We start from the raw sequence: 55,303 nt of genomic DNA, 5'->3' as shown, positions 1-55,303 counted from the left end.
CGAACTGGCAACCGCCTTCGAGAAATTCGAGGCGACGGTCGCCCGGGCCGCCGAAACCCGCGACTGGGACGCCTGGGTCGAGCAGTACACGCCCGACATCCTCTACATCGAGCACGCGGCGGGCACCATGCGCGGCCGCGACCAGGTGCGCGACTGGATTCGGTCCACGATGACGACCTTTCCGGGCAGCCACATGGTGGCGTTCCCGTCGCTGTGGTCGGTGATCGACGAGGCTACCGGGCGGATCATCATCGAACTGGACAACCCGATGCGCGACCCCGGCGACGGCAGCGTCATCAGCGCCACCAACATCTCGATCATCACCTACGCCGGTGACGGCCTGTGGCGTCAGCAGGAAGACATCTACAACCCGCTGCGCTTCCTGCGCGCGTCGATGAAGTGGTGCGCGAAGGCACAGGAGTTGGGCACGCTCGACGAGGACGCGGCGCGGTGGATGCAGCAGTACGGAGGATCCCAGTGAGCACCAAACCCAAGCTCGTTATCGGCGCCAACGGCTTTCTGGGTTCGCACGTCACCCGCCTGCTCGTCGCCGACGGCTGCGAGGTCCGCGCGATGGTGCGCCCGACGGCCAATACCCGTGGCATCGACGATCTTTCGCTGACCCGGATCCACGGTGACGTGTTCGACACCGGCGCCCTGCGCGAGGCGATGGACGGCGTCGACGACGTGTACTACTGCGTCGTCGACACCCGCGCGTGGCTGCGCGATTCGGCGCCGCTGTTCCGCACCAACGTCGAAGGCCTGCGCAACGTCCTCGACGTCGCGGTCAAGCAACCCGGCCTGCGCCGGTTCGTCTTCACCAGTACCTACGCCACGGTGGGCCGGCGGCGCGGGCGGGTGGCGACCGAGGACGACGTCATCGACACGCGCGGGCTGACCCCGTACGTCCAGTCGCGGGTGGCGGCCGAGGACCTGGTGATGCGTTACGTCGCCGAAGCGGGGCTGCCCGCCGTGGCGATGTGCGTCTCGACGACGTACGGCAGCGGGGACTGGGGCCGCACCCCGCACGGCGCGTTCATCGCCGGTGCGGTCTTCGGCAAGCTGCCCTTCCTGATGAACGGCATCGAGCTGGAGGTCGTGGGCGTCGACGACGCCGCGCGGGCCATGATCCTGGCCGCCGAGCGCGGGCGCGTCGGCGAGCGATACCTCGTCTCGGAGAAGATGATCCCGCTGCGGGAGGTCGTGCGGATCGCCGCCGACGAGGCGGGGGTGCCGGCGCCGCAACGGTCGATCTCGATACCGGTGCTCTACGCGCTGGGTGCGCTGGGCAGCCTGCGGGCGCGACTCACGGGCAAGGACGCCGAGCTAAGCCTCAAGTCGGTGCGCATGATGCGCGCCGAGGCGGACGTGGACAGCAGCAAGGCGAAGCGCGAATTGGGTTGGCAGCCGCGCCCGGTCGAGGAGTCGATCCGCGAGGCCGCCCGGTTTTGGGCCGCACTGAAGAGCGCTCGCAGGGACGGCGCGCCCGCCGCGTCCGAATAGGGGCGGCCTTCGTGGACCGGATACGCGTCGATCTCAACGGACCGCCGCAGACGATGCTGGCGACGCTCTACGCCAAGGCGCTGGACGCCGACGCCCCGCGGCCGATTCTGGGCGATCAGTATGCGAAAGCCGCCGTAAGCCACATCGACTACGACTGGGGCAGGACGACGATCACGCCGCGGCGCGCACCGTCCGTCGCCGTGCGCAGCCTGCACTTCGACAACTGGGTCCGCCAGTTTCTGGCCGCGCACGCCGGCGAGGGGGTGACCGTGCTGCATGTCGGGTGCGGTCTGGATGCCCGCGTGTACCGGCTGGATCCACCGCCCGGGGTGCGCTGGTACGACGTCGACTATCCCGACGTCATCGCCGTGCGCGAGCGGGTGTACCCGGGCCGGGCCGGCTACCGGATGCTGGCGGCGTCGGTGACCGATCCGGCCTGGCTGGCCGAGATACCCGCGGACGGCCCCGCGCTGTTCGTCGGCGAGGGCCTGACCATGTACCTGACCCAGGACGACGGGCTGGCCCTGCTGCGCCGCGTCGTCGATCGGTTCGGGTCGGGGGAACTGCAGTTCGACGCGTTCAGCGCGTTCGGAATCCGCACCCAGTGGAGCAACTCGGTGGTCCGGCGTTCGGGCTCCACGCTGCACTGGGGCATCGACGGGCCCGGCGACATCGTCGGCGCCGTTCCGGGTGTGCGCCTGCTGGCGTGGGAGTCGGTGTTCGACAGCGACACCTTCGACCGGGTCTCGCCCGCGGTGCGCTGGCTGGGCAAGGCGATGGCGGCGGTGCCGACGCTGCGGACCATGGCGCAGTATCACCGCTACGCGTTCGGCCCCGCCTGACCGGGAAGCTTTGAGCGCGGGCCCGCGTTGCACCGGCTATCTGCGCTTCGAGAAGGAGACGAGGAGACCATGAGCCACCCGGAAATCAAAGAACCCAGCGCCGGACACCCGATCACAATCGAGCCGACCAAAGGCCGGGTGCAGGTCCGCGTCAACGGCGAACTCGTCGCGGACACGACCGCGGCGCTGGAGCTACGCGAGGCGACTTTGCCTGCGGTGCAATACATTCCGATCGGCGATGTGGTCTCCGAGCGGCTGTCACGCACCGACACCAGCACCCACTGCCCGTTCAAGGGTGACGCCAGCTACTACAGCGTGACCACCCCGGCCGGCGATACCGTCGAGGACGCCATCTGGACCTACGAGCAGCCCTATCCGGCAGTCGCGGCGATCGCCGGGCACGTCGCCTTCTACCCCACCAAGGCCGAAATCAGCGTCTCTTAGCGGCTCAGTAGCCCCCACCGGCCGACTCGGGCAGCACCCGCGCCTGCGCGCGGGTGTCGCTGTACTCGCGCATCGACACGATCAGCCCGTCGTGGGTCTCGAAAATGCAGATGAACGGGCTGTCATAGCCGATCCCGTCGTTGGTCGTGCCGGTGGCGTTCCCCTCCACCACCACCGTGTCGCCCTCGGTGACGCAGCGACGCAGGTCGATCCCGAGCTCCAGGCTGCGCTTGCGGCCCTCGACCGACTGGCGCAACGTCGCCTTGTCGAAGGAGACGCGGGTGAACAGGCTCCAATACGTGAAGTCGTCGCTCAGCAGCGTGAAGCCCTCGTCCAGATCCCCACCATCGGCCAGGCACTGCATGAACATCCACACGAGTTCGGTGTGCGGGCCATCGAACGGCGTCATCACATCGCAATATTGTCGTGGCAGACAGTGAACGGTCAATCGAGACACCCGCAGAAACGAGTCTTTGGTGAACAGCGCGCGCACGGTCACCTTCCCCGGGGTGGCGAGCTTCGGGCACACGCTGGCGCCGCTGCGGCGCGGCCCGAGGGACCCGTGCTTCCGGCTGCCCGGGGACGGCACCATCTGGCGCACCAGCCTGCTGCCCAGCGGGCCCGTCACGGCGCGGATCAGCCGCACCGCGCCCGACGCCGCCCGGGCCGTGGCGTGGGGCGCCGGCGCGCCGGAGTTCCTCGAGAGGCTGCCCGCGCTGCTGGGCGCCGAGGACGACGCCTCGGATTTCGCGCCGCGCGACCCGACGGTCGAGGCCGCGCACCGGCGCGTCCCGCACCTACGGCTGGGCCGCACCGGGCTGGTGCTGGAGGCCCTGATCCCGGCCGTCATCGAGCAGCGGGTGCCCGGCGCCGACGCGTTCCGATCGTGGCGCCTGCTGGTGTCCAGGTACGGGACCCCCGCCCCGGGCCCGGCGCCCGACGGGATGCGGGTGCCGCCGAGCGCCGACGTGTGGCGGCACATCCCATCGTGGGAATTCCATCGCGCCAACGTCGACCCGCGCCGCGCGCAGACCGTGGTGGGTTGCGCGCGCCGCGCGGCCGCGCTGGAGCGGCTGGTGTCCCGTCCGGCGCAGCAGGCCCGCCAGGCGCTGAGGTCGTTGCCGGGCGTGGGCGAGTGGACCGCCGCCGAAACCGCGCAGCGGGCCTTCGGCGACGCCGACGCCGTGTCGGTGGGCGACTACCACGTCCCGAAGATGATCGGCTGGACGCTGCTGGGCCGCCCGGTCGACGACGCCGGGATGCTCGAGCTGCTCGAGCCGATGCGACCGCACCGCCACCGGGTGGTCCGTGTGCTCGAAGCCAGTGGGCTGGCCTACGAACCGCGGCGCGGGGCGCGGCTGCCGGTGCAGCACATCAGCCGGCTCTGAGCTGCCGTGGTTTTCCGGATTGGCCATCGGGTACCCAGCGACGCATGACGCAGTTCACCATTCCCGGATTGACCGACAAGCAGGCAGCGCGGCTCACCGAGTTGCTGCAACGGCAACTGAGCACCTACAACGATCTTCATCTCACGCTGAAGCACATCCACTGGAACGTGGTGGGTCCGAACTTCATCGGTGTGCACGAGATGATCGACCCGCAGGTCGAGGCGGTCCGCGGTTTCGCCGACGACGTCGCCGAACGCATTGCGGCCCTTGGTGCTTCGCCGCAGGGCACGCCGGGCGCCATCATCAAGGATCGCTCCTGGGACGATTATTCGGTCGGGCGCGACACGGTGCAGGCGCATCTGGCCGCGCTCGACGTCGTCTACAACGGGGTGATCGAAGACGTCCGCCAATCCATCGACGAGACCGACGACCTCGACCTGGTGACCCAGGACCTGTTGATCGGCCAGGCCGGCCAGCTGGAGAAGTTCCAATGGTTTGTCCGGGCGCATCTGGAAAGCGCCGGCGGCAAACTGGCGCACAAGGGCAAGAGCACCGAAAAGGGTGCCGCGAGCAGCGCTCGTCGCAAGTCCTGACCCCCGGACGCCCCGCGGAATAACTGGACTGTAGTCCGGTTATAGGGGTATGCCCGCTATCACCGCAGACACCCTGACCTTGCCGCGCATCGGCGCGGCCGGTCCCGCCGACACCGAACGGCCGGTCCGATCGATCACCACCGGCCCGCGGGGCTACGAGGGCGAGGGCTTCCCCGTCGTCCGCGCCTTCGCCGGGGTCGGCACCGCCGCCCTGGACCCGTTCGTGCACATGGACCAGATGGGCGAGGTGGAGTACCAGCCGGGCGAGCCCCGGGGCACCGACTGGCATCCGCACCGCGGCTTCGAAACCGTCACCTACATGATCGACGGCAAATTCGCCCACCAGGATTCGCACGGGGGCGGTGGCCTGATCGCCGACGGCGCGACGCAATGGATGACGGCCGGTTCCGGCATCCTGCACATCGAGACCCCGCCGTCCGAACTGGTCGACAGCGGCGGCGTCTTCCACGGGATCCAGCTGTGGGTGAATTTGCCGAAGAAGGACAAATTCGCGACGCCCCGGTATCAGGCCATCGAGGGCGGCGACGTCAAATTGCTCGCCTCGGACGACGGCGGGGCGCTGGTCCGCATCATCGCCGGCGAGATCGACGGCCACCGCGGACCCGGGATCACCCACACGCCAATCACCTTGGCGCACGCGACGATCGAGCAGGGCGCCCGGCTCAACATCCCGTGGCGCCGCGACTTCAACGCGCTAATCTACGTGCTGTCCGGGAGCGGACACGTCGGCCCGGTGGCCCACCCCGTCCGACGGGGACAATTGGTGGTGCTCGGTCCCGGCGATCGCATCACCGTGGGCGCCGATCGCGCCGGCGCAATCGACGTGCTGCTCCTGGGCGGCCGGCCGATCGGTGAACCGGTATTCCACTACGGGCCGTTCGTGATGAACACCCGCGCGGAATTGGTCGAGGCGCTGCAGGACTACTACGACGGGAAGTTCGGCAGCATTCCGCCGAACGCTTTAATGCCGCACCATGGCGGTGGCACACTTTAACAATGTCGCCAACGGCGAGTCGCCGGCCCGGACGGCCTCCTGCCGCCAAGGCGGACGAAACGCGGCAACGGATTATCGACGCCGCTCGCCTGGTATTCAGCGAACGCGGTTACGACGGGGCGACTTTCCAGGCGATCGCCGCCCGCGCCGATTTGACCAGGCCGGCGATCAACCACTACTTCGCCACGAAGCGGCTGCTGTGGCGGGAGGTCCTGGAGCAGGCAAACGCCCTCGTCATCGGCGCCGGCATCCGGCAGGCCGAGCGCGAGAGCGCCCTGGTGGGGCGGCTGACGGCGTTCATCTCCGCCGCCGTGCGAGCCAATTCCGACAATCCTTCCGTGTCGGCGTTTTTGATTACCGCCGTGCTCGAAGCGCAGCGCAATCCGGAATTGACCGGGGCCGAAAACGATTCGGTGAGAATTAGCCAGGAATTTCTGACCCGGGTGGTCAATGACGCGATCGAGCGCCAGGAGGTTGTCGGCGATATCGACGCGTCTGCATTGGTGGAGACGCTGCTGGTCGTGCTCTGCGGAGTCGGCCTTTACGCCGGCTACGTCCGCAGCTACGAGGAGCTACTGGCCGTCAGCGACGTGCTCCGGCGGCTGCTGGAAGGCGCGCTATGGCGGCCGGAGGCCATCCAGTGAAGTTGCGCACAAAGCGCATAGGCTAACTAACTTATTCCGGTACCATGGGCGGGTCATGACTGATCTGGATGCCCAATCGCCGCCCTCGATCCGGAGCACCGGTGACAGCTGGGCCATCACCGAGCTCGTCGGCGCCACCGCGCTGGGCGTCGCCGCGTCGCGCGCGGTGGAGACGGCCGGCCCCGATCCCCTGATTCGGGACGAGTTCGCCCGCGTCCTGGTCTGCCCGGCCGGCCCGGCCTGGGAACGGCTGACCGATGTCCAGCTGGCCTGGCTCGACGGCGACCCGCACGGCCAGCGCGTGCACCGGCTCGGCGTCGACTACCAGGCGGTGCGAACGCATTTCTTCGACGACTACTTCGCCGACGCGGTCGGCGCGGGAATTCGCCAGGTCGTCATCCTGGCCGCCGGCCTGGATTCCCGGGCCTACCGGCTGAGCTGGCCGGCCGGCACGGCGGTGTACGAGATCGACCAGCCCAAGGTGCTCGAATACAAGACCGGAATCCTGCAGTCGCACGGCGCGAGTCCCGCCGCCGAGCGCCGCGCGGTCCCGGTGGATCTGCGCGACGACTGGCCCGCGGCGCTGGCGGCCGCCGGGTTCGACCGCACCCGGCCGACCGCGTGGCTCGCCGAGGGCCTGCTGCCCTACCTGCCCGGCGATGCCCAGGACCGGCTCTTCGACATGGTCACGGATTTGAGCGCGCCGGGCAGCCGGATCGCCATCGAGGTCTTCGGGATGAACTCGAAGGGCAACACCGCCCGCTGGCTGCGGATGCGGGAGCGCCTGGGCCTGGACGTCAACGTCCAGGCGCTGACCTATCACGAGCCCGACCGCACCGAGGCCGCCGCATGGCTGACCGGCCACGGCTGGCGGGTGCACGCCGTGAACAACCGCGACGAGATGGCCCGACTGGGCCGCCCGGTCCCCGACGACCTCGCCGACGAGGCCGTCAGCAGCACGCTGCTGACGGCGCGCCTCGACGGCCCGACCGCCTGACTTCCGACAACAAAGATCCGAGGAGCAACCCGATGAGCTCACTGCGCACCCACGACGACACCTGGGACATCAAGACCAGCGTCGGCACCACCGCGGTGATGGTGGCCGCCGCCCGCGCTGTCGAAACCGAGCAGTCCGACCCGCTGATCAGCGACCCCTACGCCAAGCTGCTGGTCAACAACGCCGGCGCCAACGTGTTGTGGCAGGCGCTGCTCGACCCGGCGATGGTGGCCAGGGTGGAAAGCCTCGACGCCGAATCCGCCGCCCACATCGAGCACATGCGCGGCTACCAGGCCGTCCGGACGCACTTCTTCGACACCTACTTCACCGACGCCGTCGGCGCCGGAATCCGGCAGGTGGTGATCCTGGCGTCGGGCCTGGACTCGCGCGCCTACCGGCTGGACTGGCCGGCCGGCACCACGGTGTACGAGCTCGACCAGCCCCAGGTGCTGGCCTACAAGTCCACGACGCTGGCCGACAACGGCGTGGCGCCGTCGGCCGATCGCCGCGAGGTCGCCATCGACCTGCGCCAGGACTGGCCGGCCGCGCTGCGTGCCGCGGGCTTCGACCCGGCGGCGCGGACCGCGTGGCTGGCCGAGGGCCTGCTGATGTACCTGCCCGCCGAGGCCCAGGACCGGCTGTTCACCCAGATCGGCGAACTGAGCGCGCCCGGCAGCCGGGTGTCGGCCGAGACCGCGCCCGAGCACGCCGACGAGCGGCGCCAGCAGATGCGCGAGCGGTTCAAGAAGGTCGCCGACGAGATCGGCCTGGAGGAGACCATCGACGTCGGGGAGCTGATGTACCGCGACGACGACCGCGCCGACGTCGCGGAGTGGCTCAACGGGCACGGCTGGCGCGCGCGGGCGCAGCCCGCGACGGACGAGATGCGCCGGCTGGGCCGCTGGATCGAGAACGTCCCGCTGGCCGAGGACAAGGACGCGTTCTCCGACTTCGTGATCGCGGAACGCCTGTAATGGCGCGCACCGCGGACGACTCCTGGGACATCGCCACCAGCGTCGGGGCGACCGCGGTGATGGTCGCGCTGGCCCGCGCCGCCGACACGGCGAGCGACGATCCGCTGATCTGCGACCAGTTCGCCGAGGTGCTGGTGTCTACTCCCGAACTCGAGGGGGTTCGGGAGCAGGTCGCCGCGTGGTGGGGTCCCGAGCCGGGCGAGGTCTCGGAACGGGGTTTCGCCGTCGCGGCCCAGCAGATGATCAATTCTCAGGCCGTGCGCACCCACTTCTTCGACGCGTACTTCACCGAAGCGGTGGCCGCCGCCGGACCCGGCATCCGGCAGGTGGTGATCCTGGCCGCCGGGCTGGACTCGCGCGCCTACCGGCTGGACTGGCCGGACGGCACCGTCGTCTACGAGATCGATCTGCCCAAGGTGCTCGAGTACAAGGCCGAGACACTCGCCGCGCACGGTGCCGCGCCGGTCGTCGACCGCCGGCCCGTTCCGGTGGACCTGCGCCACGATTGGCCCAAGGCGCTGCGCGACGCCGGGTTCGACACGACCCGGCCGTCGGCGTGGCTGGCCGAGGGGTTGTTGCCGTTCCTGCCGGCGGCCGCGCAGGAAGCCATGTTCGCCTCGATCGAACAGCTCAGCGCGCCGGGCAGCCGGGTGGCGGTGGAAAACTTCGGTATCGACCCGGCAAAGCGCGGCGAGGCCCAGCAGAAGTGGCAGGAGATGAAGGCCAGGCGCGAGGCCCGGGGCCAGGACACGTCGTTCAATCCCTTGGACCTCTGGTTCGACGACGGCGACCGTCCCGACTCCGACGACTGGTTCGGCGCCCACGGCTGGGCGACGCGCGCGGTGAGTTCGCGCGAGGAGGCGCTGCGGCTGGGCCGCGAGCAGTCGGAGGACACACCGTTCGTGAACAAGTTCGTGACGGCCACCAAACCCTGACCCGGCGGATCCTCCCTACTGCTCTCCCAACCGGATGGTTACGATCGCGGTTATCACCGATGAGCGGTTACCCGCACGTGTCGCGGGCGGCTCTGCTCGGGAAGGACCATGATGACCACCGAATCGGTTACACCGAAGACATCAGAATCCACCAACGGCGTGGCGGCTCAACCGGTCGATGTCGCGGCCACGGTTGCCCGGCTCCGCACGACCTTCGCCACGGGCCGCACCCGCGATATCGAATGGCGCAAGCGCCAGCTGCTGCAGCTGGAAAAGCTGATGCTGGAGAACGAGCCGGCGATCGCCGCCGCGCTCGCCGAGGACCTGGACCGCAGCCCCTTCGAGGCGTTCATCGCCGACGTCGCCACCACCGCCGGCGAGGCGAAGTACGCGGCCAAGAAGGTGCGCCGCTGGACGCGGCGTAAGTACCAGCTCCTCGAGATGCCGCAGCTGCCCGGCCGCGGCTGGATCGAGTACGAGCCCTACGGCACCGTGCTGATCATCGGCGCCTGGAATTACCCGTTCTACCTGACCCTCGGCCCGGCGGTCGGGGCGATCGCCGCCGGCAACGCCGTCGTGCTCAAGCCCTCGGAGATCGCGGCCGCGTCCGCGCACCTGATGGCCGAGCTGGTGCCGCGCTACCTCGACAACGACGCGATCGCGGTCGTCGAGGGCGACGGCTCGGTGAGCCAGGAGCTGATCGCGCAGGGCCTGGACCGCCTGCTGTTCACCGGCGGCACCGAGATCGGCCGCAAGGTCTACGAGGGTGCGGCACCGCATCTGACCCCGTGCACGCTCGAACTCGGCGGCAAGAGCCCGGTGATCGTGGCCGCCGACGCCGACGTGGAGGTCGCGGCCAAACGGATCGCCTGGATGAAGCTGCTCAACGCCGGACAGACCTGCGTCGCACCCGATTACGTGTTGGCGGACGCCACGATTCGCGACGAGCTGGTGAGCAGGATCGGGGACTCCATCACGAAGTTCACCGCGGACAAGCCCGGCGGGATGCGCATCGTCAACCAGCGGCAGTTCGACCGGATCAGTGGCTACCTTTCCGGCGGCGACGGCAACGTCATCGTCGGCGGCGCGTGCGACGCGTCGAGCCTGCGCATCCAGCCCGCCGTCGTCGTCGACCCCGACCCGGACGGCCCGCTGATGCGCAACGAGATCTTCGGGCCGGTGCTGCCGGTGATCACCGTCCAAAACCTCGACGAGGCAATACGTTTCATCAACTCGCGGCCCAAGCCGCTGTCGGCGTACCTGTTCACCAAGACGCGCGAGACCCGCGAGCGGGTGATCAAGGAGGTGCCGGCGGGCGGCATGCTGGTCAATCACCTGGCCTTCCAGGTGTCGACCGCCAAGCTGCCGTTCGGCGGGGTGGGCGCGTCCGGGATGGGCGCCTACCACGGCAAGTTCGGCTTCGAAGAGTTCAGTCACCGCAAGGCGGTGCTGACCAAGCCGACCCGGCCCGACCTGTCGAGCTTCATCTACCCGCCGTACACCGAGCGGGCGATGAAAATGGCCCGCCGGATGTTCTAAAGGTCTCAAGCTGCGCCAAATCACGTGCTAGACCCGAGATTTCACACCAGAGAGGAAGCTTATGCCCGGAGTGCAGGATCGCGTCGTCGTCGTCACCGGAGCCGGTGGGGGGCTGGGCCGTGAATACGCCCTCACCCTTGCCCGTGAGGGCGCCAGCGTCGTCGTCAACGACCTCGGCGGTGCGCGTGACGGCACCGGCGCCGGCCACAACATGGCCGACGAGGTGGTCAAGGAGATCAAGGACGCGGGCGGTCGCGCGGTGGCCAACTACGACAGCGTCGCCGAGTCCGAGGGCGCCGAGAACATCATCAAGACCGCGCTCGACGAGTTCGGCAAGGTCGACGGGGTGGTGAGCAACGCCGGGATCCTGCGCGACGGCACCTTCCACAAGATGTCGTTCGAGAACTGGGACGCCGTGCTCAAGGTGCACCTCTACGGCGGGTACAACGTGGTTCGCGCGGCCTGGCCGCATTTCCGCGAGCAGAGCTACGGCCGGGTCGTCGTCGCCACGTCGACCAGCGGGCTGTTCGGCAACTTCGGGCAGGCCAATTACGGCGCGGCCAAGCTGGGCCTGGTGGGCATGATCAACACGCTGGCCCACGAGGGCGCCAAGTACAACATCAAGGCCAACGCGCTGGCGCCGATCGCGGCCACCCGGATGACCGAGGACATCCTGCCGCCCGAGGTGCTGCAGAACCTCACGCCGGACTTCGTGGCGCCCGTGGTCGCCTACCTGTGCACCGAGGAGGTGCCCGACACCGGCTCGATCTTCATCGTGGGCGGCGGCAAGGTGCAGCGCACCGCGCTGTTCCAGAACGAGGGCGTCACGTTCAAGAAGCCGCCGTCGGTGGACGAGGTGGGTGCGCACTGGACCGAGATCGACGACCTGTCCGCGGCAAAACAGGCCAACTTCTCGATCCGGTGATCGAAAACGCATGAAAGCCTGTGTAGTACAGGAGCTTTCGGGTCCATCCGGGCTGGTCTACACCGATATCGACGACGTCGGCGACGACGGCAACCACGTCGTCATCGACGTGCGGGCCGCCGGGGTGTGCTTCCCGGACCTGCTGCTGGCCAAGGGCGAGTATCAGCTGAAGCTGCCGCCGCCGTTCGTGCCGGGCATGGAGGCCGCGGGTGTGGTGAGTTCCGCGCCCGCGGGCTCGGGTTTCGAAGTGGGCGAGCGGGTTTCGGCGTTCGGAATCCTGGGCGCCTACGCCGAGCAGGTGGCCGTCCCGGCGCCGAACGTGATGCGCAGTCCCGCCGAACTCGACGACGCCGAGGCGGTGTCGCTGTTGGTGAACTACAACACCATGTATTTCGCGCTGGCGCGCCGTGCGGCGATGCGCCCGGGTGACACGGTGCTGGTGTTGGGCTCCGCCGGCGGGGTCGGCACGGCGGCCATCCAGGTTGCGCAGGCGATGGGCGCGAAAAAGGTGCTGGCCGTTGTGCATCGGGAGGCCGCGGCCGATTACGTCGCGTCGCTGGGCGCCGACCTGGTGGTGCCGCTGGCCGACGGCTGGGCGGACCAGGTGCGTGACTACACCGACGGCCGCGGGGTCGACATCGTCGTCGATCCCATCGGCGGACCGGCCTTCGACGACGCGGTCCGCGTCCTGGCGATCGACGGCAAGCTGCTGGTGATCGGCTTCGCCGCCGGCGGCATTCCCACGGTCAAGGTGAACCGGCTGCTGCTGCGCAACGTCAGCGTGGTCGGCGTCGCGTGGGGCGAGTACCTGAACAGGGTCCCCGGCTCGGCCGCGTTGTTCTCCTGGGGCCTGAGCCAGCTGGTGTTCCTGGGGCTGAAACCGCCACCACCGCAGCGCTTTCCACTGTCCGAGGGCGCTGCCGCGCTGCAGTGCCTGGCCGACGGCGGCGTACTCGGCAAGGTCGTGCTCGAACCTTAGGTCGACTACTGGGGTCCGGGGATCGGCACGCCGGTGAAAATCGTCTCGGCCGCATTGATCAGCGTGATGAGCTCGAAACCGCCCGCAAGCGTGGTCAACCCGATGGTGGCCCCGATCGGCCGCCCGAACGCATCCATCAGCCCGCCCACGACGTTGCCGTTGATCGCTTCGTTGATGCCGTCCAGGAACAGGTTGACGTCGTAGGACGGAATGCTGATCGCGACGGCGGTCGCGATGTCGGCGGTGGGCAGCAGCGTCGCGTAGGCGGTCGACACGTCGGCGGTGAATGCGCCGACGACGTTGGTGTTGGCCGACTGAATGGCCTGGATGATGCCGCTGGGGGTGACCGGAAGCGTCGCCGAGGGCGGCAGGGTCAGCGCGGCGAAGCCCGACGAGGCGGCCCCCGGCAGCGAGGCGGCCAGGCCGGACATGTCGGCGGTGAAGGCGCTGATGCCCTGCTGGGTGCCGCTGGCCAGCAGCGGCCCGAGGGCCGTGGTCGCGCTGAGCGGCGGCAGGAATCCGAACGGGGTCTGGATGTCGGCCGGGCTGGTCGACCAGCCGTAGTTCGGGTCGCCGTAGCCCCAGTTGACGATGGCCTTCAGGTCCGGCTGGATGAGGTCGGCCAGCGGGTTGCCGATGAGCGGCAGCGCGCGCAGCGGCGTCAGCAGCGGCAGGTTCTGGGTGGGAATCATTTCGTAGTGCGTCAGGGACGGCGCCCCGGACTGCCCCAGCTCGTGGGCCGTAGCGAGCGTCGCCTGGGTCAGATGCGGGTAGCTGCCGTGGATGAAGACGATGCCCGCGAGCGCGTTGAGGTCGGACAGGAAGTTGATCGGGTAGCGCGGGAAGTCGGCGAAGCCGTCGTATTCCAGCGACCAGATGGTGGTGGGGAAGTCGTTGCTCGGCGTGGAGGTGCCGAAGGTGACGCCCAGGCTCGGCAAGCTCAGGCCGGGGAAGCGCGCCAGCAGGCCGCCGTTGGGGTTGGCCGGGTTACCGAGCAGGGTGAAGTTCAGCTGCGAAGCCGTGTAGCCGTTGGCGAGAAGTTGCGGCATCGCCAGCGACGAGACGATCGAGCTCTGCGAGTAGCCCAATATGGCAACGGGGAGGCCCGCGTAGGTGGCGGGGTTCGGGATCACCTGGGCGATCGCGTTCTGCAGCGAAATGACGCCGCGGGCCAGGGAGATGTTGAGCGTCAGGTCTTTGACACCGGTGAAGGGATAGAGGCCTTCTGCGGTGGTGACGGGTGTGATCTGGTTGAGCGGGACGCCGGTGAACTGCTGCAGATAGAGATTGAAAACGTTCGATATGTAGCTAAACGGTGGGTTCGCGGTGCCGCTGCCGGTCATGACCAGGATCGCAGCGACCGGAGGATCCGCCGCCTGCTGCAGCGCCGTGAATCCCGCGCTCGTGGCGCCGGTGAGGCCGAGCGTGGCGGCGATCTGGGCTTCGGCTTGCGCGTAGGTGTTTCCGGCGGCGGCCAGGGTCGCGACGAACTCGTTGTGAAAGGCGTTCGCTTGCTGCAGCATCGCCTGGTATTCCTGGCCGAACGCGCCGAACAATCGCGCGGTGATGGCCGATACCTCGTCCTCGGCGGCGGCCACCACGCTCGTCGTGGAACCGGCGGCGGCCGCGCGGGCCTGCTCGAGTGCCGAACCGATGGAGGAAGCATTCTGTGCGGCCGTCGCCAACATCTCCGGCTGCGCTATCAAGGTCGTCATCGACTATTCCCTTCGGGACACAGGGGCATTGCACCGATAAGCAGCTAGCTTAGGAGCGACTCCGCGCTCGTGTTGGCGTTTTGCGCCGTTGTTTTGGCGTGTCCCGAAAACGCCCGTACCCGTTAGGGAATGAGGCTCTGGATGTCCTTGATGTTCGACGACAACGCCGACAGGAGCACCAGGCCCTCGACCCCGCCCGCCACCGTCGCCAATCCGACGTCCGCCGCGATCGGATACCCGATCGCGTTGATCAGGTTGCCCTGCGCGAGCTGGCTCAGGAAAAGCTGCGAGTCGTACAGGGGCAGTTGGGTGGCGAAGTCGAAAACGATGTCGGCCGTCGGAAGCAGGACCGCATAGTCGGTCGAGACGACCCGGTTGAAAGTGCTCACGACCTGTTGCGGCGATGGCAGGTTGGCCAGCGTCGCCGTCGGGTTCGCGGCCGGCAGGGTGAACTGCGGCACGACGGCGGCGGGTCGCGACACGATCTGCTGCATGTCGAGCGAGAAGTCGTGGATTCCCTGCTGGGTTCCGGCGGCCAACGCGTTGAAAACGGTGCCCGGGTTGACGTTCGGGAACAAGCCGAACGGCGTTGGCACGTCCGCGTAGCTCGTCGAGTACCCGAGGGCCGGGTCGGGGCCGTAGCCCAGATTCACCAACACCCGCATGTCCGGCTGCAGCAGGTCGACCAGGGGCTGGCCGATGACGGGTATGGCCTTCAGCGGTTGCAGCAGCGGCAGGTCCGCCGTGGGAATCATGTAGTAGCTGGTGTTGCCGGTGTAGCCCGGGGAGGTGGGCAACTGAATGGCGGCATTGACCTGGGACAGGCTCAGGTCCAGATAGTGGGGATGCACGAAGACGATGCCCGCGACCGCGTTGAGGTCGGCAAGGATGTTGATCGGGTACCGCGGGAAGTCGGCGAAACCGTCATATTCCAGCGTGTAGTTGGCCACGTGGTAGGGCGTGTTCGCGTTCATCGCGGGGAAGAAATCCAGCCCCAGGGAGGGCAGGTTGAGGCCCGGGAAACGCGACAGCAGGCCGCCGTTGGGGTTCACCTCGTTGCCGGTCAGCACGAAGTTCAGCTGGTTGACGTTGGGCGGGTTCGCACCGAACAACGACGTGCCGTTGGTGAGATTCTGCATTTCCAGCGAGGAGATGATCGCGCTCTGGGAAATGCCGAAAACGGTGACCGTTTGGTTCTGCAGATGGATCGCGTTGTAGAGCTGGTTGTCGAGGATGCTCACGCCCTGGGCCACCGAGGCGTTGAGGGTCATGCTCTTCACGCCGGTCAACGGATAGAGCTGCTCGGGCGTGAACAGCTTCTGCAGGGTGCCCATCGACCGCACGTAGAGGGCGTTCGCATTGGTAACGAATTGATCTGACGGCCAGGGAACCCCGGTGCCGCCGATGAATATCGACAGCGCGTTCGCCGAAAACGGCGGAATCGTCGCCGCGGGCAGCGCCGCGCTGGGCGCGCCGGGCGCTCCCAGTCCCAGGGTGGCGGCGATGGCCGCTTCGGCCTCCGTGTACGCGATTCCGGCGTTGGCCAGCGCCTGCTGGAACTGGCTCTGGAACGCCTCGGCCCGCGCGACGAGGGCCTGGTAATCCTTGCCGAATGCGCCGAACACGTCCGCGATGGCGGCCGACACCTCGTCGCCGGCCGCGGCCGCCAGGCCCGATGTGGGAGCAGCGGCGGCGGCGGTGGCGGCGCTGAAGGCCGAACCGATCCCGTCGATCTCCGCGGCGACCGACGCCAGCAGCTGCGGCTCGGCGATCACATAGGCCATCGGGCCCGTCCTTTCACAAGGCGTCCTGGGTCCCGTCAGCGTAAGGTGGTCGCACGGTCCTGTCCGGCGATTGCGTCAAGCCGTTGCGCGCGAAGGGATTTGGCGGGTGTGTCAGCCGCGCAGTTCGTCGCGCAGTCGATGCAACTCGGCCGCGCCGATACCCGCGTCGCTGAGGTAGCCGTCCAGCGAGCCGAATTCCTCGTCGATCGTCCGCCGCGCAGCGGCCAGGTATTCCGGCCGCACACCGAGGACGCCGTCGGAAAGCCGGGCCTCGGTGAAGGTGACCACCTCCGGGGTCAGCTCGGTGTCCCCGCGCTGCTGGATCATCTCGTAGATATGTGACCGCAGCTCCGGCACGGCGTCGTTGCTGCGCAGGAAGTCGGCGATGATGGTGTCGCGGTCGATACCGACCGCCTCCAGCACCGTGGCGACCACGAACCCGGTGCGGTCCTTGCCCGCGAAGCAGTGCGTGAGCACCGGACGCCCGGCGGCCAGCAGCGTGACGACGCGGCGCACCGCGCGTTGTGCCCCTTTGCGCGTGGGGAATTGGCGGTATTCGTCGGTCATGAAGCGGACGGCGGTCTCGTTCACCGACTTTTCGGAGCCGCCACCGTCTTCGCCTTCGCCGCGCATCAGCCGCTGAAACGCCTCTTCGTGCGGCGCCGCGGCCTCGGCTTCCTCGTCGGTCAGGTCGGGGACGGGCAACAGGTGGATCTCCACGCCGTCGGGCACCAGCCCCGGACCGCGCCGGGCAACCTCGCGGGCCGCGCGCAGGTCGGCGACGTCGGTGATGGCCAGCCGGCGCAGTGTCGCGCGGCCGTCGTCGTCGAGGCGGCTCAGCTCGCTCGACCGGAACAGCCGCCCCGGGCGCAGCGCCGCCGCGCCGTCGGCGACATCACGGAAGTTCCACGCGCCCGGCAGTTCTCGGACGGCGGCCTCAGCCATGCGGGGTGACCGCCGCGGCGAGCGCCGATTGCTCCCGGCCGAGCTCGGCGCGTGCGATGGACCGCATGTGCACCTCGTCGGGCCCGTCGAAGATCCGCATGGCGCGGTGCCAGGCGTACATCCGGGCCAGCGCCGTGTCCTCGCTGACACCGGCGGCCCCGTGCACCTGGATCGCGCGGTCGATCACGTCGCACGCGACCTGCGGGGCGACGGCCTTGATCTGCGAGACCAGCCGGTGGGCGGCCTTGTTGCCGTGCTGGTCGATGGTCCACGCCGCCTTCTCGCACAGCAGCCTGGCCTGATCGATCTCGTTGCGGGACTTGGCAATCGCCTGCTGCACCAGGCCCTGGTCGGCCAGCGGGCGGCCGAACGCGATCCGGTTGTTGGCCCGGTGGACCATCAGGGCCAGCGCGCGTTCGGCCGCGCCCAGCGCGCGCATGCAGTGGTGGATGCGCCCCGGCCCCAGCCGCGCCTGGGCGATCGCGAAGCCGCCGCCCTCCTCGCCGAGCAGGTTGGTGGCCGGCACCCGGACGTTGTCGTACACGATCTCGCAGTGCCCGGGCTGATCCTGGTAACCGAAGACCGTCGTCGAGCGGACCACCGTCACCCCCGGCGTGTCGATGGGCACCAGCACCATCGACTGCTGCTGGTGGCTGGCCGCCTCGGGGTTGGTGCGGCCCATCACGATGAGGATCTTGCAGCGCGGATCGGCCGCCCCCGACGTCCACCACTTGCGGCCGTTGATCACGTAGTCGGCGCCGTCGCGCACGATGGACGTCTCGATGTTGCGGGCGTCGCTGCTGGCGACGGCGGGCTCGGTCATCGAGAAGGCACTGCGGATCTCTCCGGCCAGCAACGGCTCCAGCCACTGCTTGCGCTGCTCCTCGCTGGCGAACAGGTGCAGGGTTTCCATGTTGCCGGTGTCGGGCGCCGCGCAGTTGAGCGCCTCGGGCGCGAGCTCGAGGCTCCAGCCGGTCAGCTCGGCCAGCGGGGCGTATTCCAGGTTGGTCAGCCCGGATTCGGCGGGCAGGAACAGGTTCCACAGCCCCTGCTGTCGGGCCTTGGCCTTGAGGTCCTCGATGACCGGCGGAACGGTGTGGTCGTTCGGGCCGGCCTCGTGACGATGTTTGTCGTAGTCGGCCTCGGCCGGAAAGACGTGCTCGATCATGAAGTCGGACAGTCGCTTGTGGTAGTCGCTGGCTTTGGCCGACATCGCGAAGTCCATGACCGCCACGATAGGACACGTGCGGAAACGTCACGTTTCCGGTCGTCGTCCCCGTCGCCGCCGTCGCGGTCGCTGCCGTCCCTGTTCCCGTCGTCGCCGTCGCGACACTGACGCCACGCACACGACACGCCGTTGACGGTGTGCGTGGCTTCCGCCTCGGTGAAGTCGCAGCGCAAGCAGTGGCGCACGATGGAGGCCATGACCGAGCCCCGCCCGCCGTTCCCGCGGTTCACCCGCGAAACCGCGCTGCAGAAAGTCCAGACGGCCGAGGACGCCTGGAACACCCGCGACCCCGAGCGCGTCAGCCTCGCCTACACACCCGACTCGCAGTGGCGAAACCGCGACGAACACCTCGTGGGCCGCGAGGCGATCGTCGCGTTCCTCACCCGCAAGTGGCAGCGCGAACTGGACTACGCGCTGCGCAAGAGCCTGTGGGCGTTCCACGACAACCGCATCGCGGTGCGGTTCCAGTACGAGTGCCACGACCACACCGGCCAGTGGTACCGCAGCTACGGCAACGAGCTGTGGGAATTCGACCCCTCGGGGTTGATGGCGCGCCGCGAGGCCAGCATCAACGACGTGCCGATCGACGAGTCGCAGCGCCGCTATTTCGGGCCCCGCCCCGCCTCCGAGCACGGCCAGGAAATCCCGCTCTGGTAGCCCGGTAGGGTGTCTGGCCATGACAGATGCCCAGACGACCGTGGGGGTGGTCGCCGAATCGGGGAGCGACGAGCGGCGCGTCGCGCTGGTACCGAAGGCGGTCGCAGCGCTGGTCGGCAGCGGTGTGGCGGTCGTGGTCGAGGCCGGTGCGGGCGAAGCGGCGCTGCTCCCCGACGACCTCTACACCGAGGCCGGGGCCGGCATCGGGGACGCCTGGGCCGCCGACGTCGTCGTCAAGGTCGCGCCGCCGACGGCCGACGAGGTCGGCCGGCTGCGCAGCGGGCAGACGCTGATCGGATTCCTGGCTCCCCGCAACGCCGACAACTCGATCGGCGCGCTCACCGAGGCCGGGGTGCAGGCGTTCGCGCTCGAGGCCATCCCGCGGATCTCGCGGGCGCAGGCCATGGACGCGTTGTCGTCGCAGGCCAACGTGGCCGGGTACAAGGCCGTGCTGCTGGCGGCCTCGGAGTCCACCCGGTTCTTCCCCATGCTCACCACCGCCGCCGGGACCGTGAAGCCGGCCACCGTGCTGGTGCTCGGCGTCGGGGTGGCCGGCCTGCAGGCGCTGGCCACCGCCAAGCGGCTGGGCGCGCGCACCACCGGCTACGACGTGCGGCCCGAGGTCGCCGATCAGGTCCGCTCGGTGGGGGCGCAATGGCTGGACGTCGGCATAGATGCCGCCGGTGAGGGCGGGTATGCCCGCGAGCTCACCGAGGAGGAACGCGCCCAGCAGCAGAAGGCGCTGGAAAAGGCGATCAGCGGCTTCGACGTCGTGATCACCACGGCGCTGGTGCCGGGCCGTCCGGCGCCGAAGCTGGTGACCGCGGCCGCCGTCGAGGCCATGAAGCCCGGCAGCGTCGTGGTCGACCTGGCCGGCGAGACCGGCGGCAACTGCGAGCTCACCGAACCCGGGCAGACGGTGGTCCGCCACGACGTCACCATCGCCGCGCCGCTGAACCTGCCCGCGACCATGCCCGAGCACGCCAGCGAGCTTTACAGCAAGAACATCACCGCGCTGCTGGACCTGCTGCTCACCGACGGCAAGCTGGCCCCCGACTTCGACGACGAAGTCATCGCCGAATCCTGCGTCACCCGCAAGAAGGACTCCTAGATGTACGACGAACTTCTCGCCAACCTCGCGATCCTGGTGCTGTCCGGGTTCGTCGGGTTCGCGGTGATCTCCAAGGTGCCCAACACGCTGCACACGCCGCTGATGTCGGGCACCAACGCCATCCACGGCATCGTGGTGCTCGGCGCGCTGGTGGTGTTCGGCGAGGTCGAGCACCCGTCGCTCGCGGTGCAGATCATCCTGTTCGTGGCGGTGGTGTTCGGCACGCTGAACGTCATCGGCGGGTTCATCGTCACCGACCGGATGCTGGGCATGTTCAAGGGCAAAAAGAAAGCCGTGCCCGTCAAGACCGATGATCTGGCGGCGAAATGAACTACTTGGTGATCGGCCTCTACATCATCGCGTTCGCGATGTTCATCTACGGCTTGATGGGCCTGACCGGTCCGAAGACCGCGGTGCGCGGCAACCTGATCGCGGCCGTGGGCATGGCCATCGCGGTGGCCGCGACTTTGGTCAAGATCCGCCACACCGACCAATGGGTGCTGATCGTCGCGGGCCTGGTGGTGGGCATCGCGCTCGGTGTCCCCCCGGCGCGCTTCACCAAGATGACCGCCATGCCGCAGCTGGTGGCCTTCTTCAACGGCGTCGGCGGCGGGACCGTCGCGCTCATCGCGCTGTCGGAATTCATTGAGACGAACGGCTTTTCGGCCTTCCAGCACGGCGAGTCGCCGACGGTGCACATCGTGGTGGCGTCGTTGTTCGCCGCGATCATCGGGTCGATTTCGTTCTGGGGTTCGATCATCGCGTTCGGCAAGCTGCAGGAGATCATCTCCGGCTCGCCGATCGGCTTCGGCAGGGCGCAGCAGCCGATCAACCTGCTGCTGCTGGCCGGGGCGGTGGCGGCCGCGGTCGTCATCGGCCTGAACGCGCATCCCGGCGCCGGCGGGGCCCCGCTGTGGTGGATGATCGGCCTGCTCGCCGCCGCGGGTGTGCTGGGGCTGATGGTGGTACTGCCGATCGGCGGCGCCGACATGCCGGTGGTGATCTCGCTGCTCAACGCCATGACCGGGCTGTCGGCGGCGGCCGCGGGCCTGGCGCTCAACAACACCGCGATGATCGTGGCGGGCATGATCGTCGGCGCGTCCGGCTCGATCCTGACCAACCTGATGGCCAAGGCGATGAACCGCTCCATCCCCGCGATCGTCGCCGGCGGCTTCGGCGGCGGCGGGATCGCGCCCAGCGGCGACGGTGGGGGAGACAAGACGGTCAAGGCCACCTCGGCCGCCGACGCCGCGATCCAGATGGCCTACGCCAACCAGGTGATCGTGGTGCCGGGCTACGGCCTGGCCGTCGCGCAGGCGCAGCACGCGGTCAAGGACATGGCGGCCCTGCTGGAAGACAAGGGTGTGGAGGTCAAGTACGCCATCCACCCGGTCGCCGGCCGGATGCCCGGGCACATGAACGTGCTGTTGGCCGAGGCCGAGGTGGACTACGACGCCATGAAGGACATGGACGACATCAACGACGAGTTCGCGCGCACCGACGTCGCGATCGTCATCGGCGCCAACGACGTCACCAACCCGGCGGCCCGCAACGACGCCTCCAGCCCGATCTATGGCATGCCGATCCTCAACGTGGACAAGGCCAAGTCGGTGATCGTGCTGAAGCGGTCGATGAACTCCGGGTTCGCGGGCATCGACAACCCGCTCTTCTACGGCGAGGGCACCAGCATGTTGTTCGGGGACGCGAAGAAATCGGTGACCGAGGTCGCCGAGGAATTGAAGGCGCTGTAGCGGCTAGACGGGCGGGTAGGCCGGCGGCGGGTAGCCGTTGCCGTCGGTGACGCCGCGCAGGCCCCACGGCACGTAGCGCAGGAAGAACTCGATCTCGTCGCTGACGTCATAGTCCGGACTCGGATCCATGTCCCCACCTCTCGACTCGCGACTAGTTCGATACACCATCCTAGTCGCCGAGGCGCCGCCGCGACAGGGCGGCGATGGCCTTAGACTGTCCAACCAGTTGATTGGCCGGCGACGACGATAGAGAGTGCGAATGGCATCCGAGAACGGGGTGACCCGCCGCGAGGAGTTGCTGGCCGTCGCCACCAAGCTGTTCGCCGCGCGCGGCTATCACGGCACCCGGATGGACGACGTCGCCGACGTGATCGGGCTGAACAAGGCGACCGTCTACCACTACTACGCCAGCAAGTCGCTGATCCTGTTCGACATCTACCGCCAGGCCGCCGAGGGCACGCTGGCCGCGGTGCACGACGACCCGTCCTGGACCGCCCGCGAGGCGCTCTACCAGTACACCGTCCGGCTGCTCACCGGGATCGCGAGCGACCCCGAGCGGGCCGCGGTGTATTTCCAGGAGGCGCCCTACATCACCGAATGGTTCACCGCCGAACAGGTCGCCGAGGTCCGCGAGAAGGAGACCCAGGTCTACCACCACGTGCACGGGCTCATCGACCGTGGGATCGCCAGCGGCGAGTTCTACCAATGCGATTCGCACGTGTTGGCGCTCGGCTACATCGGGATGACGCTGGGCAGCTATCGCTGGCTGCGGCCGAGCGGGCGGCGCACCGCCAAGGAGATCGCCGCCGAATTCAGCACCGCACTGTTGCGCGGCCTGATCCGCGACGAGTCGATCCGGCAGAATTCCCCGCTCGGCCCCTAGGGGTCAGAACGTGGGGGCGGGGATGAGGCGCAGCACGTCGCCGGCGGCGCCGCTCATCAGCGACAGCAGCGTCGTGCTCGGCTGGCCGAGGTAGAAGTTCAGGCCCGGGTTGATCGAGGGGACCCACGGATAGGTGTCCGGGAACAACGACGGGGACAGCAGCCCGGCCTCCACCCCGATCTCGATTACCGCGCCGTAAGGCCCCTGCACGGCGCCCAGCGCCAGGGCCGGGACGATCGTGAACGGGTTGGGCAGCGAGAACAACCCGGCCGGCGTCGGGATGTCCGCGTAGTTGGCGCCGGGCCCGTAGCCCATGTAGCCCATGTCGACGAGCACCCGCAGATCGGGCTGGAAGATGTCGGCGATCGGCGGGCCCGCATAGGGGATGGCGCGGATGGGCTCCAGCAGCGGCAGGTTCTGGGTCATCAGCATGTAGTACTGGGTCTGGCCGCCGCCGCTGACGTAGCCCGGCGACGTCGGCAACGGCACCGCGTTCTGGACCTGGGTCGCCGTCATCAGCGGATAGGAGCCGTGCACGAAGAAGTAGCCCATGAACGCGTTGAGGTCGGAAACCAGGTTGAGCGGGTACTGGGGCAGGTCGGCGATGCCGTCGTACTGCGCGGTGTAGATCGACGTCGGGTACGGCGAATTCGGCGGTGTGGCGCCGTTGAACGACACGTCCAGGAACGGGATGTAGAAGCCGGGGAACCGCTCGAGAATCCCGCCGACGGGGTTGTTGGGGTTGCCGATCAGCGTGAAGGAGAGGCTTTGGCCGGCTGGTGGGATAAAGCCCGAAGCCATCAGGTTGACGATTTCGTTGGTCGCGATCGTCGCGCTCTGCGAGTAGCCGAAAACTACGGCGCTGTTGCCCTGGGTGAGCACGCCAGTGGGACCTAGGAGCGCGTTGTTCAGCAGCGTCACGCCCTGGGCGACGGACTGGCCGAAGGTCAGGTTGCCGAGCCCCGGGGTCACCGGCCAGAACTGCTCGGGCGTGAACAGGGGCTGCCGGTTGGCCAAGGCGTACAACGGATTCCACTTGAGGTACGAGTTGAAGACGCTGTTCAGGTAGATGGGGTCGGGCTCGGGATTGTTGGTGCCGCCCATGATCAACGCGTAGAGCGGGTCCCCGGCGGCGGCCAATCGCACCGTCGAAATCAGCGAGCTGCCGCCGGTCCCGGTGCCCGCCGGGGCCTGGCCCAGCAGCGCCCGGATCGGCGCGGTGGCCTGGTTCGAGATCCCGGAGATCAGCGCCGCGTTGGCAGCCTCGGCCTGCGCGTAGGCGTTCGCTGCGGCCGTCAGGGCCCGGGTGAACTCCGCTTGAAACGCCTCGGCCTGCGACAGGACCGCCTGGTACTCCCGGCCATACGTGGCGAACAGGTCCGCGACCGCCGCCGACACCTCGTCCTCGGCCGCCGCCAGCACACCGGTCGTCTGCCCGGCGGCGCCCGCGCGGGCGGCGTTGATCGCCGAACCGATCCCTTGCACGTCGGCGGCCGTCGACGCCAACGTCTCCGGGACAGTGATCAAATTCGTCATCTCCCCGTCCTTCCCACAGGCCGGGCCCCCTGCCCGGGCAGTTACCCGCGACCGTGGGTATTAGGTATTGACCGAGACTAAAGCGGCGCCGCCGCGAAGTCTGGCGTTTCGCCCAAGTTGGCCCCGGTGAGCGCCCCGGAATTAGTGGACTACTGTCTAGAAACGTTTCGGGCGTTCTCAGGGACGGAGACTCTCATGGCCATCCGCGTCGCGCACGTCGGCACCGGAAACGTCGGTGGGCTGGCCCTGGCCGAACTGATCTCCAACCCGCAGTTCGAGCTGACCGGCGTGTGTGTGTCCACGCCGGGGAAGGTGGGCAAGGACGCCGGCGAGCTGTGCGGCGTCGGGCTGGACGGGCCCTCAAAAGAGGACAGCGTGACCGGCGTCAAGGCCGTCGACGACCTCGACACCCTGCTGGCCACCCGGCCCGACTGCGTCGTCTACTGCGCCATGGGCGACACCCGGCTGCCCGACGCGATGGCCGACGTCATGCGCATCCTGGCCGCCGGCGTCAACGTGGTCGGGTCGTCGCCCGGGTTGCTGCAATACCCATGGGGCGTCATGCCCGACAAGTACATCGCGCGGGTGGAAGACGCCGCCCGCCAAGGCAATTCGAGCCTCTTCATCAGCGGGGTGGACCCCGGGTTCGTCAACGACCTGATCCCGTTCGCGCTGTTCGGGACCTGCCAGCGCATCGAGCAGGTGCGCTGCATGGAGATCCACGACTACGCCAGCTACGACGGCCAGGAAGTCATGGACTACATGGGCTTCGCCCGGCCCCTCGACGAGGTGCCGATGCTGCTGCAGCCCGGCGTGCTCAGCATCGCGTGGGGGACCGCGATCCGTCAGCTGGCGGCCGGCCTGGGCGTCGAGGTCGACGAGATCACCGAGTCATACCAGCGCGAGCCGGCGCCCGAGGACTTCGACATCGCGGTCGGGCACGTCGCCAAGGGCACGGTGGCCGCGCTGCAGTTCGAGATCCGCGGCATGGTCAAGGGGCATCCCGCCATCGTCATCGAGCACATCACCCGGCTGCGCCCCGACCTGAAACCCGAATGGCGGCAACCGGCTTCGGGCGGCGGCTCGTATCGCATCGAGATCACCGGGGAGCCGTCCTACGCCGTGGACATCGTTCCCGGCAGCCGCAAGGGCGACCACAACCACGCCGCGATCGCGGGCGCGGCCGGTCGCATCGTCAACGCCATCCCGCAGGTGATCGCGGCCCCGCCCGGCATCGTGACCACGCTGGACCTACCGCTGGTCACCGGGAAAGGACTTTACGCGCCAACCGATTTGGTGACCACCTAACCGAAGGAGCACGAGTGGGACGGGTAGACGGCAAAGTCGCGCTGATCAGTGGCGGCGCCCGCGGCATGGGCGCCTCGCACGCGCGCATGCTCGTGGAGGAAGGCGCCAAGGTGGTGATCGGCGACGTCCTCGACGACGAGGGCAAAGCGCTGGCCGCCGACATTGGTGACGCCGCGCGCTACGTCCACCTCGACGTCACCCAGCCCGACCAGTGGGACGCCGCGGTCGCCTTGGCGATCGGCGAATTCGGCAAGCTCGACGTGTTGGTCAACAACGCCGGCATCGTCGCGCTCGGGCAACTGCGCAATTTCGATCTGGGCAAGTGGCAGAAGGTGATTGACGTCAACCTGACCGGTACGTTCCTGGGCATGCGGGTGGCCGTCGACCCCATGACCGCGGCCGGGGGCGGCTCGATCATCAACGTGTCGTCGATCGAGGGCCTGCGCGGCGCCCCCGCGGTGCACCCGTACGTCGCGTCCAAGTGGGCGGTGCGCGGCCTGGCCAAGTCGGCGGCGCTGGAGTTGGCGCCGTTCAACATCCGGGTCAACTCGATCCACCCCGGCTTCATCCGCACTCCGATGACGGAGAAACTGCCCGAGGACATGGTCACCGTCCCGCTGGGCCGCCCCGGCGAGTCGCGCGAAGTCTCGACGTTCGTGCTGTTTCTCGCCAGCGACGAGTCGTCCTACACGACCGGCAGCGAGTTCGTAATGGACGGCGGGCTGGTCACCGACGTGCCGCACAAGGCCTTTTAGGAACATTTTTCAGGCTCCCGCGGCGCCGCACGCACATTATTCGACTTGTGTTGTTTAAGCGGCGCTGCGCGGGGGAATAGTGCTGGGGCGCAGCTGCGTGCGGGGTTTCGGCCGCGAAAGGAAACAGCTCATGTCAGAGTCAATGTCCGCCGATCAAAGGCCACGCCCGACGGTTCTGCGGGGATTGACGCGCATCCCCGCGCAGGAGGACCCCGTCGGCTGGGCGTCACGGGGTTTGTGCGCGGACGCCGATCCCGACGTTCTGTTCGTCACCGGCGCCGCCCAGCGCAAGGCCGCGGCGCTGTGCCGGCACTGCCCGGTCATGCGGGAGTGTGCGGCGGAGGCGCTGGACAACCGGGTCGAATTCGGCATCTGGGGCGGCATGACCGAGCGCCAACGGCGGGCCCTGCTGCAGCACCATCCCGAAGTGGTGTCCTGGTCAAACTTCCTGAGCGAGCGCAGAACCCGTAGCGCCGGCTGAATCCGCCCCGGGGGTTTTCACGTGCTATAACCGCGGCATGCCCGGCAGCCTGGAGGACCTGAAAAGGATAGTCGGCGCGCAGCACGTCGTGACCGATCCCGACGTGCTGGCCGGGCGCAGCGTCGACCACACCGGCCGCTATCGCGGGCGGGCCAGCGCGCTGGTGCGCCCGGGGTCGGCCGAGCAGGTCGCCGGGGTGCTGCGGGTCTGCCGCGACGCCGGGGCGCACGTGACGGTGCAGGGCGGTCGCACCTCGTTGGTGGCCGGCACCGTTCCCGAGCACGACGACGTGCTGCTGTCCACCGAGCGGCTCGGCGCGCTGGGCGACGTCGACGCCGTCGAGCGCCGTATCTCGGTGGGCGCCGGGGCACCGCTGGCCGCCGTGCAAAATGCCGCTGCCGCAGCGGGTTTGGTGTTCGGGGTGGACCTGTCCGCCCGGGACACCGCGACCGTCGGCGGCATGGCCGCCACCAACGCCGGCGGGCTGCGCACCGTCCGCTACGGCAACATGGGCGAGCAGGTCGTCGGCTTGCAGGTGGCCCTGCCCAACGGCGCGCTGCTGCGCCGGCGCACCCTGGTGCGCCGCGACAACACCGGCTACGACCTGCCGGCGCTGTTCGTCGGCGCCGAGGGCACGCTCGGCGTCATCACCGCGCTGGATTTGCGGCTGCACGCCACCCCGTCGCACCGAGTGACCGCGGTCTGCGGGTTCGCCGACCTCGAGGCGCTGATCGACGCGGGACGCACGTTTCGGGACGTGGACGGGATCGCGGCGCTGGAGTTGATCGACGGGCGGGCGGCCGCCCTGACGGGCGAGCACCTCGGGGTGGGCGCGCCGGTTCAAGGGGACTGGCTGTTGCTGGTGGAACTGGCCGGCGACCACGACCAGACCGATCGGTTGGCCGGCCTGCTGGACGGCGCCCGGTTGTGCAGCGAGCCCGCGGTCGGCGTGGATGTGGCTGCGCAGCAACGGTTGTGGCGGGTTCGGGAATCGCTGGCCGACGTGCTCGGCGTGTACGGGCCGCCGCTGAAATTCGATGTGTCGTTGCCGCTGGCGGCGATCGGCGGGTTCGCCCGCGACGCGGCCGCGTTGGTCCATGCGCACGTGCCCGGAGCGCTGCCGCTGCTGTTCGGCCACGTCGGCGAGGGCAACCTGCACCTCAACGTGCTGCGCTGCCCGGTCGGGCGGGAGCCGGCGCTGTACGCGCCGATGATGGACCTCATCGCCGCGTGTGGCGGCAACGTCAGCTCGGAGCACGGCGTCGGCAGCCGCAAGCGGCCCTACCTGGGCATGTCGCGGGAGCCCGCCGACATCGCCGCGATGCGGGCGGTCAAGGCAGCGCTGGACCCGACCGGCTACCTCAACGCCGCGGTGCTGTTCTGATCGCCCATCCCTTGGCCGCGAAAGTCCGCAAACGTACGCGAAATACGGCGTGTCGCCGTACAAACACGGGCGCTCGCGAGGGATTTGCGCTCGCGAGGGGAAACTAGCCGCCGCCCTTGATGCCGACGGCGTGGCGCAGTTGTTCGAGGAACTCCTCGGCGTCGTCGCTGCGAACGATGTAGTGCGAGATGGCGATCCGGATCACCGTCGCGGCCTTCACCGCGGCGTTGGGTCCGGAAAGGTGGCGCTGCAGCCCGTCGCGCATCTGCGGGATGACGCGGGCGAACTGCGCGATGGTGTGCTCGGGTTCCACGTCGACCATGCGCACGCCGGAGTACGAATCCTGGTACTCGACGATGAACCGCAGCACGGCGTCGAGCCGGTCGGCGCCCTTCAGACCGGAGGTGGCCTTGACCAGGCCGCTTTCGAAGATCTGCCGCTCGTATTGCGAGAACGCCGACAGCAGCTCCTCTTTGGATGCGAACCACCGGTACAGGGTGGGGCGGGACACCCCCGCCTGGGTGGCCACCTCCGACAGGCTGAGCTTGGTCTTGCCGTTGCGCCCGAGCACCTCGGCGGTCGCGTCGAGGATGCGCTGACGCGTCGAGGTGTCGATGTCTGCCGCTGGGGCCGGCCGGCTCATAGCTGAATCTTTACTTACCCGGGCGCCCGCGCACCAGCACGCACTGCTGGATGGCGCCGACCGCGCCCCGCTCGTCGAACAGCGTGCCGACCGTCGTGCCGACGCCGTCCGGCCCGTAGCTGGTCTCCGCGCGGAAGCCGATCCAGTCGCCGTCGGGAACCCGGAACACGTGCACGGCGAGGTCGGTGTTGAGGAACGTCCACTTGCTGATGTCCAGCTTGCTGCCGATCCCATTGGCGCAGTCGGCCACCGCGAACAGCCGCTCCAGCGGCGTCATGGTCTCGCCGTTGACGAGGTCCACCGTCGGCCTGATCCAGGATTCGCCGGGGCCCGGGCTCAGCGGCTCGGTCAGCCACAGCCACTCCAGGCTGTGCACGTAGTTGCGGTCCCAGTCCTTGGCCTTGAGGTTGCGGTCATAGGCTTCGCTGCGCGGCCGGGGCGGCGGGGTCGCGGCGTGGGCCACCGCGTGGGTGTCCACCCGCTGCAGTCGCCAGCCGCTGGCGCGGGCCACCGGCCGGGGTTCGCCGTCGGGCCCGGGGGCCAGCATCTCGGCGCCGACCAGTTCGATCTGTTTGCCGCCGCGCTGCACCTGCGAGCTGACCCACAGGTCGCCCTCGGCCGGCACCCCGCCCAGCAGGTCGATGACAACCCGGGACAGCCGGGCGTCGTCGCGCTGGGAGCACCGTTCCAGCGCCCGCACCAGCAGCGCCGACACCGGCCCGCCGTGCTGTATCGCGGCCGACCAGGTGCCGCGGGCCAGATCGGTCGCGCGGAACTTCTCGCCAAGCGCGTCGGCGTGGTCGATGAGCTCGTAATACGCGTCGGTCACTCGGTTACCTCTCGTCAGGGCCGGCCGGCGCCGGGACGTCGACGGTCACGGCGTCCAGCCGCGAGAGCCGGGTGCCGACCAGCCGTTCGGGATAGGCGTCGGTGCTCGACAGCAGGAACAGCGTGCGCCGCGCCGGGCCGCCGAGCGCGCACGCGATGGCCACCCGCTCGCCCATCTCGATGCGGTCGGTCACGGCGCCGCCCTCGACGATCCGCTCGAACTGGTGGGCCAGCGTCATCGCCGCCCACACCCCACCCTCGGCGTCCAGCGCGATGCCGTCGGGCGGCCCGTCCAGGCCGTCGGCGTAAACGCGGCGGTCGCTGAGCCCGCCGTCCGCGGCGATGGTGAACGCGGTCAGCCGGCGGGCGGTGGACTCGGCGACGATCAACGTCGCGCCGTCGGGGGTGATCACCATGCCGTTGGGAAAATCCAGGTCTTCGGCGACGACACGGGCGGTGTCGTCGGCGTCGAGGCGGATGATCGCGCCACCGGAGAACGCCTGGCATCCGAGGTAGGCGCGGCCGGCGTCGTCGACGACCATGTCGCCCAGGTTGGCCGGCGCCAACTCGGCCAGGTCGGCGACGGTGACGACGGTTTCGCCGTCGTAGCGCAACACCTGGCGGGCCTCGGTGGAGGCGATCAGCAGCGACCCGTCCGGACGAAACCCGAGCCCCGCCGGCGAATGCCCGGGCAGCGGCACCGTGGTCAGCGAGCCGCGCAGGTCCGCGGTGTGCACGGCTTCGCCCAGCATGTCGGAGAACCAGAGCAGCCCTTCGAACCAGCGCGGCCCCTCACCGAAGCAGAATCCCTTGGCCAGGGGCTCGGGAATCATCCGCGAAAGCCTTTACAAAACACCGCAAAAGTGTCATGCACGACGCGTATCGGTGTCAATCTCGCCGGGCCCGCGGGTGCATTGTTAGCCAAGCTTTACAAATCTTACGCAAAGTGTCACGCTGAGCGCTGAGCTGCGAGCGCGAGAGGTGGAGCGGATTTGAGCAAGGTTTCTGAGGAATCCGAGCAGACCGAGTGGACCGTGCAGGGCCTGCTGGACCTGTTCGACGTGCGGGCCGACGGGCAGGACCGGTTCACCGGCGACACCGGGATCGCGGTCGGTGACGAGCGGCAGGTGGTCGAGGGCACCCAGGTGCTCGCGCAGGCGATTGTGGCGGTGGCCAAGCGATTCCCGGACAAGTCGGTGCGCTCGGCGCACGCGGTGTTCTCCCGCGCCGTGACCGTCGGCCCGCCGATCGAGCTCGTCCTCGACGTGGTGGCCGAAGGCCGGTCCACCGCCACCGCCGTCGTCGCCGTGCACCAGAACGGCCGGCGTTGCCTGAGCATCACCGTGCTGGCCGACGTCCCGACCGGCGACGTGATCCGCCACCACCTGCCGCGCCCCGACGTGGCCGCGCCCGCCGACGCCAACACCTCCGAGATGCCGATGGCCGGCCGGCAGCTGCGCCTGGTCGACGTCGTCGACGTCAACAGCCCCGACGAGGTGGGCCCGCCGGAGCTCTACGCGTGGCTGCACTACGACCCGATCCCGGCCCGCGACGACCTGGCCAAGGCGCTCCTGGCGTACTTCACCGGCCATCTGGGGATCTCCACCACCATGCGGGCGCACGAGGGCATCGGCACCGCCCAGGCGCACCTCACCGTGTCGACGGCGCCGATGACGATCGCGGTCGCGTTCCACGAGCCGGTGCGCTGGGACGGGTGGCTGCTCTACACCCACGAGAGCACCCAGGTGGGCGCGGGGATGTCGTACGTGCGCGGGGCCGTGCACGCCGAGGAGGGCGAGCTGCTGTGCTCCTTCGCCCAGGAGGCGCTGATCCGCCCGCTGCGCACCAGCGACGCCGCGATCGACTCCCGCGCTCGGTTCTGACCGCCATGCGTTTCACGTTCACGCACCCGATGCACTCCCATCCGTACAACCCGGAACTGGTGTCGGGACAGGGCATCGCCACGGTGGCGGCCGCGGCCGAGGCGGCGGGGATCGACGGCTTCGGCTTCACCGATCACCCGGCGCCGTCGCAGCGGTGGCTGGAGGCCGGGGGCCACGACGCGGTGGATCCCTTTGTCGCCCTGGGCTTCGCGGCGGCCAGGACGACCACCCTGCGCCTGATTCCCAACATCGTGGTGCTGCCCTATCGGAATCCGTTCGTGGTGGCCAAGTCCGGCGCCACGTTGGATCTGCTGTCGGGTGGCCGGTTCACCCTGGCCGTCGGGGTGGGTTACCTCAAGCGCGAATTCGCGGCGCTGGGGGTGAGCTACGACGAGCGCGCCGAGCTGTTCGAGGAATCGCTGCAAGTGATCCGCGCGATCTGGACTGGCGACGACATCTCTTTCGAGGGAAGGCATTTCAGCGCGCGTGGCATCACCGCGCATCCGCGGCCGGCCAGCCCCCCGCCGATCTGGATCGGTGGAAACACCGGGGCGTCCCGGCAGCGGGTGGCGCAGTACGGCGACGGCTGGTGCCCGTTTCCCGCCCCGCCCCAGCTGGCCCAGACCGCCGGCACCGCCGTCATCGACTCGGTGCAGCGCCTCACCGAGGGCATCGACGACCTGCGGCGCCGCTGCGACGCGGTGGGCCGGGACTCCTCGGCGATCGACGTCACGTTCACCAACTTCGAGGGCGGCAGCCCCACCGACGACCAGTTCAACGCCGATGCTTATCTGTCCGGCCTGGAAAAGCTTGCGGCCCTGGGGGTTACGTGGGTCAGCGTCCATCTGCCCGGTGACAGCATCGCCCATGCGCTCGAAACCCTCGAGCGGTTCCGCGCGGACGTGATCGACGCGCTGTAATGGACTTCTCGCCCGTCACGCTCTCACCCGAGGACCAGGATTTTCACGATCAGTTCCGGGCGTTCATCACCGAGCACGTCACCGAGGAGGTACGGCGGCGCGACCGTGAGACCGGTGAAAACTTCAGTGAGCCGGTGCATTTGGCGCTGGGCGAGGCGGGTCACCTGGCGTCGGACTGGAAGCTGGAATCCGAAGGCGGCTTCAACCCGGTGCGCCGGCGGATCTTCCACCTCGAGATTGGTCGTGCCAATGCCCCGTGGTTCCACTGGGGCACCACGGCGGCGGTCGCGCGGTTGGTGCGCCAGTTCGGGGCGGCCGAGCTCGTCGACGCGGTGCTGCCGGGCGTGCTGTCCGGAGAGATCCGGATATGCCTGGGCTATACCGAGCCCGAGGGCGGCTCCGACGTCGCCACCTGCAAGACCCGCGCCGTGCGGGACGGTTCGAGCTGGGTTATCAACGGGTCCAAGATGTTCACCTCGAACGCGCAGAACGCCAAGTACGTCTTCCTGCTCACCAACACCGATCCGCAGGGACCCAAGCACAAAAACCTGACGATGTTTCTGGTGCCGCTGGATTCGAAGGGCATCGAGATCCAGGGTATCCGCACGCTGGATGGTGACCGCACCAACATCGTGTATTACAGCGACGTGCGGATCGACGACCTCTACCGCATCGGTGAGGTCAACGGCGGCTGGACGGTGATGCGCTTCGCCCTCGACGCCGAACATGGCATCGCCGACGTCGAAGACCATGGCCTGCAGAATGTCTCGATGCTCTCGGAGCACGGCCAATTGATGGCCGAGGCGGCCGATGGGGTCGCGGCGATCCTGTCCGCGCCCGATACGAGCGGGCGGCGCGCGATCGACGACGAGTCGACGAAATACCGGCTGGGTCGCAGCATGGCCCGCATCGAGGCGGCCATGTCGACTCCGGGAATGTACGGGCGAGTGGCGCTCATTCAGACCATGCGCGAGGTCTCTCAGGAATTGATGGACCTGCTGGGGACGGCATCGGCATTGCCCACCGACACAACGGGTTCCGCGGACGTCGCCGATAACGGCGCCATCGAGTTCATCTTCCGGCACGGCGTTCCCGCCGGCATCTACGGCGGCACCATGGAGGTCTTCCGCAACATGATCGCCCAGCACGAGCTCAAGCTGGGCCGGCCGAGTTACTGACTTTCGCGAGAGTGCAACCAGCGACGCGGCTACTCGAGAAATACGTCGCCAGTTGCACTTTCGCGGTGCCTAGGGGAGTTCTGCGGCCATGTCGCAGCGGGCGGCGTCGAAACTGAAAAACCCCTTGATGGGCAGGCTTTCGGGGGGCGGATCCTTGTAGCTCCATGCGACGTCGTCGACGACGTCGTCGCCCACGACCGCCGACCAGTACGTCGCGAAACCCTTGTAGTTGCAATAGCTCGACGTCTTCGACTCGCGCAGCAGGGTGGTGCGCACGTGCGCGGGATCGACGTAAAGCCTTGGCTCGAACGCGGTCTCGAACAGGATGACCGTGTCGTCGGTGTCCACCAACACCGTGCCGGCGACGGCGACGCGCAGGCGCCGTTTCGTGGGCCGGCAGTCGACGCGGTGGTACGGATTGGGCGGGTAGTGGACGAGCTCGCGGCCCTCTTCCAGCCAGGTGTCGACGGCGTCCCACGGGACGTGGACGTAGCCCGGCGCGTCCGGTTCGGGCTCGGTCGGCAGCTCGCCGACGATTTCCGCGGGAAAGACGTAGCTCAGCGGGCGGCCCCGCCGGTGCACCATTAGCGCCCGCTCGGTGTCGAGCACCACGCGCCCGTCGCGCAGCGCCTGCACGCGCCGCGGGTGGGGCTCGATATAGACGAGGCCGCCGGGCACCGGTGGCGAGAACCGCCCGGCGGGATCGCTGCTGAGTGGGCCGCGTCCGGCAACCAGGGTCATGGCGTTCCTCCCAGATGCTCTATCAGCCTGCCGTATTCCAACCTAGCGCGGCTCTGGGACTCATCCGCGACGAGCGGCCTCCTGCGCGAGTTGCAACCGCGAACGCAGTCCCAACTTGGCAAAGATATGGGTGAGGTGGGCCTGCACGGTGCGTGGCGAGACGAACAGCCGTGCGGCAATGTCCTTGTTGCCCAGGCCTTCATTGACGAGTTTCACGACGTCGAGCTCGGCACGTGTCAGCGATGCCCAGCCGCTGCTGGCGCGGCGGCGTTCGCCGCGGCCGCGTTGCGCGTAGGCGATCGCCTCCTCGATGGACAACGCCGCGCCCTCGGCCCAGGCGGCATCGAAGTCGTTCTGGCCCATGGCGTCACGAAGCGCCGCGATCCTGCCCGCATCGTCGGCCTCGAGGACCTTGAAACGCACCATGCCCATGTGGTGCCGCGTCGCGTCGGCGGCGCCGAACAATCGCGCCGCGAGCCGATGGTCGCCCGAACCGCTCGCCACGGCGGCGAGGCAGTCGAGCGCGAACGGAACGATCAGCTTGCCGCCGACCCGGGCCGCCGCATCCAGCGCGTCGAAGGAATCGCGTTCGGCGGCATCGAGTTCGGCGTCCGCGATCTTCACGCGCGCACGTGAGGTCAATGCGGCAGCCAGACACCACGCGCTGGTGGCCGACACCACGTCGTCTGCCCAGCGGCGGGCCGCGGCGAGGTCACCGCACGCCAGCGGGGCCAGCGGCGCCCAGATGTACAAGGAGGCCAGTTGGACGTACATTCCGGTGATTTCACGCCCCGCTTCGTGCGCTTGCCACGCTGCGGCGGCGTCTCCCGCCGCCAGGTGTACATAGCCGAAAGCCGCGTGCACGGTCGCTAGGTGGGCATGAAAGGAGTCGGATGCGCGTTCCAGGGCCGCTTCGGCGATTTCGCGAGCCTGATCCGCATGCCCTTGGTACGCCAACACCATCGCCTGACATGCGGGTACGTGGACCCAGAACAGCCCATCGCGGGACACGGTCAGTTCCTCGTCCAATTCGCGAAGCTGAGCGAGAGCGCTGGTCAGGTCGCCGCGCAGGATCCGCGTCCAGCCGAAGACATACCGGAATTGGCGCGACAAGGAGCCGGCGTCAATGCTTTCGGCGATCCGTTTTCCTTCCTCGGCGGCCGCCTCGGCGACGTCTAGTTCGCCGAACAGGACGGCGAACGAGGCCTGTAAGAACAGGATCTGTCCCAACCACCAGGAATCGCCGATGCCGCGGGCGAGGTCAGCCGCCTCGGCGAAGTATGCGCCGCCCTTCTCGAGGTTGTCATTGCTGAAGCAACCGCAGGCTGTCAGGGCCCGCGCCACCAGCGCCGGGTCGCCAACGTCGCGTGCCGACGCCAAAATCTGCTCCGCGTCGAGATCGACCGCCATGCCGGTGAATCCCAGCAGGGCGGCCCTGGCGACCGAGGCCCGCACGTGAGCCACCGATTCCTCAACATCTTCGGAGTCTTCGGCAAGGGCAGTATCGAGCCACTCCAGTCCTTCCTGCATGCGGCGCCGTGTCACCCAAAGCGGTAGCAACGCCGCCGCGAGCGTCAGCGCGCGGTCGGCGGCGCCCGAGCCCTCCCGGCTCCAAGCGAAGGCCGCACGCAGATTGTCGATGTCGGCCTCCGCCTGTTCGACGCGTCTCTCGTGTCCCGAACCTGCCGGTGCGTCGAGTAGACAGGCCGTGCCGGTGAAGTGGTCGAGGTGGCGAGCACGTACCTGGTCGCCTTCGCGGGATTCGCCGAGCTTTTCCTGCGCGTACTGGCGCACGGTCTCCAGTAGGCGATATCGGGTTCCGTATTTGCCGTCTTCCGCGACCAACAGCGACTTGTCAACCAGCAACGTCAGCTGGTCGAGTAGCTGGAAGCGCCCCATGTCGCCCCCACCGGCCACGGCCTGTGCGGCGTCAAGGTCGAACCCGCCGAGAAAGACCGCCAGCCTTCGGAACAAAGCCTGCTCTGGTTCGGACAGCAATGCGTGCGACCAATCCACCGAGGCCTGCAAAGTTTGTTGGCGCCGCACCGCGGTGCGGGCACCACCGGTCAGAAGCCGGAATGTGTCGCGCAGGCTGTCGAGGATCTCCGTGGGCGACAGAGCGCGAATGCGGGCGGCGGCAAGTTCGATGGCCAGTGGCAGGCCGTCGAGCCGTCGACAGATCTCGATCACGGTGTCGGTGATCTCGGGGATGACTTGGAATTCGGGCTTGGTTCGACGGGCCCGATCACCGAACAGCTCAACCGCTTCATCGGGAAGCGACAGCGAGGGCACCCGCCAACTCACCTCGCCACTCACCCCGATGGGTTCGCGGCTCGTCGTCAGTAGCGTCAACGCCGGGCACACTCGCAACAGTTTGGTGATCAAATCGGCGCTCGCATCGAGCAGGTGTTCGCAGTTGTCGAGCAATACCAGCATCTGGCGATCGCGAATGAAGCGCTGCACCACGTCGATTGACGGTTGGCCAGGCTGGTCTGGCAGGCCCAGCGCGCGTGCCACCGTGACGGGTACGAGTTCCGGATCGGTGATCGGCGCCAGGTCGACGTACCAAACCCCGTCGGCGAACTCACCGGCGACGGTGGCGGCGATCTGCACCGCCAGCCGCGTCTTGCCCGCTCCGCCCGCGCCCGTCAGCGTGACAAGCCGGTGCTCGGCAAGTGCGCCGGCAATCTCGCGCATTTCCGTCCGGCGCCCGATGAAGCTCGTCAACTGCATCGGAAGACGTTCGGTCGCAAGGATATTGGCCGTGCGCAATGGCGGAAAGTCGTTGTGCAGATCCGGGTGGCACAGCTGCACCACCCGCTCGGGGCGGGGCAGGTCGCGCAGGGGGTGGGAGCCGAGGTCCGACAACGTGACGTCCGGCGGGAGCTGGTCGAGGATGAGTGGTTCCGTTGCACCCGACAGCACCGTTTGCCCGCCGTGCGCGAGGTCGCGGAGCCGGGCCGCGCGGTTGATCGTCGGGCCGATGTAGTTGCCCTCGTCGCGCAGATGCGCGTCGCCGGTGTGGACCCCGATGCGCAATTTGATGGGTGCCAGCGGTGCCCGCTGCAAGTCCAATGCGCAGGCAACGGCGCTGGCCGCGCGGACGAACGCGATGACGAAGCTATCGCCCTCGCCCTGCTCGACGGGCCGCACCCCGCCATGAGCGGCGACCGCATCGGACAGGGTCTGGTCGAGGCGGGCCACTGCCGCCTTCATCGCCTCGGCCTGGGTTTCCCACAGCCTGGTCGACCCTTCGACATCGGCCAGCAACAACGTGACGGTTCCCGTCGGAAGCTCGCTCATGTTCACGTCGCTCCAGCTACTTTCGCTCATGCTAGCCAGCATGCGGCGTTACGTACCGCCGAATCATCAGCGAAACCGCCAATTGTTGCGGTCTCGGCACGCGTACGTACGCGTCTCGCCACCGCCGAATTAGGCGATTCGGCCGATGGCGGCGCGCGGAGTTCACCGGATAGTCCTTGCCATGGACAACGCTATGACCGCATATGACTTCATCGTCGCCGGCGCGGGCTCCGCGGGTTGCGCGGTGGCCGGACGACTGGCCAGCGAATCTTCGGCGAAAGTCCTGCTGGTTGAGGCCGGCGGGTCGGACCGTCGGCTGACAGTCCGGGCGCCGTTGGCCGCTGTCCGGCAGTACGGCACCTCGCTGGACTGGGGCTACGAAACCGATCCCGAGCCCGGCTGCGGGAACCGGCGGATCGCGCAGCCCCGCGGTCGTGTACTCGGCGGCAGCAGTGCGATGAACGGCATGGTGTGGGTCAAGGGCAGCACGGTGGATTACGACGGCTGGCAGCTGCCCGGGTGGGGCTGGAAGGAGGTGGCCCCGGTGTTCGCGCGGATCGAACAGCATTCGATGCGCATCACCCGCGTCGCATGCCCCGATGAGCTGTCTCAGCGATTCGTCGCCGCGGCGCGCGCCGCCGGTGTCTGCGCCAACGACGATGTCAGCGGACCCGAACTCGACGGCGCGGCGATCACACCGGTGACCATTCACCGGGGTGAGCGTTGGAGCGCTGCGCGCGGGTACCTGCGACGCCGGACCAACTTGACCGTCGTCACCAAGGCGATCGTCAGCCGAGTCATCGTCCGCGACGGGCGAGCCGTCGGCATCGAATATCGCCACCGGGGGCACATCCGGCGAGCCTTCGCCGGCCAGGAAGTCGTTGTGAGCGCGGGCGCGTTCAATACCCCGCAGCTGCTGCAGCTGTCGGGCATCGGTCCGGCCGATCACCTCCGCGGCATCGGGATCACGCCCGTGGTCGACAGCCCCCGCATCGGCCACGGCCTCACCGACCACCCGCACGCATGGGGCGTATGGGCACTGGCGCCCGGGCACGTCGGCTTTGCGGATGTCGGGAACCCGAAATGGTTGCTGCAGTGGCTGTTCCGTAGAAGCGGCAAATTCACCAGTAATGGCGGTGAGGCGCTGGCCCACATCCGGACGGCGGTAGATCTTCCGGCGTGCGACGCTCAGCTGATCTTCGCCCCCGGCGATGCGCTGGCCGACCCCACAGACCGCAATCTCCGGCCCGCGCTGTCGGTGGGCGTCTCGTACTGGACGCCCAGGAGCCGCGGCAGTGTCCTCGTGCGCTCGTCGGATCCCGCGACGCCGCCGGCGATCCGGATGAACACCCTTTCCGAGCGCGACGACGTCGACGCGCTCGTCCGCGCGGTGCTGCGCGCCCGCGAGATCATCGCCACCGAACCGATTGCGTCGGCGGTGGAGCGAGAACTGCTCCCGGGGCCGGGCTCGGATATCGAGGCCGCCATCAGGGCCACCGCGATCACGACCAGGCATGCGGCCTGCAGCGTCGCCATGGGCGGCGGACCCGACAGCCCCCTCGACGAGAAGCTGCGCGTGCGCGGCGTGGAAAATCTGCGCGTCGCCGACGCCTCGGCGCTGCCGCGGATACCCCGCGCAAACACCAACGCGCCGTCGATCATGATCGGCGAACGGTGCGCGGATTTCCTGCTTGCCACCGCTGGCCAAGCAGCGGCCGCGGCCGAACAGTCAATCCGCTAGCACGACCCCGTGACCCGGTGGGAGGACCCGGTCGCGATGCAGGGTAGGAACTTACCCATGGCGGGACCGATGGAAGGCTACAAAGTCGTCGAGCTCGGGGTCTGGGTGGCCGGACCGGCCACCGGCGGCATCCTGGCCGACTGGGGCGCCGACGTCGTCAAGATCGAGCCGCCGACCGGTGACCCGGGGCGCCTGTTCGGCAAGATGCTGGGCTGTGACCTCGGCGTCAACCCGCCATTCGAGATGGACAACCGCTCCAAGCGCAGCGTCGTCGTGGACCTCACCACCGCCGCGGGCCGCGACATCGCGTTCGAATTGCTTTCGGACGCAGACGTTTTCCTCACCAACGTGCGTCCGGGCGCCTTGCAGCGCCTCGGCCTCGACTACGAGTCGGTATCGGGCCGCCACGCGCGCCTGGTCTACGGCCTGATCACTGGGTACGGCGACACCGGGCCCGACGCCGACCGCGCCGCCTACGACGTGGCCGCGTTCTGGTCCCGCGCCGGGGTGGCGCACCTGCTCACCCGGCCCGGTGAGACGCCGCCGTTCCAGCGCGGTGGCATGGGCGACCACTCGGCGGGCATGACCCTGGCCGCCGCGGTGTGTGCGGCGCTGCTGGCACGCGAACGCACCGGCGAGGGCCAGCTGGTGACCACCTCGCTGTACCGCCAGGGTGCCTACACCGTCAGCTTCGACCTCAACACCTACCTGCTGACCGGCCAGCCGATCGCCATCGGCCAGCGCGAAACCATGGGCAACCCGTGCATGAACAACTACACGGCCGGCGACGGGCGGCGGTTTTGGCTCGTCGGGCTGGAGGCCGAGCGGCATTGGCCCGCGCTGTGCCGGGCGGTGGGACGTCCCGGCTGGGGCGACGACGACCCCCGGTTCGGCGACGCCCGCTCCCGCGCGGTCAACGCGGTGCAGCTGATCGCCGAGTTGGACGAGATCTTCGCGACCCGCCCTCTCGACGAGTGGGCGCAGATCTTCGCGGGCGAGCCGGAGCTCTTCTGGTCGCCCGTCAACGCGCTCGAGGACGTCGTGGCCGACGAGCAGTTCCACGCGGCGGGCGGCATCGTCGACGTTCCCGACGGGGCTGAAGGACACGGGGGCGTCGCGATGGTGGCCACCCCGGCGGACTTCCATGGCACGCCCTGGGCGCCGCGGTCGGTGGCACCGCGACTCGGCCAGCACACCGACGAGGTTCTCACCGAACTCAAAGCCCGGCGCAACCGGCAGTTCGAGGCCTAGGCACCTTTACAAATTTGGCCAGAAGTGTCACGCTGTCGGGTGACAACAAGCCAATGCCTAGCAGGTAACGCCAACGCACCCCTGGCGTGCGGCGGTGAGGAACGGATTGATGGTCACTCCAAGCTTCGACATCAGCCACAACAGCCGGGTCAGCACCTCGCGAGCGACCCGCCCGGACGGTGAGTGCCTGCGATATCGGCTGGACGTCGTCGCGGCCAGCGTCGCCGACGTCGTGCAGTCGGCCGGGGGCTGGCTCTACGACCGGGTGATGGCCGGTTGGCAGGTGAACGTGCTGCTGCCGCACGGCTGCGACACCCGCCCGCTGCGGATCCTCGGGGTGCGGGCGCTGGGCCCGGAAGCGCAGGCGGACCTGGCGGGCTCGACGAGCCACAGCCTGGCGGTCAGCGCCGAGGCGTTCACCGCCGACGCCCGGCTGCGCGAAAAGGTGCTCGAGTCCCTCGGCGACCGGATGACCGAGGTCGCGCTGTGGGGCGACGGCTGGCCGCTGACGGTCAACCGCACGACGACCCGAGCGCAATACGTCCTCAGCGCGGCGGCGTGCAGATTCAAAGGGTATGCACTCGCCGCGGCCGGGATCGCCCGCGACACAGTCGATCCCACCGAGACGCTGCTGACGGATTCGGCGCGGCTCGACTAGCCCATGAAAAAGTATTACGGCCACACCCTGCTTTACCTGCACGAGACGGTCTCGCTGGGCTCGCTGCGCGGCGACGGTTTCACCGAGATGTTCACCGCCACCTATCAGCCGATGATGGACGAGCTCGGCGCGCGGCTGTTCGCCATCTGGGAAACCACCCCGTACAACGGCCACTGGCCGCAGGTGACGATCATCTGGGAGATCGACGGCTTCGCCGACTACGCGAGGATCGGCGCCGCGCAGGCCCGCGGCGGCAGCCACGAGGCCGCGGCAGGCAAGTGGTCGGCGTTTCTGGCCGACGGCGGCGCGTCGGGCGAGGGGCGCATCATGTACCCGGGTCCCAGCAACAAGACGCTGACACAGCTGCGCGAGTCCAATTTCACTGCGCCGCTGGTGATTCAGGAGATCATGCAGACGAAGCCGGGCCGCCAGGATGACTACATCCGCGAGCTGGAGCGCCTCTACGTCCCGTGGTCGGAGCGCACCGGCAAACGCTGGCTGGGCTCGTTCACCACGACCTTCCGCTACAACGAGGTGATCCACTACTGGGCGCTGGACGGCGGCTGGGAATGCTTCGCCAATCACTACCCGTCCTGGAAGGACAGCCCGCCCGCCGAGATCGTCACCTGGATGAGCGTGGCGCCCGCCCTGCGCGACGGGTGGGAGGACTCGATCCTGCAGGCCCTGACGCCGTCACCACTGCAGTGAGTTTCTCTTACGACCCGTTCGACGCGGAAGTCATGGCAAACCCGTTGCCGTACTACCGAATCCTGCGCGATGACCACCCGGTGTACTACATGCCGCAGTGGGACACCTTCGCGCTGTCGCGTTTCGACGACATCTGGCGGGTCCTGGAAGTCAATGACGGCACGTTCGTCGCCTCGGAGGGCACGCTGCCCGCGGCATCGGTATTGGCCGAGCACAACAGCGGGCCGGTCGCCGACCCGCCGCTGCATCCGCTGCCGTTTCACGCGGTGTTCGACGCCGGCCTGTACGGCGAGATCCGCCGCGCACATACCCTTCCGCTGCGGCCGAAAAACGTTGCCGGCCTAGAATCCCGGATCCGCACGCTGGCCAACGAGCGCCTCGACCTGCTGCTGCCGCAGGGAGCGTTCGACCTGACCCAGGACTACGGCGGCGTCGTGGTCGCCTCGATCGTGTGCGAACTGCTGGGCATCTCAACGGAACTCGCACCGCAGGTGTTGGCCGCGGTCAACGCCGGCAGCCTCGCCGAGCCCGGCGAGGGCGTGGATACCGCGCAAGCCCGGCCCAACTATCTCGAGTACCTCACCCCTGTCGTCCAGCGCCGCCGCGCCGACTCGTCGGGGGACGCTCTGCCCGTGGTCGACGGCCTGCTGGACTACCGGTTGCCCGACGGCAGCGCGCTCGACGACGTCGAGGCCGCAACCCAGATGCTGTGCATCTTCATCGGCGGGACCGAGACGGTGCCCAAGATCGTCGCGCACGGGCTGTGGGAGCTCGGCCGGCGGCCGGGTCAGATGGCCGAGGTGTGCGCCGACCCCGAAACCAACGTGCCGATCGCACGCGAGGAGATGGTCCGGTATTGTGCGCCGGCGCAGTGGTTCGCCCGAACGGCCCGGAAGCCCTTCACCATTCACGGCCAGACGATCCGTCCCGGCCAGCGGGTCATCACCCTGCTGGCGTCGGCCGCCCGCGACGAGCGGGAGTACCCGGACCCCGACGAGTTCGTGTGGAACCGCCCCATCCGCCGCTCGCTGGCCTTCGGCCGCGGTCAGCACTTCTGCATCGGTTACCACCTGGCCCGCCTCGAAATCGATGTGCTGCTTACCGAATGGCTGCGCCGGGTGCCCGAATTCGCGATCCGGAGCGACGCCGCCACCCGGCTGCCGTCCAGCTTCCAGTGGGGCTGGAACAAGATCCCGGTCGAGGTCTGACGTGTGGTCCTACCGGATCATCGCCCCCTACCTGTTCGAGCGGACCTCGATCCCCGACCGCACCCCCGAGCAGTTGACCGAAGGCGAAGTCCTGCTGCGCTTTTCGGCCGCCGGTGTGTGCGGCAGCGACCTGCCCGCCTTCCGCGGTAACCGCGGCCGGCTGCCCGGGGACGACGGCGCCAGCGCCGCCGAAAAGGACGGGTTCCCGATCCACGAGGTGGCGGGTGAGGTGATCGCCAGCCGCCACCGGAAGCACCGCGCCGGCGATCGCGTGGTGGGCTGGGCGTCCGGGTTCGACGGCCTGATGGAGCGCGTGATCAGCGACGGCAACATGCTGACGCCCTACGACCCGGCGCTGACCCCGGCGCAGGCGGTCGGCCTGCAGCCGCTGGCGTGTGTCCTCTATGCCTGCGAGCAACTGCCGGAGCTGACGGGCCGGCACGTCGCGATCATCGGCCAGGGCTCGATCGGGCTGCTGTTCTCCTACGTCGCCAAGGCCGCCGGCGCCCGGCGCATCACCGGCGTCGACCCCGTCGACCGCGCAAGCCACGCAACGGCATTCGGCGTCGACGATCCGGTGCGCGCCACCAGCGACCGGTGGGTCAGCCAGCTGGACGCCGCCGACCGCGCCGACGTCGTCATCGAGGCCGTCGGGCACCAGGTCGCCACCCTGGGGCACGCCATCGAAGCCGCAGCCCCCGGCGGCACCGTCTTCTATTTCGGCGTCGCCGACGACGAGGCCTACCCGATCAGCATGCGCCACATGCTGCGCAACAATCTCACGCTGAAATCCGGTGTGACGCTGGACCGGAGGCGCATGCTGGAGCTCGCCGGCAAATTCGCCGCCGAGCACCCCGGCCTGCTCGGCACCTACCTCACCCACACCTTCGGCGTTGACGACGCGCAGGGCGCGTTCGACCTGGCCTGCCGGCCCGACCCCGGGCGCGTCAAGATTGCGATCGCAAAGTGACGGAGCATTCGGCGAGCAACCTGCAGCGGGCCCTGGGCCGCGCGACCCCGATCTGGGGCGGCTGGATCACCGGGCCGACGTGGCTGGGGCCCGAGGAATTCGCCAGGGCCGGATACGACTACGTGGGCTTCGACGCCCAGCACGGCTACCTCGACGACGCCGGCATCGCCCGCGCGCTGCGCCGCATCGAGCACCTGCCCATCGGCACCGTGGTGCGCCTGCCCAACGCCGACGCGGCGCCGATCGGGCGGGTGCTCGACGCGGGCGCCGACGCCGTCGTCATCGCGATGATCGAGTCGGCCGACCAGGCCGCCGCGGCGGTGGCCGCCACCCGCCACCAGCCGGCGGGCACCCGCAGCTTCGGCCCGCTGCGCACCGGCCTGGGCCACGACACCGCCGCCCTGGAATCCCGGGTGAGCGTCTTCGCGATGATCGAGACGGCGGCGGCGCTGTCCGGGCTCGACGAGATCTGCGCGGTCCACGGGCTGGCCGGGCTCTACATCGGGCCCGCCGACCTGGCGCTGTCGATGGGCGTGGATGTCGTTGGCGCGACCAAACATCCGGCGGTGCTGGACGCGATCGTGGCTATCCACCGGGCTGCCACGGACGCGGGACTGATCACCGGCATTCACGCCGGGGACGGCACTACCGGGCACGCGATGGCGAAGCTGGGCATGCAAATGGTCACCCTGGCCGCCGAATCGCAGGCGCTGCGCCGGGGTGCGGCCGAGCATCTCCGAGAGGCCACCGGGCAATGACCGACGACCAGGCTATCCGCGGGCTGATCGCCGACTACGCACTGGCGCTGGACGCCGGCGACATTGACGCGTGCCTCGCGCTGTTCGCCCCCGACGGCGAATTCGTCGTCTACGGGCGGGCTTTCGCCGGCCCCGACGGCATCGGCCAGATGTTTCGCGACGCCCCGCGCGGGCTGCACCTCACCGGCGTCTCGCGCATCGACGTCAGCGGCGACACCGCGACGGGCCGCACCCAGGTGCTGTTCGTCAGGGCCGGCGACCTGCACCTGCGCCCCGCGCTGTACGACGACGACCTGGTCCGCGTGGGCGGGCAGTGGCGGTTCCGGCGGCGGCGCTGCCAATTCGTCACCAGCCGCGGCCTGTGCGACAGCCCCGAGGTGCCGTCATCGTGACCCGGCGCGTCGCACTGGTGACCGGGGCCGCCGGCGGGCAGGGCTGGGCGATCGCCAAACGGCTGCGCGCGCTGGGCTATTCGGTGGCCGCCTGCGACCGGCGGGCCGACCAGCTGGCGACCGCGGTCGACGAGCTGGGCGACGACGAGATCATGGGGATCGGGCTCGACGTCACCGCCCAGGACGATTGGGAGGCCGCCGTCCGCACCGCGGTCGGCCGATTCGGGTCGCTGACCGCCCTGGTCAACGGCGCCGGCGTGCTGCACCGCGCGTCGCTGGCCGACGAGACCGTCGAGGGCTTCGAAAACTCTTGGCGGGTCAATTGTTTCGGGGCCTTTCTCGGCCTCCGGGCCACGCTCGAGCAGCTGCGCGCGGCGCAGGGCGCGGCGGTGGTGAACATCTGCAGCACCGGCGCGATGCGGCCCTTCCCGCGACACACCGCCTACGGTTCGTCGAAGTGGGCCCTGCGCGGCCTGACCCAAACCGCCGCCGCCGAACTCGCCCCGCTGGGGATCCGGGTCAACGCGGTGTTCCCCGGCCCCGTCGCCACCCCGATGCTCGACGACGCCACCCAGCTGCGGCTGGCCGCGTCGTCGGCCTTCGGGCGCATCGGCCAACCCACCGAGATCGCCGACGCGGTGGCGTTCCTGGTCTCCGACGAGGCGTCCTTCATCACCGGCGCGGAACTGGTCGTCGACGGCGGACAATGCCTGCAGATCCGATGAAGATCGGCATCATCGGCGCCGGGCCGGGTGGGCTCGCCCTGGGAATCCTGCTCTCGCGCGCCGGGTTTCGCGACTTCACCATCTTCGACCGCGAGGACGACGTCGGCGGCACCTGGCGGATCAACACCTATCCCGGGCTGGCGTGCGACGTGAAGTCGCACCTGTACTCGTACTCGTTCGACCTGAACGCCAACTGGTCGCGGCTGTGGTCCGGACAGCCCGAGATCCTGCGGTACTTCGAGCGCTGCACCGACAAGTACGGCCTGCGGCCGCACCTGAGGCTGCGCACCGAAATCCGCTCCGCGCAATGGGAAGAGGACGCCCAGCGGTGGTGCCTGACCACCGCCGAGGGCCGGCGGCACCGTTTCGGCGTCGTCGTGTCCGCCGTGGGTTTGTTCACCCGCCCGCTGTTCCCGGACCTGGTGGAAGAGGAACCGTTCACCGGCACGGTGATGCACTCGTCGCGCTGGGACCACTCGGTGCCGCTGGAGGGCGCGCGGGTCGCGGTGTTGGGCACCGGATCGACCGCCTCGCAGCTGATCCCGGAGCTGGCCAAGGTGGCCGCCAAGGTGTATTCCGTGCAACGGTCGCCGACCTGGATCCTGCCCAAGCCCGACCGGCACTACACGAAACGGGAGCGCTGGGTCTTCGCCCACGTGCCGCTGGCCAAGAAGCTGTACCGCACCCGGCTATGGTTGCGCAGCGAGGCCAACATCTCGGTGATCGAGCACGGCAGCGACAAGACCGAAGAGTTCAAGGCAATCGCCCTGGGCCTGCTCGACAAGAGCGTCGCCGACGAGCAATTGCGCCGCACACTGACCCCGGACCACCCGATGGGCTGCAAGAGGCTGGTGTTCTCCTCGGACTACCTGCCCGCGTTGACCCGGCCCAACGTCGAGGTGCTGGACAGCCCGGCGCGCGGCCTGCGCGCGCGCAGCCTGGTCACCGCGGACGGCACCGAACGCGACGTCGACGTCGTGGTGTGCGCCACCGGCTACGCCGCGGCCGACTACCTGGGCCAGCTGGACGTCTGCGGCGAGGGCGGGGCGACGCTGCGGGAGGCGTGGCGGGACGGAGCGCACGCCTACCTCGGGATGGCGGTTCCGGGCTTCCCGAACTTCTTCATGCTCTACGGGCCGAACACCAACGTCGGGTCGAACAGCGCGATCTTCATGCTCGAGGCCCAGGCGCGCTACATCGTGCGCGCGCTGAGATACATGCGGCGCAAGGGCAAGGCGTACGTCGCGGTGCGGCCCGCCGCGCTGGCCGATTTCGTCACGCGGGTCGACCGGTGGATGGCCGGCACGGTGTGGACCACTCAGTGCAGCAACTACTTCCGCGCCGCCAACGGCCGTGTGGTTACGCAGTGGCCGCGCAGCGCGCGCAGCTTCTGGGGCATGACGCGCCGATTCAAAGCCGCCGACTTCGGTTTCGAGGCCCCGGCCCGATGACGGAGTTGGATGGTTCAGAGCGCCTGGATTCCGCACTGCGCGAGGTGGCGACTGCGCGCACCGACTTCTCCGCCGACGCGATCCGGCTCACGCGCGAACCGTTCAACCAGCGCCGCCGCGAGTCCGCCGCGCAGACCGACGCGCAGGGCGTGCGCGTCGACGACGACACCGCCGACGGCGTCGCGGTGCGCATCTACCGCGGCGCGCTGGCGAATCCGGCGCCGGCGATCGTTTACTGCCACGCCGGCGGCTTCGCGCTGGGCAACCTGGACACCGACCACCGGCAGTGCGTGGAGCTGGCGCGCCGCGGTGGCTGCACGGTGGTGTCGGTGGACTACCGGCTGGCGCCGGAGCATCCGTATCCGGCCGCCCTCGACGACGCGGCCGCCGCGCTGCGCTGGGTGGCGGCCAACGCGGCCGAACTGGGCGTCGACCCCGGGCGCCTGGGCGTCGGGGGCAGCAGCGCCGGCGCCGCCCTGGCGGCTTGCCTGGCCCACGGTGCCGCCGACGGGTCGCTGCCGTCGCTGGCGTTTCAGCTACTGCACCAGCCGGTGCTCGACGATCGGGAAACCCCGTCGAAGGCCGAGTTCTGCACCAGCCCGGCGTTCGACAGCGAGGCGGCCGAGCAGATGTGGCGCCACTACCTGACCCCCGAGGGCGCCGTGTCCGCCGTGCCCGCGCGGCGGGCCGAATTGCGTGGCCTGGCACCGGCTTTGATCACCTGCGCGGAGGTCGACCCCTTTCGCGACGAGGCGATCGACTACGCGGTGGCGCTGCTGCGCGCCGGCGTGTCCGCCGAGCTGCACGTGTTCCCGCGCGCCTGTCACGGGTTCGACTCGCTGCTGCCGGACTGGTCGGGCTCCCAGCGGTTGTTCGAACTGCAGGGCCACGCGCTTGGCAGCGCGCTGCACTGATGCCGCCGAAACTGCGCACAGATCGCGATGTGCTTACCGAAACGCGCTCTGTGCGCAGTTTCGGCGCAAGGGAATGAAATCAGAACCTGATGAGCTGGCGCACGGCGGTGCCGTCGGCCAGACGATCCATCGCCTCGTTGATGTCGTCCAACCGGATCGTCGACGACACCAGCGCCTCCACCGGCAGCCGGCCCGACTGCCACAGCGACACGAACCGGGGAACGTCGCGGCCGGGCACCGACGAACCCAGGTAGCTGCCGATCAACGACCGGCCCTCGGCGACAAAACCCAACGGCGACACGCTGATCCGGGCACTCGGCGGTGGTAGCCCGACGGTAATGGTGCGACCGCCGGGTGCCGTCAGCCCGATCGCGGTCTCCAGCGCGGCGGGGTGGCCGACCGCCTCGATCACCACGGCGGCCCGCACGCCGCCGTCGGCCGCCTGCTGCGGCGTGTAAACCTCGTGTGCGCCCAATTCTCGCGCCGCCGAGAGCTTCTCGGGCAACCGGTCGATGGCGACGACGCGGACGTCGGCGTAGGTCAACGCGGTCAGCAGCGCCGCCATGCCCACGCCCCCCATGCCGACGACGGCCACGGACTGACCGGCGCGGGGATCGCCGACGTTGAGCACGGCGCCGCCCCCGGTCAACACCGCGCACCCGAGCAGCGCGGCGACCTCGGGTGGCACGTCGGGCGGCACGGCGACTGCGCTGGCCCGGTTGACCACCGCGTGCGTCGCGAACCCCGACACCCCGAGGTGGTGATGCACCGGCCGCCCCGCGCGGGTGAGCCGGATCCCGCCGCCCAGCAGCGTCCCGGCGGCGTTGGCGGCGCTGCCCGGTTCGCAGGGCGTCAGCCCCCCGGTCGCGCAGGCCGCGCACTGCTCGCACCGCGGCAGGAACACCAGCACCACCCGCTGGCCGACGGGCAGGTCGTCCACACCGGCGCCGACCCGCTCGACGATCCCGGCCGCCTCGTGGCCGAGCAGCATCGGCACCGGGCGCACCCGGTTGCCGTCGACCACCGACAAATCGGAGTGGCACACGCCCGCCGCCTCGATGCGGACCAGCACCTCGCCGGGGCCCGGCTCGTCGAGCTCGAGGTCGACCACGCTGATCGGGCGGGAATCCGCGTACGGCCGGGACGAGCCGATCCGCTCCAGCACCGCGCCGCGGATGTCAACCATGTTGGAATACAACCATGGGCCCAGCACCCGAGCGGCAGGACTTCACCAGCGCAGACTTCCCCGTGCTGTGGCCGGTCGGCACCCGCTGGGCCGACAACGACATGTTCGGCCACCTCAACAACGCCGTCTACTACCAGTTGTTCGACACCGCGATCAACGCCTGGATCAACACCGGCACCGGGCTCGACCCGCTCTCCACGCCCGCGCTCGGGATCGTCGCCGAGTCGGGCTGCCGCTACTTCTCCGAACTGCGCTTCCCGGAGGGTCTCGTGGTGGGTCTGGCGGTCACCCGGCTGGGGCGCAGCAGCGTCACCTACCGGCTCGGCGTCTTCCGGGAAGCCGGCGGGGCGCAGCCGATCACGGCGCTGGGGCACTGGGTGCACGTCTACGTCGACCGCGCCGACCGCAAGCCGGTGCCCATTCCCGACGCCATCCGGTCGCTGCTGGCGACCGCGTGCGTGGGCGAGATGGCATAGCAGTCGGGCACTTTCGCGCTCCCCGCTATGCTTCGCCAATGCCAGTTCTGAGCAAGACCGTCGAGGTCAGCGCCGACGCCGCGGCGATCATGGGCATCGTCGGCGATTTCGAGCGCTACCCGGAATGGAACGACGGGATCACGGGCCTGTGGATCCTCGCCCGCTACGACGACGGGCGTCCCAGCCAGGTGCGGCTCGACACCGATGTGCAGGGCTTGAAGGGCACTTTCATCCAGGCGGTGTACTACCCGGGGGAAAATCAGATTCAGACCGTCCTGCAGCAGGGCGACCTGTTCTCAAAGCAGGAGCAACTCTTTTCCGTGGTGGAGGCTGGAACCTCGAGCCTGCTGACGGTCGACATGGACGTCGAGACCACGATGCCGGTGCCCGCGCCGATGGTGAAGCAGCTCCTCAACAACGTCCTCGACCACCTCGCCGACAACCTCAAGCAGCGCGCCGAGCAGCTGGCCACCGGCTAGTCGAAGATTCCCGTCCGGTCGCGCATCTCGGTCAGCCGGGCCGCGGCGTCGGTGAACTGCCAGACGGTGTGCTCGATCGCGGCGGCGGTGTCGCGCCGGCGCAGCGCCGCGATCAACTTCCGGTGATTGTCGACGGCGGCCTCGCCCCACTGCGGGTCGGCGGCGTACACCAGCACCGGCATGTAGCGCGCGGCGTTGAGCAGGAACCACGCCAGTTTGATCCGGCCGCTGGCCTGGTTGAAGACGCGGTGGAACGCGAACTCGATGCCGGCTATGGTCTCGGCGTCGCTGGACCCGACGGCCGCGGCCAGCGAATCGTTGATGCGGTTCAGCTCGTCGATCTCGGCGTCCGTGATGTGCTCGGTGGCCGCGGCCGCCAGCTCCTTGACGATGGAGGCCTGCAGCCAGAAGATGTCCTCGATGTCCTGGCGGGTCAGCGGCAACACGACGTGACCGCGGTGCGGTTCGAGCTGCACCATGCCCTCGCCGCGCAGCTTCAGCAGGGCCTCCCGCACCGGGGTGACGCTGACGCCGAGCTCGGCCGCGGTCTCGTCGAGGCGGATGAACGTTCCCGGACGCAATGCCCCGGACATGATCGCCGCGCGCAGGTGGCCCGCGACCGCGTCGGACAGCTGCGCCCGGCGTAGTGGCCGACGGGCCCTCTGCTGCGTCGATGTCGGCGCGTTCACGCGGGCTGCCAGGGCTTTCGCGTTCTGGGCGGGTCTTGTCTTTGCGGCACTAAAGCCATAGTGTGACCCACACAACACCATGTTTTATCAAATATCAACCTCGCGCAAGCGGTGCGCGAGGTGAAGGGGAGGCAACTGCTTGACCGCGCAATTGGCCAGCCATCTGGCCCAGTTCCCACTGCCCACGGAGCAGCCGTACCTGGCCCGCCGGCAGAACTGGGTGACCCAACTCGAGCGGCACGCGATGATGCAACCGGACGAGCCGGCGCTGCGATTCCTGGGCAACACGACCACGTGGGACGGGCTGCGCCGCCGCGTCGTGGCGCTGGCCGACGCGCTGAGCCGCCGCGGCGTGGGCTTCGGCGACCGGGTCATGATCCTGATGCTCAACCGCCCCGAATTCGTCGAGGCGGTGCTGGCCGTCAATTCGCTGGGGGCGATCGCGGTCCCGCTGAACTTCCGGCTCACCTCGGCCGAAATCGTGTTCCTGGTCGAGGACTGCGAAGCGCGCGTGATGGTCACCGAGGCGGTGCTCGCCCCGGTGGCCACCGGCGTGCGCGACATCCAGCCGCTGCTCGGCACGATCGTCGTCGCGGGCGGTGGCTCGACGGATGACAGCGTGCTCGGCTACCAGGACCTCATTAACGAGCCGGGCGAAGCACACGGCCTTGTCGACATCCCGAACGATTCCCCGGCGCTGATCATGTACACGTCGGGGACCACCGGCCGGCCCAAGGGCGCGGTGCTGACCCACACCAACCTGACCGGCCAGACGATGACCGGGCTGTACACCAACGGCGCCGATATAAATAGTGACGTCGGATTCATCGGCGTGCCGTTCTTCCACATCGCCGGCGTCGGCAACCTGCTGCCCGGCATGCTGCTGGGCATCCCCACGGTGATCTATCCGCTCGGCGCCTTCGAGCCCGGGCAGCTGCTCGACGTGCTGGCGGCGGAAAAGGTCACCGGCATTTTCCTGGTGCCCGCGCAGTGGCAGGCGGTGTGCGCCGAGCAGCAGGCCCGCCCCCGCGATCTGCGGTTGCGGGTCATATCGTGGGGGGCCGCCCCGGCGCCGGACGCGTTGCTGAAAGAGATGTCGGCAACCTTCCCCGGCGCCCAGATACTGGCGGCGTTCGGCCAGACCGAGATGTCGCCGGTCACCTGCATGCTGCTCGGCGACGACGCGATCCGGAAGCGCGGCTCGGTGGGCAAGGTGATTCCCACCGTCGCCGCCCGCGTCGTCGACGAGAACATGAACGACGTCCCCGTCGGCGAGGTGGGCGAGATCGTCTACCGGGCACCGACGTTGATGAGCGGCTACTGGAACAACCCGGAGGCCACCGCCGAGGCGTTCGCGGGCGGATGGTTCCATTCCGGCGACCTGGTCCGCATGGACTCCGACGGCTACGTCTGGGTGGTCGACCGCAAGAAGGACATGATCATCTCCGGCGGCGAGAACATCTACTGCGCCGAGGTCGAAAACGTCCTCGCCGGCCACCCCGAGATCCTCGAGGTCGCCGTCATCGGGCGGGCCCACGAGAAATGGGGCGAGGTGCCGATCGCGGTGGCAGCTGTTGCGGGCGACCCGCTGCGGCTCGATGATCTTGATGAGTACCTCGCCGAGCGGCTGGCGCGCTACAAGCATCCGAAGGCGCTCGAGATCGTCGACGCGCTGCCCCGCAACCCCGCCGGCAAGGTCCTCAAGACTGAGCTGCGGGTGCGCTACGGATCCGTGGTAACAACTGAAAGTGGTTCTGCCGCAACGGATTCAACGGCTCAAGAGGAGGGTTGACGGAATCTGTAACGTTTGCCCGCTGTTGACGAAGGGTTAATTGTGTGGATGCGGTTCACAGGCTCACGGCCATCGGGTACATTCCTGTGGTCTCCGTTACTACTTGCGAGTAGGGAGCCGATGGTCACACACGTAGGGTCGTGGCGAGGTGGGGGCACCTCCGGCCGCGGGACAGCGAGGTGGGGGTACCCCCAGCCGCTTAGCAGCGAGGGGGAGCCAGGCGTGCGACACGTTCCGCTGCGGCGTCACGGGACACGCGGCGCCGAGGCGGGGGGACCGCGGTGACTTCGACGTCGACGGATCGCCCGCACCTGATCGGCTTCGTGCGCGACCAGCTGGACACCCCGCTGACCCTCGTCGGTGGATTCTTCCGGATGTGTGTGCTGACCGGTAAAGCGCTGTTCCGCTGGCCTTTCCAGTATCGCGAATTCATCCTGCAGTGCTGGTTCATCATGCGCGTGGCGTTCCTGCCCACGATCATGGTCTCGATCCCGCTGACGGTCCTGCTGATCTTCACCCTCAACGTGCTGCTGGCGCAGTTCGGTGCGGCCGACCTGTCCGGCGCGGGCGCGGCGATCGGCGCGGTCACCCAGCTGGGCCCGCTGACCACCGTGCTGGTGGTCGCCGGCGCCGGCTCGACGGCGATCTGCGCGGACCTGGGCGCGCGCACCATCCGCGAGGAGATCGACGCGATGGAGGTGCTCGGCATCGACCCGATCCACCGGCTGGTGGTACCCCGGGTGATCGCCGCGACCCTGGTCGCCACGCTGCTCAACGGGCTGGTGATCACCGTCGGTCTGGTGGGTGGCTACCTGTTCGGCGTGTACCTGCAGAACGTGTCGGGCGGGGCCTACCTCGCCACCCTGACCACCATCACCGGTTTGCCCGAGGTGATCATCGCGACCGTCAAGGCCGCGATTTTCGGCCTCATCGCCGGCCTGGTCGGCTGCTACCGGGGGCTGACCGTGCGCGGCGGCTCGAAGGGCCTGGGTACCGCCGTCAACGAGACCGTGGTGCTGTGCGTGGTCGCGCTGTACGCGGTCAACGTGGTGCTGACCACGATCGGTGTCCGGTTCGGGACGGGGCGCTGACATGTCGACCGGTACCGTCCTGCGTTCCCGCTTCCCGCGAGCGGCCGAGAACCTCAATAAATACGGCGGCGCCGCGGGCCGCGCGGTCGACGACGTCGGGCAGATGGCATGGTTCGGGGCGGTGGCCCTCGGGCACATCCCGCACGCGCTGCGCAACTACCGCAAGGAGACCCTGCGGCTGATCGCCCAGATCGGCATGGGCACCGGCGCGATGGCGGTCATCGGTGGCACCGTGGCGATCGTCGGGTTCGTGACGCTGTCCGGCAGCTCGCTGGTCGCCATCCAGGGCTTCGCGTCGCTGGGCAACATCGGCGTCGAGGCGTTCACCGGATTCTTCGCCGCGCTGATCAACGTGCGCATCGCCGCCCCGGTCGTGACCGGCATCGCGATGGCGGCCACGGTCGGCGCGGGCGCCACCGCCGAACTGGGGGCCATGCGGATCAGTGAAGAGGTCGATGCCCTCGAAGTGATGGGCATCAAGTCGATTTCGTTCCTGGCGACCACCCGGATCATGGCGGGGCTGGTGGTGATCATCCCGATCTACGCGATGGCGATCATCATGTGCTTCCTGTCCCCGCAGATCACCACGACGGTGTTGTACGGACAATCCAACGGCACCTACGAGCATTACTTCCGAACGTTTTTGCGGCCCGATGACGTGTTCTGGTCGTTCGTGGAGGCCATCATCATCACGGCCGTCGTGATGATCACCCACTGCTTCTACGGCTACAACGCCGGCGGCGGGCCCGTCGGCGTCGGCGAGGCCGTCGGCCGCTCGATGCGTTTCTCGCTGGTGTCGGTACAGGTTGTCGTTCTGTCCGCCGCGTTGGCCCTCTACGGGGTCAACCCCAACTTCGCGCTAACGGTATAGCCGCCATGACTACCACGACAGGCCCAGCCGGCAAGTACAACGCCCCCCGGAACCCGCCGTACAAATGGGCCGGGCTTGCAGCGCTGGTGGTGGCGCTCGTGGCCGGCGTCCTGGTCTACGGGCAGTTCCGG

Annotated in this window: 56 protein-coding genes (1 of these 56 cut by a window edge); 42 read left to right on the top strand and 14 right to left on the bottom strand. The window is 68.9% G+C overall.

The window, feature by feature from the left end; translation table 11 throughout:
* The 4 genes from AC5Y43_RS14630 to AC5Y43_RS14615 form a co-directional block, all read left to right on the top strand.
* On the top strand, positions 1-481 hold the 3' portion of the coding sequence (locus AC5Y43_RS14630) for a nuclear transport factor 2 family protein (protein ID WP_499973558.1). The gene continues 20 nt to the left of window position 1, outside the view; the window shows 481 of its 501 coding nt (coding positions 21-501); its start codon lies beyond the left edge, outside the window; the stop codon is at positions 479-481.
* Entirely contained in the window at positions 478-1,503 is a 1,026-nt protein-coding gene (locus AC5Y43_RS14625; RefSeq protein ID WP_499973556.1) for an NAD-dependent epimerase/dehydratase family protein, read from the top strand. Before AC5Y43_RS14630 ends, AC5Y43_RS14625 begins: the two co-directional genes overlap by 4 nt.
* A 20-nt stretch (positions 1,504-1,523) precedes the next feature.
* Positions 1,524-2,345, top strand: a complete 822-nt coding sequence (locus AC5Y43_RS14620) for a class I SAM-dependent methyltransferase (protein ID WP_499974020.1) — start codon at positions 1,524-1,526, stop codon at positions 2,343-2,345.
* 69 nt (positions 2,346-2,414) lie between these two features.
* Positions 2,415-2,789, top strand: a complete 375-nt coding sequence (locus AC5Y43_RS14615; RefSeq protein ID WP_499973552.1) for a DUF427 domain-containing protein — start codon at positions 2,415-2,417, stop codon at positions 2,787-2,789.
* Positions 2,790-2,793: 4 nt separating this feature from the next.
* Here AC5Y43_RS14615 and AC5Y43_RS14610 read toward each other — a convergent pair whose 3' ends face one another.
* Positions 2,794-3,201 carry a nuclear transport factor 2 family protein gene (locus AC5Y43_RS14610; protein ID WP_499973550.1) on the bottom strand — a complete coding sequence of 136 codons (408 nt, stop codon included), beginning with the start codon at positions 3,199-3,201 and terminating at the stop codon, positions 2,794-2,796.
* A gap of 61 nt (positions 3,202-3,262) precedes the next feature.
* Here AC5Y43_RS14610 and AC5Y43_RS14605 point away from each other — a divergent pair, with 61 nt between their 5' ends.
* The 10 genes from AC5Y43_RS14605 (at position 3,263) to AC5Y43_RS14560 (ending at position 12,778) form a co-directional block, all read left to right on the top strand.
* Positions 3,263-4,177: a DNA-3-methyladenine glycosylase family protein gene (locus AC5Y43_RS14605; RefSeq protein ID WP_499973547.1), complete on the top strand. Its 915-nt coding sequence runs from the start codon at positions 3,263-3,265 to the stop codon at positions 4,175-4,177.
* 44 nt (positions 4,178-4,221) lie between these two features.
* The gene (gene dps, locus AC5Y43_RS14600) at positions 4,222-4,770 is read left to right on the top strand and encodes a DNA starvation/stationary phase protection protein Dps (protein ID WP_499973545.1); all 549 of its coding nucleotides are present in this window, start codon (positions 4,222-4,224) and stop codon (positions 4,768-4,770) included.
* 49 nt (positions 4,771-4,819) lie between these two features.
* Positions 4,820-5,785: a pirin family protein gene (locus AC5Y43_RS14595; protein ID WP_499973541.1), complete on the top strand. Its 966-nt coding sequence runs from the start codon at positions 4,820-4,822 to the stop codon at positions 5,783-5,785.
* Positions 5,786-5,787: 2 nt separating this feature from the next.
* Positions 5,788-6,429 (top strand): TetR/AcrR family transcriptional regulator, encoded by a 642-nt coding sequence (locus tag AC5Y43_RS14590; RefSeq protein ID WP_499973539.1) that lies wholly within the window; start codon positions 5,788-5,790, stop codon positions 6,427-6,429.
* Positions 6,430-6,484: 55 nt separating this feature from the next.
* Positions 6,485-7,426 (top strand): class I SAM-dependent methyltransferase, encoded by a 942-nt coding sequence (locus AC5Y43_RS14585; protein ID WP_499973537.1) that lies wholly within the window; start codon positions 6,485-6,487, stop codon positions 7,424-7,426.
* 32 nt (positions 7,427-7,458) lie between these two features.
* Positions 7,459-8,400: a class I SAM-dependent methyltransferase gene (locus AC5Y43_RS14580; RefSeq protein ID WP_499973536.1), complete on the top strand. Its 942-nt coding sequence runs from the start codon at positions 7,459-7,461 to the stop codon at positions 8,398-8,400.
* Entirely contained in the window at positions 8,400-9,335 is a 936-nt protein-coding gene (locus tag AC5Y43_RS14575) for an SAM-dependent methyltransferase (RefSeq protein ID WP_499973534.1), read from the top strand. The genes AC5Y43_RS14580 and AC5Y43_RS14575 overlap by 1 nt, the downstream gene beginning before the upstream one ends.
* A 108-nt stretch (positions 9,336-9,443) precedes the next feature.
* Entirely contained in the window at positions 9,444-10,874 is a 1,431-nt protein-coding gene (locus AC5Y43_RS14570) for an aldehyde dehydrogenase family protein (protein WP_499973533.1), read from the top strand.
* Positions 10,875-10,935: 61 nt separating this feature from the next.
* Positions 10,936-11,799, top strand: coding sequence for an SDR family oxidoreductase (locus tag AC5Y43_RS14565; RefSeq protein WP_499973531.1), 864 nt, complete (start codon positions 10,936-10,938; stop codon positions 11,797-11,799).
* A gap of 10 nt (positions 11,800-11,809) precedes the next feature.
* The gene (locus tag AC5Y43_RS14560) at positions 11,810-12,778 is read left to right on the top strand and encodes an NADPH:quinone oxidoreductase family protein (protein WP_499973529.1); all 969 of its coding nucleotides are present in this window, start codon (positions 11,810-11,812) and stop codon (positions 12,776-12,778) included.
* A gap of 5 nt (positions 12,779-12,783) precedes the next feature.
* Here the strand turns inward: AC5Y43_RS14560 and AC5Y43_RS14555 are convergent, their stop codons facing one another.
* From AC5Y43_RS14555 to AC5Y43_RS14540, 4 genes are all read right to left on the bottom strand, one after another.
* Positions 12,784-14,493, bottom strand: a complete 1,710-nt coding sequence (locus AC5Y43_RS14555) for a PE family protein (RefSeq protein WP_499973526.1) — start codon at positions 14,491-14,493, stop codon at positions 12,784-12,786.
* A 122-nt stretch (positions 14,494-14,615) separates the two neighbouring features.
* Positions 14,616-16,277 (bottom strand): PE family protein, encoded by a 1,662-nt coding sequence (locus tag AC5Y43_RS14550; protein WP_499973525.1) that lies wholly within the window; start codon positions 16,275-16,277, stop codon positions 14,616-14,618.
* A 111-nt stretch (positions 16,278-16,388) separates the two neighbouring features.
* Positions 16,389-17,222, bottom strand: coding sequence for a tyrosine-protein phosphatase (locus tag AC5Y43_RS14545; protein ID WP_499973522.1), 834 nt, complete (start codon positions 17,220-17,222; stop codon positions 16,389-16,391).
* Positions 17,215-18,435: an acyl-CoA dehydrogenase family protein gene (locus tag AC5Y43_RS14540; RefSeq protein ID WP_499974018.1), complete on the bottom strand. Its 1,221-nt coding sequence runs from the start codon at positions 18,433-18,435 to the stop codon at positions 17,215-17,217. The genes AC5Y43_RS14545 and AC5Y43_RS14540 overlap by 8 nt, the downstream gene beginning before the upstream one ends.
* Before the next feature lie 210 nt (positions 18,436-18,645).
* Between AC5Y43_RS14540 and AC5Y43_RS14535 the strand changes: the two genes are divergently transcribed.
* From AC5Y43_RS14535 to AC5Y43_RS14520, 4 genes are read left to right on the top strand one after another with little or no spacing between them, the layout of a single operon-like run.
* Positions 18,646-19,107 (top strand): nuclear transport factor 2 family protein, encoded by a 462-nt coding sequence (locus tag AC5Y43_RS14535; protein ID WP_499973519.1) that lies wholly within the window; start codon positions 18,646-18,648, stop codon positions 19,105-19,107.
* 19 nt (positions 19,108-19,126) lie between these two features.
* On the top strand, positions 19,127-20,218 hold the full coding sequence (locus AC5Y43_RS14530) for a Re/Si-specific NAD(P)(+) transhydrogenase subunit alpha (RefSeq protein ID WP_499973517.1): 1,092 nt from the start codon (positions 19,127-19,129) through the stop codon (positions 20,216-20,218).
* A complete protein-coding gene (locus tag AC5Y43_RS14525) occupies positions 20,219-20,548 on the top strand; it encodes an NAD(P) transhydrogenase subunit alpha part 2 (RefSeq protein ID WP_499973516.1) in 330 nt (109 codons plus the stop codon).
* Complete coding sequence (locus tag AC5Y43_RS14520) at positions 20,545-21,969, top strand: NAD(P)(+) transhydrogenase (Re/Si-specific) subunit beta (RefSeq protein ID WP_499973513.1); 1,425 nt, start codon at positions 20,545-20,547, stop codon at positions 21,967-21,969. Before AC5Y43_RS14525 ends, AC5Y43_RS14520 begins: the two co-directional genes overlap by 4 nt.
* A gap of 3 nt (positions 21,970-21,972) precedes the next feature.
* Here AC5Y43_RS14520 and AC5Y43_RS14515 read toward each other — a convergent pair whose 3' ends face one another.
* Positions 21,973-22,098 (bottom strand): hypothetical protein, encoded by a 126-nt coding sequence (locus tag AC5Y43_RS14515; protein ID WP_499973511.1) that lies wholly within the window; start codon positions 22,096-22,098, stop codon positions 21,973-21,975.
* 130 nt (positions 22,099-22,228) lie between these two features.
* Between AC5Y43_RS14515 and AC5Y43_RS14510 the strand changes: the two genes are divergently transcribed.
* Entirely contained in the window at positions 22,229-22,852 is a 624-nt protein-coding gene (locus AC5Y43_RS14510) for a TetR/AcrR family transcriptional regulator (RefSeq protein ID WP_499973509.1), read from the top strand.
* Between the two features lie 3 nt (positions 22,853-22,855).
* Here AC5Y43_RS14510 and AC5Y43_RS14505 read toward each other — a convergent pair whose 3' ends face one another.
* The gene (locus AC5Y43_RS14505; protein WP_499973507.1) at positions 22,856-24,388 is read right to left on the bottom strand and encodes a PE family protein; all 1,533 of its coding nucleotides are present in this window, start codon (positions 24,386-24,388) and stop codon (positions 22,856-22,858) included.
* A gap of 195 nt (positions 24,389-24,583) precedes the next feature.
* Between AC5Y43_RS14505 and AC5Y43_RS14500 the strand changes: the two genes are divergently transcribed.
* From AC5Y43_RS14500 to AC5Y43_RS14485, 4 genes are all read left to right on the top strand, one after another.
* Positions 24,584-25,696 carry an NAD(P)H-dependent amine dehydrogenase family protein gene (locus AC5Y43_RS14500; protein WP_499973504.1) on the top strand — a complete coding sequence of 371 codons (1,113 nt, stop codon included), beginning with the start codon at positions 24,584-24,586 and terminating at the stop codon, positions 25,694-25,696.
* Between the two features lie 14 nt (positions 25,697-25,710).
* A complete protein-coding gene (locus tag AC5Y43_RS14495) occupies positions 25,711-26,451 on the top strand; it encodes a glucose 1-dehydrogenase (protein ID WP_499973502.1) in 741 nt (246 codons plus the stop codon).
* A gap of 130 nt (positions 26,452-26,581) precedes the next feature.
* Positions 26,582-26,932 carry a WhiB family transcriptional regulator gene (locus AC5Y43_RS14490; protein ID WP_499973501.1) on the top strand — a complete coding sequence of 117 codons (351 nt, stop codon included), beginning with the start codon at positions 26,582-26,584 and terminating at the stop codon, positions 26,930-26,932.
* 37 nt (positions 26,933-26,969) lie between these two features.
* Complete coding sequence (locus AC5Y43_RS14485) at positions 26,970-28,316, top strand: FAD-binding oxidoreductase (protein WP_499973500.1); 1,347 nt, start codon at positions 26,970-26,972, stop codon at positions 28,314-28,316.
* Positions 28,317-28,419: 103 nt separating this feature from the next.
* Here the strand turns inward: AC5Y43_RS14485 and AC5Y43_RS14480 are convergent, their stop codons facing one another.
* Genes AC5Y43_RS14480 through AC5Y43_RS14470 form a run of 3 tightly spaced genes read right to left on the bottom strand, consistent with a single transcriptional unit; the run spans position 28,420 to position 30,620 of the window.
* The gene (locus tag AC5Y43_RS14480; protein ID WP_499973498.1) at positions 28,420-28,959 is read right to left on the bottom strand and encodes a TetR/AcrR family transcriptional regulator; all 540 of its coding nucleotides are present in this window, start codon (positions 28,957-28,959) and stop codon (positions 28,420-28,422) included.
* A 10-nt stretch (positions 28,960-28,969) separates the two neighbouring features.
* Positions 28,970-29,788, bottom strand: coding sequence for a thioesterase family protein (locus tag AC5Y43_RS14475; protein ID WP_499973497.1), 819 nt, complete (start codon positions 29,786-29,788; stop codon positions 28,970-28,972).
* Between the two features lie 4 nt (positions 29,789-29,792).
* Positions 29,793-30,620, bottom strand: coding sequence for an SMP-30/gluconolactonase/LRE family protein (locus tag AC5Y43_RS14470; RefSeq protein ID WP_499973493.1), 828 nt, complete (start codon positions 30,618-30,620; stop codon positions 29,793-29,795).
* Between the two features lie 159 nt (positions 30,621-30,779).
* On the opposite strand from AC5Y43_RS14470, the gene AC5Y43_RS14465 reads away from it, so the two are divergent.
* Genes AC5Y43_RS14465 through AC5Y43_RS14455 form a run of 3 tightly spaced genes read left to right on the top strand, consistent with a single transcriptional unit; the run spans position 30,780 to position 33,768 of the window.
* Positions 30,780-31,670 (top strand): acyl-CoA thioesterase, encoded by an 891-nt coding sequence (locus AC5Y43_RS14465; protein ID WP_499973491.1) that lies wholly within the window; start codon positions 30,780-30,782, stop codon positions 31,668-31,670.
* Positions 31,671-31,675: 5 nt separating this feature from the next.
* Complete coding sequence (locus AC5Y43_RS14460) at positions 31,676-32,590, top strand: LLM class F420-dependent oxidoreductase (RefSeq protein WP_499973488.1); 915 nt, start codon at positions 31,676-31,678, stop codon at positions 32,588-32,590.
* The gene (locus tag AC5Y43_RS14455; RefSeq protein ID WP_499973484.1) at positions 32,590-33,768 is read left to right on the top strand and encodes an acyl-CoA dehydrogenase family protein; all 1,179 of its coding nucleotides are present in this window, start codon (positions 32,590-32,592) and stop codon (positions 33,766-33,768) included. Before AC5Y43_RS14460 ends, AC5Y43_RS14455 begins: the two co-directional genes overlap by 1 nt.
* 69 nt (positions 33,769-33,837) lie before the next feature.
* Here AC5Y43_RS14455 and AC5Y43_RS14450 read toward each other — a convergent pair whose 3' ends face one another.
* A complete protein-coding gene (locus AC5Y43_RS14450) occupies positions 33,838-34,509 on the bottom strand; it encodes a DUF427 domain-containing protein (protein ID WP_499973481.1) in 672 nt (223 codons plus the stop codon).
* Between the two features lie 60 nt (positions 34,510-34,569).
* Complete coding sequence (locus AC5Y43_RS14445; RefSeq protein ID WP_499973479.1) at positions 34,570-37,842, bottom strand: helix-turn-helix transcriptional regulator; 3,273 nt, start codon at positions 37,840-37,842, stop codon at positions 34,570-34,572.
* Between the two features lie 163 nt (positions 37,843-38,005).
* Here AC5Y43_RS14445 and AC5Y43_RS14440 point away from each other — a divergent pair, with 163 nt between their 5' ends.
* From AC5Y43_RS14440 to AC5Y43_RS14390, 11 genes are all read left to right on the top strand, one after another.
* On the top strand, positions 38,006-39,553 hold the full coding sequence (locus AC5Y43_RS14440; RefSeq protein ID WP_499973478.1) for a GMC family oxidoreductase: 1,548 nt from the start codon (positions 38,006-38,008) through the stop codon (positions 39,551-39,553).
* A gap of 57 nt (positions 39,554-39,610) precedes the next feature.
* On the top strand, positions 39,611-40,804 hold the full coding sequence (locus AC5Y43_RS14435) for a CaiB/BaiF CoA transferase family protein (RefSeq protein ID WP_499973477.1): 1,194 nt from the start codon (positions 39,611-39,613) through the stop codon (positions 40,802-40,804).
* A 109-nt stretch (positions 40,805-40,913) separates the two neighbouring features.
* Positions 40,914-41,462: a hypothetical protein gene (locus AC5Y43_RS14430; protein ID WP_499973476.1), complete on the top strand. Its 549-nt coding sequence runs from the start codon at positions 40,914-40,916 to the stop codon at positions 41,460-41,462.
* Between the two features lie 3 nt (positions 41,463-41,465).
* Positions 41,466-42,170: an NIPSNAP family protein gene (locus tag AC5Y43_RS14425; protein WP_499973474.1), complete on the top strand. Its 705-nt coding sequence runs from the start codon at positions 41,466-41,468 to the stop codon at positions 42,168-42,170.
* Positions 42,167-43,378, top strand: a complete 1,212-nt coding sequence (locus AC5Y43_RS14420; protein ID WP_499973473.1) for a cytochrome P450 — start codon at positions 42,167-42,169, stop codon at positions 43,376-43,378. The genes AC5Y43_RS14425 and AC5Y43_RS14420 overlap by 4 nt, the downstream gene beginning before the upstream one ends.
* Before the next feature lies 1 nt (position 43,379).
* Entirely contained in the window at positions 43,380-44,348 is a 969-nt protein-coding gene (locus AC5Y43_RS14415) for a zinc-binding dehydrogenase (RefSeq protein ID WP_499973472.1), read from the top strand.
* On the top strand, positions 44,345-45,106 hold the full coding sequence (locus AC5Y43_RS14410; RefSeq protein ID WP_499973470.1) for an HpcH/HpaI aldolase family protein: 762 nt from the start codon (positions 44,345-44,347) through the stop codon (positions 45,104-45,106). Before AC5Y43_RS14415 ends, AC5Y43_RS14410 begins: the two co-directional genes overlap by 4 nt.
* On the top strand, positions 45,103-45,498 hold the full coding sequence (locus AC5Y43_RS14405) for a nuclear transport factor 2 family protein (protein WP_499973468.1): 396 nt from the start codon (positions 45,103-45,105) through the stop codon (positions 45,496-45,498). Before AC5Y43_RS14410 ends, AC5Y43_RS14405 begins: the two co-directional genes overlap by 4 nt.
* Complete coding sequence (locus tag AC5Y43_RS14400; protein ID WP_499973465.1) at positions 45,495-46,223, top strand: SDR family NAD(P)-dependent oxidoreductase; 729 nt, start codon at positions 45,495-45,497, stop codon at positions 46,221-46,223. The genes AC5Y43_RS14405 and AC5Y43_RS14400 overlap by 4 nt, the downstream gene beginning before the upstream one ends.
* Entirely contained in the window at positions 46,205-47,674 is a 1,470-nt protein-coding gene (locus AC5Y43_RS14395; RefSeq protein WP_499973463.1) for a flavin-containing monooxygenase, read from the top strand. Before AC5Y43_RS14400 ends, AC5Y43_RS14395 begins: the two co-directional genes overlap by 19 nt.
* Entirely contained in the window at positions 47,671-48,588 is a 918-nt protein-coding gene (locus AC5Y43_RS14390; protein ID WP_499973461.1) for an alpha/beta hydrolase, read from the top strand. Before AC5Y43_RS14395 ends, AC5Y43_RS14390 begins: the two co-directional genes overlap by 4 nt.
* Positions 48,589-48,667: 79 nt before the next feature.
* Here the strand turns inward: AC5Y43_RS14390 and AC5Y43_RS14385 are convergent, their stop codons facing one another.
* Complete coding sequence (locus tag AC5Y43_RS14385; protein ID WP_499973459.1) at positions 48,668-49,774, bottom strand: alcohol dehydrogenase catalytic domain-containing protein; 1,107 nt, start codon at positions 49,772-49,774, stop codon at positions 48,668-48,670.
* Positions 49,775-49,788: 14 nt separating this feature from the next.
* On the opposite strand from AC5Y43_RS14385, the gene AC5Y43_RS14380 reads away from it, so the two are divergent.
* Positions 49,789-50,250 carry an acyl-CoA thioesterase gene (locus AC5Y43_RS14380; protein WP_499973457.1) on the top strand — a complete coding sequence of 154 codons (462 nt, stop codon included), beginning with the start codon at positions 49,789-49,791 and terminating at the stop codon, positions 50,248-50,250.
* 38 nt (positions 50,251-50,288) lie between these two features.
* Positions 50,289-50,729 (top strand): SRPBCC family protein, encoded by a 441-nt coding sequence (locus AC5Y43_RS14375; RefSeq protein WP_499973455.1) that lies wholly within the window; start codon positions 50,289-50,291, stop codon positions 50,727-50,729.
* On the opposite strand, the gene AC5Y43_RS14370 is transcribed toward AC5Y43_RS14375, so the two are convergent.
* The gene (locus AC5Y43_RS14370; RefSeq protein ID WP_499973454.1) at positions 50,726-51,418 is read right to left on the bottom strand and encodes a GntR family transcriptional regulator; all 693 of its coding nucleotides are present in this window, start codon (positions 51,416-51,418) and stop codon (positions 50,726-50,728) included. The two genes, AC5Y43_RS14375 and AC5Y43_RS14370, sit on opposite strands and share 4 nt — an antisense overlap.
* 139 nt (positions 51,419-51,557) lie before the next feature.
* Between AC5Y43_RS14370 and fadD5 the strand changes: the two genes are divergently transcribed.
* The 3 genes from fadD5 to AC5Y43_RS14355 all read left to right on the top strand — a co-directional run bounded on the left by fadD5 (position 51,558) and on the right by AC5Y43_RS14355 (position 55,172).
* On the top strand, positions 51,558-53,210 hold the full coding sequence (fadD5, locus tag AC5Y43_RS14365) for a fatty-acid--CoA ligase FadD5 (RefSeq protein ID WP_499973452.1): 1,653 nt from the start codon (positions 51,558-51,560) through the stop codon (positions 53,208-53,210).
* A gap of 374 nt (positions 53,211-53,584) precedes the next feature.
* Complete coding sequence (locus AC5Y43_RS14360; RefSeq protein ID WP_499974016.1) at positions 53,585-54,301, top strand: MlaE family ABC transporter permease; 717 nt, start codon at positions 53,585-53,587, stop codon at positions 54,299-54,301.
* Position 54,302: 1 nt separating this feature from the next.
* Positions 54,303-55,172, top strand: a complete 870-nt coding sequence (locus AC5Y43_RS14355) for an MlaE family ABC transporter permease (RefSeq protein WP_499973450.1) — start codon at positions 54,303-54,305, stop codon at positions 55,170-55,172.
* Positions 55,173-55,303 lie beyond the last annotated feature (131 nt).

The organism is Mycobacterium sp. NGS57 (genome assembly GCF_059812405.1).
Note: the sequence above shows the minus strand (reverse complement) of the source record. Positions and strands in the feature narration are given on the sequence as shown.

Excerpts from the sequence above, each read along its gene's own strand:
- AC5Y43_RS14615 (WP_499973552.1), top strand. The coding sequence starts at position 2,415 with ATGAGCCACCCGGAAATCAAAGAACCCAGCGCCGGACACCCGATCACA.
- dps (WP_499973545.1), top strand. The coding sequence starts at position 4,222 with ATGACGCAGTTCACCATTCCCGGATTGACCGACAAGCAGGCAGCGCGG.
- AC5Y43_RS14595 (WP_499973541.1), top strand. The coding sequence starts at position 4,820 with ATGCCCGCTATCACCGCAGACACCCTGACCTTGCCGCGCATCGGCGCG.
- AC5Y43_RS14590 (WP_499973539.1), top strand. The coding sequence starts at position 5,788 with ATGTCGCCAACGGCGAGTCGCCGGCCCGGACGGCCTCCTGCCGCCAAG.
- AC5Y43_RS14585 (WP_499973537.1), top strand. The coding sequence starts at position 6,485 with ATGACTGATCTGGATGCCCAATCGCCGCCCTCGATCCGGAGCACCGGT.
- AC5Y43_RS14580 (WP_499973536.1), top strand. The coding sequence starts at position 7,459 with ATGAGCTCACTGCGCACCCACGACGACACCTGGGACATCAAGACCAGC.
- AC5Y43_RS14575 (WP_499973534.1), top strand. The coding sequence starts at position 8,400 with ATGGCGCGCACCGCGGACGACTCCTGGGACATCGCCACCAGCGTCGGG.
- AC5Y43_RS14570 (WP_499973533.1), top strand. The coding sequence starts at position 9,444 with ATGATGACCACCGAATCGGTTACACCGAAGACATCAGAATCCACCAAC.
- AC5Y43_RS14565 (WP_499973531.1), top strand. The coding sequence starts at position 10,936 with ATGCCCGGAGTGCAGGATCGCGTCGTCGTCGTCACCGGAGCCGGTGGG.
- AC5Y43_RS14560 (WP_499973529.1), top strand. The coding sequence starts at position 11,810 with ATGAAAGCCTGTGTAGTACAGGAGCTTTCGGGTCCATCCGGGCTGGTC.
- AC5Y43_RS14555 (WP_499973526.1), bottom strand. The coding sequence starts at position 14,493 with ATGACGACCTTGATAGCGCAGCCGGAGATGTTGGCGACGGCCGCACAG.
- AC5Y43_RS14550 (WP_499973525.1), bottom strand. The coding sequence starts at position 16,277 with ATGGCCTATGTGATCGCCGAGCCGCAGCTGCTGGCGTCGGTCGCCGCG.
- AC5Y43_RS14545 (WP_499973522.1), bottom strand. The coding sequence starts at position 17,222 with ATGGCTGAGGCCGCCGTCCGAGAACTGCCGGGCGCGTGGAACTTCCGT.
- AC5Y43_RS14540 (WP_499974018.1), bottom strand. The coding sequence starts at position 18,435 with ATGTCGGCCAAAGCCAGCGACTACCACAAGCGACTGTCCGACTTCATG.
- AC5Y43_RS14535 (WP_499973519.1), top strand. The coding sequence starts at position 18,646 with ATGACCGAGCCCCGCCCGCCGTTCCCGCGGTTCACCCGCGAAACCGCG.
- AC5Y43_RS14530 (WP_499973517.1), top strand. The coding sequence starts at position 19,127 with ATGACAGATGCCCAGACGACCGTGGGGGTGGTCGCCGAATCGGGGAGC.
- AC5Y43_RS14525 (WP_499973516.1), top strand. The coding sequence starts at position 20,219 with ATGTACGACGAACTTCTCGCCAACCTCGCGATCCTGGTGCTGTCCGGG.
- AC5Y43_RS14520 (WP_499973513.1), top strand. The coding sequence starts at position 20,545 with ATGAACTACTTGGTGATCGGCCTCTACATCATCGCGTTCGCGATGTTC.
- AC5Y43_RS14515 (WP_499973511.1), bottom strand. The coding sequence starts at position 22,098 with ATGGATCCGAGTCCGGACTATGACGTCAGCGACGAGATCGAGTTCTTC.
- AC5Y43_RS14510 (WP_499973509.1), top strand. The coding sequence starts at position 22,229 with ATGGCATCCGAGAACGGGGTGACCCGCCGCGAGGAGTTGCTGGCCGTC.
- AC5Y43_RS14505 (WP_499973507.1), bottom strand. The coding sequence starts at position 24,388 with ATGACGAATTTGATCACTGTCCCGGAGACGTTGGCGTCGACGGCCGCC.
- AC5Y43_RS14500 (WP_499973504.1), top strand. The coding sequence starts at position 24,584 with ATGGCCATCCGCGTCGCGCACGTCGGCACCGGAAACGTCGGTGGGCTG.
- AC5Y43_RS14490 (WP_499973501.1), top strand. The coding sequence starts at position 26,582 with ATGTCAGAGTCAATGTCCGCCGATCAAAGGCCACGCCCGACGGTTCTG.
- AC5Y43_RS14485 (WP_499973500.1), top strand. The coding sequence starts at position 26,970 with ATGCCCGGCAGCCTGGAGGACCTGAAAAGGATAGTCGGCGCGCAGCAC.
- AC5Y43_RS14480 (WP_499973498.1), bottom strand. The coding sequence starts at position 28,959 with ATGAGCCGGCCGGCCCCAGCGGCAGACATCGACACCTCGACGCGTCAG.
- AC5Y43_RS14470 (WP_499973493.1), bottom strand. The coding sequence starts at position 30,620 with ATGATTCCCGAGCCCCTGGCCAAGGGATTCTGCTTCGGTGAGGGGCCG.
- AC5Y43_RS14460 (WP_499973488.1), top strand. The coding sequence starts at position 31,676 with ATGCGTTTCACGTTCACGCACCCGATGCACTCCCATCCGTACAACCCG.
- AC5Y43_RS14455 (WP_499973484.1), top strand. The coding sequence starts at position 32,590 with ATGGACTTCTCGCCCGTCACGCTCTCACCCGAGGACCAGGATTTTCAC.
- AC5Y43_RS14450 (WP_499973481.1), bottom strand. The coding sequence starts at position 34,509 with ATGACCCTGGTTGCCGGACGCGGCCCACTCAGCAGCGATCCCGCCGGG.
- AC5Y43_RS14445 (WP_499973479.1), bottom strand. The coding sequence starts at position 37,842 with ATGAGCGAAAGTAGCTGGAGCGACGTGAACATGAGCGAGCTTCCGACG.
- AC5Y43_RS14440 (WP_499973478.1), top strand. The coding sequence starts at position 38,006 with ATGACCGCATATGACTTCATCGTCGCCGGCGCGGGCTCCGCGGGTTGC.
- AC5Y43_RS14435 (WP_499973477.1), top strand. The coding sequence starts at position 39,611 with ATGGCGGGACCGATGGAAGGCTACAAAGTCGTCGAGCTCGGGGTCTGG.
- AC5Y43_RS14430 (WP_499973476.1), top strand. The coding sequence starts at position 40,914 with ATGGTCACTCCAAGCTTCGACATCAGCCACAACAGCCGGGTCAGCACC.
- AC5Y43_RS14425 (WP_499973474.1), top strand. The coding sequence starts at position 41,466 with ATGAAAAAGTATTACGGCCACACCCTGCTTTACCTGCACGAGACGGTC.
- AC5Y43_RS14405 (WP_499973468.1), top strand. The coding sequence starts at position 45,103 with ATGACCGACGACCAGGCTATCCGCGGGCTGATCGCCGACTACGCACTG.
- AC5Y43_RS14395 (WP_499973463.1), top strand. The coding sequence starts at position 46,205 with ATGCCTGCAGATCCGATGAAGATCGGCATCATCGGCGCCGGGCCGGGT.
- AC5Y43_RS14390 (WP_499973461.1), top strand. The coding sequence starts at position 47,671 with ATGACGGAGTTGGATGGTTCAGAGCGCCTGGATTCCGCACTGCGCGAG.
- AC5Y43_RS14385 (WP_499973459.1), bottom strand. The coding sequence starts at position 49,774 with ATGGTTGACATCCGCGGCGCGGTGCTGGAGCGGATCGGCTCGTCCCGG.
- AC5Y43_RS14380 (WP_499973457.1), top strand. The coding sequence starts at position 49,789 with ATGGGCCCAGCACCCGAGCGGCAGGACTTCACCAGCGCAGACTTCCCC.
- AC5Y43_RS14375 (WP_499973455.1), top strand. The coding sequence starts at position 50,289 with ATGCCAGTTCTGAGCAAGACCGTCGAGGTCAGCGCCGACGCCGCGGCG.
- AC5Y43_RS14360 (WP_499974016.1), top strand. The coding sequence starts at position 53,585 with ATGTGTGTGCTGACCGGTAAAGCGCTGTTCCGCTGGCCTTTCCAGTAT.
- AC5Y43_RS14355 (WP_499973450.1), top strand. The coding sequence starts at position 54,303 with ATGTCGACCGGTACCGTCCTGCGTTCCCGCTTCCCGCGAGCGGCCGAG.